The 55,018-nt window shown below is 72.2% G+C and carries 55 protein-coding genes, 1 tRNA gene and 1 pseudogene (2 of these 57 only partly in view); 34 read left to right on the top strand and 23 right to left on the bottom strand.

Annotated features, from left to right (window positions below):
- The 5 genes from ABD714_RS16510 to ABD714_RS16490 all read left to right on the top strand — a co-directional run.
- Nucleotides 1-819 carry the 3' portion of an MFS transporter gene (locus ABD714_RS16510; RefSeq protein ID WP_344813499.1) on the top strand. 552 nt of this gene lie to the left of the window's left edge, so 819 of the gene's 1,371 nt are visible here — the last part of the coding sequence; its start codon lies beyond the left edge, outside the window; its stop codon occupies nt 817-819.
- A gap of 102 nt (nt 820-921) precedes the next feature.
- Nucleotides 922-1,560, top strand: a complete 639-nt coding sequence (locus tag ABD714_RS16505; protein WP_344813498.1) for an SIMPL domain-containing protein — start codon at nt 922-924, stop codon at nt 1,558-1,560.
- Nucleotides 1,561-1,622: 62 nt separating this feature from the next.
- A complete protein-coding gene (locus ABD714_RS16500; protein WP_344813497.1) occupies nt 1,623-5,042 on the top strand; it encodes a pyruvate carboxylase in 3,420 nt (1,139 codons plus the stop codon).
- 136 nt (nt 5,043-5,178) lie between these two features.
- Nucleotides 5,179-6,267, top strand: a complete 1,089-nt coding sequence (gene serC, locus ABD714_RS16495; protein ID WP_344813496.1) for a 3-phosphoserine/phosphohydroxythreonine transaminase — start codon at nt 5,179-5,181, stop codon at nt 6,265-6,267.
- Between the two features lie 27 nt (nt 6,268-6,294).
- Nucleotides 6,295-7,479 carry a phosphoglycerate dehydrogenase gene (locus ABD714_RS16490; RefSeq protein ID WP_344813495.1) on the top strand — a complete coding sequence of 395 codons (1,185 nt, stop codon included), beginning with the start codon at nt 6,295-6,297 and terminating at the stop codon, nt 7,477-7,479.
- 53 nt (nt 7,480-7,532) lie between these two features.
- On the opposite strand, the gene ABD714_RS16485 is transcribed toward ABD714_RS16490, so the two are convergent.
- Nucleotides 7,533-8,186 (bottom strand): DUF7691 family protein, encoded by a 654-nt coding sequence (locus ABD714_RS16485; RefSeq protein WP_344813494.1) that lies wholly within the window; start codon nt 8,184-8,186, stop codon nt 7,533-7,535.
- Nucleotides 8,187-8,526: 340 nt separating this feature from the next.
- Nucleotides 8,527-8,979 carry a DUF2231 domain-containing protein gene (locus ABD714_RS16480; RefSeq protein ID WP_344813493.1) on the bottom strand — a complete coding sequence of 151 codons (453 nt, stop codon included), beginning with the start codon at nt 8,977-8,979 and terminating at the stop codon, nt 8,527-8,529.
- 129 nt (nt 8,980-9,108) lie between these two features.
- Here ABD714_RS16480 and ABD714_RS16475 point away from each other — a divergent pair, with 129 nt between their 5' ends.
- On the top strand, nt 9,109-10,203 hold the full coding sequence (locus ABD714_RS16475; RefSeq protein WP_344813492.1) for a hypothetical protein: 1,095 nt from the start codon (nt 9,109-9,111) through the stop codon (nt 10,201-10,203).
- A 30-nt stretch (nt 10,204-10,233) separates the two neighbouring features.
- On the opposite strand, the gene serC (ABD714_RS16470) is transcribed toward ABD714_RS16475, so the two are convergent.
- Nucleotides 10,234-11,364 (bottom strand): phosphoserine transaminase, encoded by a 1,131-nt coding sequence (gene serC / locus ABD714_RS16470; RefSeq protein WP_344813491.1) that lies wholly within the window; start codon nt 11,362-11,364, stop codon nt 10,234-10,236.
- Between the two features lie 65 nt (nt 11,365-11,429).
- Here serC (ABD714_RS16470) and pdxH point away from each other — a divergent pair, with 65 nt between their 5' ends.
- Nucleotides 11,430-12,158, top strand: a complete 729-nt coding sequence (pdxH, locus tag ABD714_RS16465) for a pyridoxamine 5'-phosphate oxidase (RefSeq protein ID WP_344813490.1) — start codon at nt 11,430-11,432, stop codon at nt 12,156-12,158.
- A 12-nt stretch (nt 12,159-12,170) separates the two neighbouring features.
- Here pdxH and ABD714_RS16460 read toward each other — a convergent pair whose 3' ends face one another.
- Entirely contained in the window at nt 12,171-12,866 is a 696-nt protein-coding gene (locus ABD714_RS16460; RefSeq protein WP_344813489.1) for an acVLRF1 family peptidyl-tRNA hydrolase, read from the bottom strand.
- Between the two features lie 65 nt (nt 12,867-12,931).
- Here ABD714_RS16460 and ABD714_RS16455 point away from each other — a divergent pair, with 65 nt between their 5' ends.
- A complete protein-coding gene (locus tag ABD714_RS16455; protein WP_344813488.1) occupies nt 12,932-13,660 on the top strand; it encodes a hypothetical protein in 729 nt (242 codons plus the stop codon).
- A 703-nt stretch (nt 13,661-14,363) separates the two neighbouring features.
- Here ABD714_RS16455 and ABD714_RS16450 read toward each other — a convergent pair.
- Entirely contained in the window at nt 14,364-15,143 is a 780-nt protein-coding gene (locus ABD714_RS16450; protein WP_344813487.1) for a DeoR/GlpR family DNA-binding transcription regulator, read from the bottom strand.
- 66 nt (nt 15,144-15,209) lie between these two features.
- Here ABD714_RS16450 and ABD714_RS16445 point away from each other — a divergent pair, with 66 nt between their 5' ends.
- The 4 genes from ABD714_RS16445 to ABD714_RS16430 are packed head-to-tail and all read left to right on the top strand — an operon-like array spanning nt 15,210 to nt 19,048.
- Nucleotides 15,210-16,091: an SIS domain-containing protein gene (locus tag ABD714_RS16445; protein WP_344813486.1), complete on the top strand. Its 882-nt coding sequence runs from the start codon at nt 15,210-15,212 to the stop codon at nt 16,089-16,091.
- 2 nt (nt 16,092-16,093) lie between these two features.
- Nucleotides 16,094-17,038 carry an ROK family protein gene (locus tag ABD714_RS16440; RefSeq protein ID WP_344813485.1) on the top strand — a complete coding sequence of 315 codons (945 nt, stop codon included), beginning with the start codon at nt 16,094-16,096 and terminating at the stop codon, nt 17,036-17,038.
- A complete protein-coding gene (gene nagA, locus ABD714_RS16435) occupies nt 17,035-18,231 on the top strand; it encodes an N-acetylglucosamine-6-phosphate deacetylase (protein WP_344813484.1) in 1,197 nt (398 codons plus the stop codon). The genes ABD714_RS16440 and nagA overlap by 4 nt, the downstream gene beginning before the upstream one ends.
- Nucleotides 18,212-19,048 carry a class II fructose-bisphosphate aldolase gene (locus tag ABD714_RS16430; protein WP_344813483.1) on the top strand — a complete coding sequence of 279 codons (837 nt, stop codon included), beginning with the start codon at nt 18,212-18,214 and terminating at the stop codon, nt 19,046-19,048. The genes nagA and ABD714_RS16430 overlap by 20 nt, the downstream gene beginning before the upstream one ends.
- A gap of 168 nt (nt 19,049-19,216) precedes the next feature.
- Here the strand turns inward: ABD714_RS16430 and ABD714_RS16425 are convergent, their stop codons facing one another.
- On the bottom strand, nt 19,217-20,611 hold the full coding sequence (locus tag ABD714_RS16425) for a cryptochrome/photolyase family protein (protein ID WP_344813482.1): 1,395 nt from the start codon (nt 20,609-20,611) through the stop codon (nt 19,217-19,219).
- Between the two features lie 94 nt (nt 20,612-20,705).
- Here ABD714_RS16425 and ABD714_RS16420 point away from each other — a divergent pair, with 94 nt between their 5' ends.
- From ABD714_RS16420 to ABD714_RS16405, 4 genes are all read left to right on the top strand, one after another.
- Entirely contained in the window at nt 20,706-21,404 is a 699-nt protein-coding gene (locus tag ABD714_RS16420; protein WP_344813481.1) for an iron-dependent transcriptional repressor DtxR, read from the top strand.
- Between the two features lie 21 nt (nt 21,405-21,425).
- On the top strand, nt 21,426-22,199 hold the full coding sequence (locus ABD714_RS16415; RefSeq protein ID WP_344813480.1) for a class I SAM-dependent methyltransferase: 774 nt from the start codon (nt 21,426-21,428) through the stop codon (nt 22,197-22,199).
- A 104-nt stretch (nt 22,200-22,303) separates the two neighbouring features.
- Nucleotides 22,304-22,690 (top strand): thioredoxin, encoded by a 387-nt coding sequence (trxA, locus tag ABD714_RS16410; RefSeq protein ID WP_344813479.1) that lies wholly within the window; start codon nt 22,304-22,306, stop codon nt 22,688-22,690.
- A gap of 26 nt (nt 22,691-22,716) precedes the next feature.
- Nucleotides 22,717-23,145: a YybH family protein gene (locus tag ABD714_RS16405; RefSeq protein WP_344813478.1), complete on the top strand. Its 429-nt coding sequence runs from the start codon at nt 22,717-22,719 to the stop codon at nt 23,143-23,145.
- Here ABD714_RS16405 and ABD714_RS16400 read toward each other — a convergent pair.
- The 4 genes from ABD714_RS16400 to ABD714_RS16385 all read right to left on the bottom strand — a co-directional run bounded on the left by ABD714_RS16400 (nt 23,117) and on the right by ABD714_RS16385 (nt 27,213).
- Nucleotides 23,117-23,347 (bottom strand): hypothetical protein, encoded by a 231-nt coding sequence (locus ABD714_RS16400; protein ID WP_344813477.1) that lies wholly within the window; start codon nt 23,345-23,347, stop codon nt 23,117-23,119. The two genes, ABD714_RS16405 and ABD714_RS16400, sit on opposite strands and share 29 nt — an antisense overlap.
- Nucleotides 23,347-24,294 carry a polyprenyl synthetase family protein gene (locus tag ABD714_RS16395; RefSeq protein ID WP_344813476.1) on the bottom strand — a complete coding sequence of 316 codons (948 nt, stop codon included), beginning with the start codon at nt 24,292-24,294 and terminating at the stop codon, nt 23,347-23,349. Before ABD714_RS16395 ends, ABD714_RS16400 begins: the two co-directional genes overlap by 1 nt.
- Nucleotides 24,291-25,160 (bottom strand): hypothetical protein, encoded by an 870-nt coding sequence (locus ABD714_RS16390; protein ID WP_344813475.1) that lies wholly within the window; start codon nt 25,158-25,160, stop codon nt 24,291-24,293. The genes ABD714_RS16395 and ABD714_RS16390 overlap by 4 nt, the downstream gene beginning before the upstream one ends.
- A gap of 475 nt (nt 25,161-25,635) precedes the next feature.
- The gene (locus ABD714_RS16385) at nt 25,636-27,213 is read right to left on the bottom strand and encodes an AfsR/SARP family transcriptional regulator (RefSeq protein ID WP_344813474.1); all 1,578 of its coding nucleotides are present in this window, start codon (nt 27,211-27,213) and stop codon (nt 25,636-25,638) included.
- Between the two features lie 146 nt (nt 27,214-27,359).
- On the opposite strand from ABD714_RS16385, the gene ABD714_RS16380 reads away from it, so the two are divergent.
- From ABD714_RS16380 to ABD714_RS16355, 6 genes are all read left to right on the top strand, one after another.
- Nucleotides 27,360-28,550: a hypothetical protein gene (locus tag ABD714_RS16380; RefSeq protein WP_344813473.1), complete on the top strand. Its 1,191-nt coding sequence runs from the start codon at nt 27,360-27,362 to the stop codon at nt 28,548-28,550.
- A 76-nt stretch (nt 28,551-28,626) separates the two neighbouring features.
- Entirely contained in the window at nt 28,627-29,238 is a 612-nt protein-coding gene (locus ABD714_RS16375; RefSeq protein ID WP_344813472.1) for a hypothetical protein, read from the top strand.
- A gap of 218 nt (nt 29,239-29,456) precedes the next feature.
- Nucleotides 29,457-29,532: transfer RNA gene (locus ABD714_RS16370), tRNA-Arg, on the top strand.
- 361 nt (nt 29,533-29,893) lie between these two features.
- Nucleotides 29,894-31,423 (top strand): FG-GAP-like repeat-containing protein, encoded by a 1,530-nt coding sequence (locus ABD714_RS16365; protein WP_344813471.1) that lies wholly within the window; start codon nt 29,894-29,896, stop codon nt 31,421-31,423.
- A gap of 61 nt (nt 31,424-31,484) precedes the next feature.
- Entirely contained in the window at nt 31,485-31,808 is a 324-nt protein-coding gene (locus ABD714_RS16360; protein ID WP_344813470.1) for a hypothetical protein, read from the top strand.
- Between the two features lie 92 nt (nt 31,809-31,900).
- Nucleotides 31,901-32,368 (top strand): AbfB domain-containing protein, encoded by a 468-nt coding sequence (locus tag ABD714_RS16355; RefSeq protein ID WP_344813469.1) that lies wholly within the window; start codon nt 31,901-31,903, stop codon nt 32,366-32,368.
- A 45-nt stretch (nt 32,369-32,413) separates the two neighbouring features.
- On the opposite strand, the gene ABD714_RS16350 is transcribed toward ABD714_RS16355, so the two are convergent.
- Nucleotides 32,414-33,973, bottom strand: coding sequence for an NAD(P)/FAD-dependent oxidoreductase (locus tag ABD714_RS16350; RefSeq protein WP_344813468.1), 1,560 nt, complete (start codon nt 33,971-33,973; stop codon nt 32,414-32,416).
- Here ABD714_RS16350 and ABD714_RS16345 point away from each other — a divergent pair.
- The gene (locus tag ABD714_RS16345; protein WP_344813467.1) at nt 33,966-35,018 is read left to right on the top strand and encodes an alcohol dehydrogenase catalytic domain-containing protein; all 1,053 of its coding nucleotides are present in this window, start codon (nt 33,966-33,968) and stop codon (nt 35,016-35,018) included. The two genes, ABD714_RS16350 and ABD714_RS16345, sit on opposite strands and share 8 nt — an antisense overlap.
- A 43-nt stretch (nt 35,019-35,061) precedes the next feature.
- Complete coding sequence (locus ABD714_RS16340) at nt 35,062-36,738, top strand: sensor histidine kinase (RefSeq protein ID WP_344813466.1); 1,677 nt, start codon at nt 35,062-35,064, stop codon at nt 36,736-36,738.
- 36 nt (nt 36,739-36,774) lie between these two features.
- On the opposite strand, the gene ABD714_RS16335 is transcribed toward ABD714_RS16340, so the two are convergent.
- A complete protein-coding gene (locus ABD714_RS16335) occupies nt 36,775-37,461 on the bottom strand; it encodes a response regulator (protein WP_344813465.1) in 687 nt (228 codons plus the stop codon).
- Nucleotides 37,454-37,930 (bottom strand): hypothetical protein, encoded by a 477-nt coding sequence (locus ABD714_RS16330; RefSeq protein WP_344813463.1) that lies wholly within the window; start codon nt 37,928-37,930, stop codon nt 37,454-37,456. Before ABD714_RS16330 ends, ABD714_RS16335 begins: the two co-directional genes overlap by 8 nt.
- Before the next feature lie 320 nt (nt 37,931-38,250).
- Here ABD714_RS16330 and ABD714_RS16325 point away from each other — a divergent pair, with 320 nt between their 5' ends.
- Nucleotides 38,251-38,688 (top strand): universal stress protein, encoded by a 438-nt coding sequence (locus ABD714_RS16325; protein ID WP_344813461.1) that lies wholly within the window; start codon nt 38,251-38,253, stop codon nt 38,686-38,688.
- Between the two features lie 114 nt (nt 38,689-38,802).
- Here the strand turns inward: ABD714_RS16325 and ABD714_RS16320 are convergent, their stop codons facing one another.
- Together ABD714_RS16320 and ABD714_RS16315 are read right to left on the bottom strand one after the other, a co-directional pair.
- Entirely contained in the window at nt 38,803-39,303 is a 501-nt protein-coding gene (locus ABD714_RS16320) for a pyridoxamine 5'-phosphate oxidase family protein (RefSeq protein WP_344813459.1), read from the bottom strand.
- A gap of 46 nt (nt 39,304-39,349) precedes the next feature.
- Complete coding sequence (locus ABD714_RS16315; RefSeq protein ID WP_344813457.1) at nt 39,350-39,892, bottom strand: flavodoxin domain-containing protein; 543 nt, start codon at nt 39,890-39,892, stop codon at nt 39,350-39,352.
- Between the two features lie 254 nt (nt 39,893-40,146).
- Here ABD714_RS16315 and ABD714_RS16310 point away from each other — a divergent pair, with 254 nt between their 5' ends.
- A complete protein-coding gene (locus tag ABD714_RS16310; protein WP_344813456.1) occupies nt 40,147-41,094 on the top strand; it encodes a universal stress protein in 948 nt (315 codons plus the stop codon).
- A gap of 234 nt (nt 41,095-41,328) precedes the next feature.
- Here the strand turns inward: ABD714_RS16310 and ABD714_RS16305 are convergent, their stop codons facing one another.
- Both ABD714_RS16305 and ABD714_RS16300 read right to left on the bottom strand, forming a co-directional pair.
- Complete coding sequence (locus ABD714_RS16305) at nt 41,329-41,805, bottom strand: pyridoxamine 5'-phosphate oxidase family protein (protein ID WP_344813455.1); 477 nt, start codon at nt 41,803-41,805, stop codon at nt 41,329-41,331.
- A 55-nt stretch (nt 41,806-41,860) separates the two neighbouring features.
- Complete coding sequence (locus ABD714_RS16300; RefSeq protein WP_344813454.1) at nt 41,861-42,373, bottom strand: universal stress protein; 513 nt, start codon at nt 42,371-42,373, stop codon at nt 41,861-41,863.
- A 354-nt stretch (nt 42,374-42,727) separates the two neighbouring features.
- Here ABD714_RS16300 and ABD714_RS16295 point away from each other — a divergent pair.
- A pseudogene (locus ABD714_RS16295) lies at nt 42,728-43,600 on the top strand (universal stress protein); the annotation flags it as partial.
- A 40-nt stretch (nt 43,601-43,640) separates the two neighbouring features.
- Here ABD714_RS16295 and ABD714_RS16290 read toward each other — a convergent pair.
- Nucleotides 43,641-44,837 (bottom strand): FAD-dependent monooxygenase, encoded by a 1,197-nt coding sequence (locus ABD714_RS16290; protein WP_344813452.1) that lies wholly within the window; start codon nt 44,835-44,837, stop codon nt 43,641-43,643.
- 120 nt (nt 44,838-44,957) lie between these two features.
- On the opposite strand from ABD714_RS16290, the gene ABD714_RS16285 reads away from it, so the two are divergent.
- From ABD714_RS16285 to ABD714_RS16270, 4 genes are all read left to right on the top strand, one after another.
- Entirely contained in the window at nt 44,958-45,245 is a 288-nt protein-coding gene (locus ABD714_RS16285; RefSeq protein ID WP_344813450.1) for a hypothetical protein, read from the top strand.
- Entirely contained in the window at nt 45,242-45,745 is a 504-nt protein-coding gene (locus tag ABD714_RS16280) for an aminoacyl-tRNA deacylase (RefSeq protein WP_344813449.1), read from the top strand. The genes ABD714_RS16285 and ABD714_RS16280 overlap by 4 nt, the downstream gene beginning before the upstream one ends.
- 23 nt (nt 45,746-45,768) lie before the next feature.
- Entirely contained in the window at nt 45,769-46,815 is a 1,047-nt protein-coding gene (locus tag ABD714_RS16275) for an alpha/beta hydrolase (RefSeq protein ID WP_344813448.1), read from the top strand.
- Between the two features lie 64 nt (nt 46,816-46,879).
- The gene (locus tag ABD714_RS16270) at nt 46,880-48,262 is read left to right on the top strand and encodes a UTP--glucose-1-phosphate uridylyltransferase (RefSeq protein ID WP_344813447.1); all 1,383 of its coding nucleotides are present in this window, start codon (nt 46,880-46,882) and stop codon (nt 48,260-48,262) included.
- Between the two features lie 139 nt (nt 48,263-48,401).
- Here the strand turns inward: ABD714_RS16270 and ABD714_RS16265 are convergent, their stop codons facing one another.
- A complete protein-coding gene (locus tag ABD714_RS16265) occupies nt 48,402-49,040 on the bottom strand; it encodes a malonic semialdehyde reductase (protein ID WP_344813445.1) in 639 nt (212 codons plus the stop codon).
- Between the two features lie 88 nt (nt 49,041-49,128).
- On the opposite strand from ABD714_RS16265, the gene ABD714_RS16260 reads away from it, so the two are divergent.
- On the top strand, nt 49,129-49,518 hold the full coding sequence (locus tag ABD714_RS16260) for a hypothetical protein (RefSeq protein ID WP_344813443.1): 390 nt from the start codon (nt 49,129-49,131) through the stop codon (nt 49,516-49,518).
- Nucleotides 49,519-49,534: 16 nt separating this feature from the next.
- On the opposite strand, the gene mscL is transcribed toward ABD714_RS16260, so the two are convergent.
- The 3 genes from mscL to ABD714_RS16245 all read right to left on the bottom strand — a co-directional run bounded on the left by mscL (nt 49,535) and on the right by ABD714_RS16245 (nt 51,170).
- A complete protein-coding gene (mscL, locus tag ABD714_RS16255; protein WP_344813441.1) occupies nt 49,535-49,927 on the bottom strand; it encodes a large conductance mechanosensitive channel protein MscL in 393 nt (130 codons plus the stop codon).
- Between the two features lie 91 nt (nt 49,928-50,018).
- Nucleotides 50,019-50,699 (bottom strand): SAF domain-containing protein, encoded by a 681-nt coding sequence (locus ABD714_RS16250; RefSeq protein WP_344813440.1) that lies wholly within the window; start codon nt 50,697-50,699, stop codon nt 50,019-50,021.
- A gap of 63 nt (nt 50,700-50,762) precedes the next feature.
- Nucleotides 50,763-51,170, bottom strand: coding sequence for an FmdB family zinc ribbon protein (locus tag ABD714_RS16245; protein ID WP_344813439.1), 408 nt, complete (start codon nt 51,168-51,170; stop codon nt 50,763-50,765).
- A 118-nt stretch (nt 51,171-51,288) separates the two neighbouring features.
- Here ABD714_RS16245 and ABD714_RS16240 point away from each other — a divergent pair, with 118 nt between their 5' ends.
- Nucleotides 51,289-53,838, top strand: coding sequence for a penicillin acylase family protein (locus ABD714_RS16240; RefSeq protein ID WP_344813438.1), 2,550 nt, complete (start codon nt 51,289-51,291; stop codon nt 53,836-53,838).
- Between the two features lie 63 nt (nt 53,839-53,901).
- Here the strand turns inward: ABD714_RS16240 and ABD714_RS16235 are convergent, their stop codons facing one another.
- Nucleotides 53,902-54,270: a VOC family protein gene (locus tag ABD714_RS16235; RefSeq protein ID WP_344813437.1), complete on the bottom strand. Its 369-nt coding sequence runs from the start codon at nt 54,268-54,270 to the stop codon at nt 53,902-53,904.
- A 337-nt stretch (nt 54,271-54,607) separates the two neighbouring features.
- Between ABD714_RS16235 and ileS the strand changes: the two genes are divergently transcribed.
- Nucleotides 54,608-55,018, top strand: partial view of an isoleucine--tRNA ligase gene (gene ileS, locus ABD714_RS16230; RefSeq protein ID WP_344813436.1) — the beginning only. 2,829 nt of this gene lie beyond the right edge of the window; only the first 411 of its 3,240 coding nucleotides appear in the window; it begins with the start codon at nt 54,608-54,610; its stop codon lies beyond the right edge, outside the window.

The raw sequence follows: 55,018 nt of genomic DNA, 5'->3' as shown, positions 1-55,018 counted from the left end.
CTCAACTCCGCGACCTTCCACGCCGCCCGCATCGTCGGCCCGGCCGTGGCCGGTCTGGTGATCGCCGCCTTCGGCTCCGGCTGGGCCATCCTGTCCAACTCCGTCACCTACCTGGCCTTCATCGCGGCGCTGGTGATCATCGACGGGGCCAAGCTGGAGCCGAGCGTTCCCGCGAGCCGCGGCAAGCACCAGATCCGCGAGGGGCTGGCGTACGTGGCGAGTCGCAGCGACATCCTGCTGGTGCTGATGGTCGTCTTCTCCGTCGGCACCTTCGGGATGAACTTCCAGCTCACGTCGGCGCTGATGGCCCAGCAGGAGTTCGGCCTCGGTCCCGAGCAGTACGGCATCCTCGGCACCTTCATGGCCGTCGGTTCGCTGGCCGGTGCGCTGCTGGCCGCGCGGCGGGTGCGACGGCCGCGCGGTCGGTTCATCGTGATCATGGCCCTGGCCTTCGGTGCGATCGAGGTCGTCGCGGGGCTGATGCCGACCTACTGGGCGTACGCCGCCGTGCTGCCCGTGATGGGGCTGGCCGCCCTGCTCACGTTGACCGCGTCCAACGCCTCGGTGCAGATGGGCATCGACCCCCAGCTGCGGGGGCGGGTGATGGCCCTCTACGCGATGGTCCTGATGGGCGGCACACCCGTGGGGGCTCCGCTGATCGGCTGGGTCGGCGAGGCCTTCGGGCCGCGCTGGACCCTGATCGGCGGCGGTGCCCTGACGATCCTCGGGGTGCTGCTGGCCGTCGCCGTGATCGCCCGCCGGGAGCACGTCACCCTCGGCGCCTCGCTGCGCGGGCTCCCGGAACCGCGTTCGGTCTGAGTTCCGGCGGGCGCTCAGCGTCTGCCCGGTGGAGTGGATGCAGTTGTCTCCGTCATCGGGGACAACTCCATCCGTTGTCGGCCCCCCGGTTAGGTTGGCGCCATGACGACCCCGGTGGTGACCGTCCGCGGCGAGGCGGAGCTCGGCAGCCCGCCCGACCTGGCCACGCTGTCGGCCACGGTGCACGCCGCCGGCGCCGATGCCGACCGCGTGCGGCGCGACCTGGTGGCGGCCTCGAGCCGGCTCCGCGCCGTGGTCGAGGAGCACCGGGAGGCGTTGGAGCGGCACGCCACCTCCGGGCTCCACGTCGGTCCGGTGTTCACCGGTCGCGGGGGGCGCAAGATCACCGGCTACCGGGGCAGTCTCAGCAGCGAGCTGGTGGTCGCCGATTTCGCCGCCCTGCCCGGGCTGGTCGCGGCGCTGTCCGCCCTGGACGGCGCCCAGCTCGACGGTCCGTGGTGGTCGCTGCGGCCGAGCAACCCGGTCCACCGGGCGGTCCGGATCGCGGCCATCGGCGAGGCCCGGCAGCGCGCCGGCGACTACGCGGCCGCCGTCGACGCCACGCTGGGTGCGCTGCTCGAGGTGTCCGACCTCGACGGCTCGTTCGCCCACCAGCCCCGTGCCCTCAAGGCCGCCTTCGCCGTGGACGCCGGCGGCGGTGGCGGTGAGCCGGAGCTCGACCTCGAGCCGGCCGAGCAGCGGGTGACTGCGCAGGTCACCGTCCGGTTCGAGCTGGCCTGACCGCCGGTCCGCCGCCGCCCGGGGGTGCGAGGACCACCTGGTCCGACGGATAGATTCCTGGCATGTTCTCCAAGGTCCTCGTCGCCAACCGGGGTGAGATCGCCGTCCGCGCCTTCCGCGCCGCCTACGAGCTGGGCGCGGCCACGGTCGCCGTCTACCCCTACGAGGACCGCAACGCGGTCCACCGGATCAAGGCCGACGAGGCCTACCTGATCGGCGAGCGTGGGCACCCGGTCCGGGCCTACCTGGACGTCGCCGAGATCATCCGCGCCGCCCGTGAGTCCGGCGCCGACGCCATCTACCCCGGCTACGGCTTCCTGAGCGAGAACCCGGAGCTGGCCCAGGCCTGTCTGGACGCCGGCATCACCTTCATCGGCCCGCCGCCGGACGTGCTCGAGCTGGCCGGGCACAAGGTGCGGGCGCTGCAGGCGGCCAAGGCGGCCGGCATCCCCACCCTGCGGTCCACCCCGCCGTCGGCGGACCTGGACGAGCTGGTGGCCGGGGCCGAGGCGATCGGCTTCCCGGTCTTCGTCAAGGCGGTGGCCGGCGGCGGTGGTCGCGGCATGCGGCGGGTCGACGACCCGAGCAAGCTGCGCGAGTCGGTCGAGGCCGCCATGCGGGAGGCCGAAGGCGCCTTCGGCGACCCGACGGCGTTCATCGAGCAGGCCGTCGGCCGGCCCCGCCACATCGAGGTGCAGATCCTGGCCGACAGCACCGGTCACGTGATGCACCTGTTCGAACGGGACTGCTCGATCCAGCGCCGGCACCAGAAGGTGATCGAGATCGCGCCGGCGCCCAACATCTCCGCCGAGCTCCGTGAGGCCCTGTGCGCCGACGCGGTGGCCTTCGCCACCTCGATCGACTACTCCTGCGCCGGCACCGTGGAGTTCCTGGTGGAGACCGAGGGGGAGCGGGCGGGGGAGCACGTCTTCATCGAGATGAACCCGCGGATCCAGGTCGAGCACACGGTGACCGAGGAGATCTCCGACGTCGACCTGGTCCAGTCGCAGATGCTCATCGCCTCCGGTTCCTCGCTGGCGGACCTGGGGCTGAGCCAGGAGACCGTCCGGATCAACGGCGCCGCCCTGCAGTGCCGGATCACCACCGAGGACCCGGTGAACGGGTTCCGCCCCGACACCGGCATCATCACCGCCTACCGCTCTGCGGGCGGGGCCGGGGTCCGGCTGGACGGCGGCACCGTCGACACCGGGGTGGAGATCAGCCCGCACTTCGACTCGATGCTGGTCAAGCTGACCTGCCGGGGCCGGGACTTCGCCGCCGCGGTGGCTCGCTCACGCCGGGCGCTGGCCGAGTTCCGGATCCGCGGTGTGAGCACCAACATCCCTTTCCTGCAAGCCGTCCTGGCCGACCCGGACTTCATCGCCGGCGACGTGTCGACCGCCTTCATCGAGCAGCGCCCGGAGCTGCTGACCACCCACGTCCCCGCCGACCGCGGCACCCGGATGCTGCGCTGGCTGGCCGAGGTCACCGTCAACAAGCCGTACGGCAGCGCGCCGACCCTGCTCGATCCGCGGGACAAGCTGCCGGCCGGGGTCGACCTGGGGAAGCCGTCGCCGCACGGTTCGCGACAACGGCTGCTCGAGCTGGGCCCCGCCGGGTTCGCCGCCGACCTGCGCTCGCGGACCAACGTGGAGGTCACCGACACGACCTTCCGGGACGCCCACCAGTCCCTGCTCGCCACCCGGGTGCGGACCAAGGACCTGCTGCGGGTCGCCCCGTACGTGGGTCGCACGCTGCCGGAGCTGCTGTCCGTGGAGTGCTGGGGCGGGGCCACGTACGACGTGGCGCTGCGCTTCCTGCAGGAGGACCCGTGGGAGCGACTGGCGGTGCTGCGCCACAACATGCCGGGGCTCTGCCTGCAGATGCTGCTCCGTGGCCGCAACACCGTCGGCTACACGCCCTACCCGACCAAGGTGACGACCTCGTTCGTGGCCGAGGCGGCCGAGGTCGGCATCGACATCTTCCGCATCTTCGACGCCCTCAACGACGTCAACCAGATGCGCCCGGCGATCGAGGCTGTGCGCGAGACCGGCACCACTGTCGCGGAGGTGGCGCTGTGCTACACCGCCGACCTCAACGACCCGGCCGAGACGCTCTACACCCTCGACTACTACCTGCGGCTGGCCGAGCAGATCGTCGACGCCGGAGCACACGTGCTGGCGATCAAGGACATGGCCGGACTGCTCCGGCCCCCGGCCGCGGCCAAGCTCGTCTCGGCCCTCCGTGACCGGTTCGACCTCCCGGTGCACCTGCACACCCACGACACCGCCGGCGGGCAGCTGGCCACGTTGCTGGCGGCGGTCGACGCGGGCGTGGACGCGGTGGACGTGGCGTCGGCCCCGATGGCGGCCACCACCTCCCAGCCGCCGGCCTCGGCCCTGGTCGCCGCGCTGGCCCACACCGAGCGGGAGACGCACCTGGACCTGCGTGCGGTGATGGACCTGGAGCCCTACTGGGAGGCGGTCCGCCGGATCTACGCGCCCTTCGAGTCCGGGCTGCCGAGCCCCACCGGTCGGGTCTACGACCACGAGATCCCCGGCGGTCAGCTGTCCAACCTGCGCCAGCAGGCGATCGCCCTGGGCCTGGGGGACCGGTTCGAGGCGGTCGAGGCCACGTACGCGGCCGCGTCCCGGATCCTGGGTCGGCCCACCAAGGTGACACCGTCGTCCAAGGTGGTCGGCGATCTTGCGCTGCAGCTGGTGGCGGTCGGCGCCGACCCGGCCGACTTCGAGGCCAACCCGCAGAGCTACGACATCCCCGACTCCGTGATCGGCTTCCTGAACGGCGAGCTGGGCGACCCGCCGGGCGGCTGGCCGGAGCCGTTCCGGACCAAGGCGCTGGCGGGTCGCTTGATCCCGGTACGGGACGTCGACCTGGCCGAGGAGGACTCCCGGCTGCTGGACGAGGCGGGGCCGGTGCGCCGGCAGACCCTCAACCGGCTGCTGTTCCCCGGTCCGACCAAGGACTTCACCCTGGCCCGGGAGACGTACGGAGCGGTGGGTCGGCTGGACACGCTGGACTACCTGTACGGGCTGCGGACCGGCGACGAGCACACGGTCCCGCTCGGCCGCGGCGTCAGCCTGATCCTCGGGCTCGAGGCGATCGGCAACCCCGACGAGCGCGGGATGCGCACGGTGATGTGCACCATGAACGGGCAGCTCCGTCCGATCCGGGTGCGTGACACCTCCATCAAGGTCGACATCAAGGCCGCCGAGAAGGCCGACCCGAGCACGCCCGGACACGTGGCCGCGCCGTTCGCCGGCGTGGTCTCGGTGGCCGTGGCGGAAGGGGATCAGGTCGAGGTCGGTCAGACCGTGGCCACCATCGAGGCGATGAAGATGGAGGCGGCCATCACCACCCCGGTCGCCGGCACCGTCCAGCGGCTCGCGCTGGGCTCGGTGCAGCAGGTCGAGGGTGGTGACCTCGTGGTCGTGGTCACCCCGGGAGGAGACGCCTCATGACCAGGACAGTGTTCGATGGTCGCACTCCGCGCTCCGCGGTCATGAGCTCCGCGATGTCTCGCTCGTTCGTCGCGATTCCGCACGACGAGAAGCGTGTCGCCCGGAATCACTCCTGCACTCTCGAGAGGCTCCGCTCATGACCCGAGTGTTCAACTTCAGCGCCGGGCCCGCCGTGCTGCCCGAGAGCGTGCTCCAGCAGGCCGCCGACGAGATGCTCGACTGGCACGGCTCCGGTCAGTCGGTGACCGAGATGAGCCATCGGGGCAAGGAGTTCACCGAGATCGCCGCGCGGGCCGAGGCCGATCTGCGGACCCTGCTCGCGGTGCCCGAGGGCTATCACGTGCTGTTCCTGCAGGGCGGTGCCTCGTTGCAGTTCGAGATGATCCCGCTGAACCTGCTGCGCGGGCAGCCGTCGGTGGACTACGTGCACACCGGCGAGTGGGCCAAGAAGGCGATCGCCGCCGCGCGCAAGCTCGGCCGCGCCGAGGTGAACGTGGCTGCGTCGGCGGAGGACCGTTCGTTCACCTACGTGCCGGACCGGGCCGACTGGCAGCTCAGCGAGGACGCGGCGTACGTCCACTACACCGCCAACGAGACGATCGGTGGCGTCGAGTTCTCCTCCGTGCCCGACGTCGGTGAGGTGCCGCTGGTCAGCGACATGTCCTCGACCCTGCTGTCCCGGCCGCTGGACGTCTCCCGCTTCGGGCTGATCTACGCGGGGGCCCAGAAGAACATCGGTCCGGCCGGACTGACCATCGTGATCGTGCGGGACGACCTGGTCGGGCTGGCCGACCCACCGCTCACCCCGATGCTCGACTACGCCACACACGTCAAGGCCGGGTCGATGTACAACACCCCGCCCACGTACGCGATCTACCTGGCCGGTCTCGTCTTCGCGCAGCTACTGGCCGACGGGGGGCTGGCCGCGGCCGAGCAGCGCAACATCGCCAAGGCCGAGCTGCTCTACGACGCCATCGACGATGAGCCGTTCTACGCCAACCCGGTCGCTCCCGCGGACCGGTCGCGGATGAACGTCCCCTTCACCCTGGCCGATCCCGGTCTCGACGCGGACTTCCTGGCCACCGCGGCGGAGCGCGGGCTGACCCAGCTCAAGGGCCACCGGTCGGTGGGCGGGATGCGCGCCTCGATCTACAACGCCATGCCGATCGACGGTGTCCGGGCGCTGGTCGACCACCTGCGCGACTTCGCCGCCGAGCGCGGCTGAGACGACCACACAGGAGATCGATCGCCCATGACCGAGAAGTTCCGGGTGCAGGTGCTCAACCACGTCTCGGCGCGCGGGTTGCGGCGGCTCCCCTGGGAGCGGTTCAGCGTCTCTGCCGACGTGGCCGACCCGCACGCCATCCTGCTGCGGTCGGCCGACCTGCACGCGGCGCCGATCCCCGCGTCGGTGCTGGCCGTCGGCCGGGCCGGCTCGGGAACCAACAACATCCCGGTGGCCTCGCTGTCCGCGCGCGGTGTCCCGGTCTTCGCCGCGCCCGGCGCCAACGCGAACGCGGTCAAGGAGCTGGTCCTGACCGGCATGCTGCTGGCGGCGCGCAACATCGACCGGGCCCTGCCGTACGTCGCCGCCCAGAGCCCGACCGATCCGGCGCTCGACACCCGGATCGAGGCCGGCAAGAAGGCCTTCGCCGGCTACGAGCTGGCCGGGCACACCCTCGGGGTGGTCGGGTTGGGCAAGATCGGCTGCCTGGTGGCCGACGCCGCGATCAAGCTGGGGATGGACGTGGTCGGCTACGACCCGGAGATCACCGTGGAGTCGGCCTGGAGCCTGCCGGCCTCGGTCCGCAAGGCCCGCGACCTCGGCGACCTGCTGCGGCACAGCAACTTCTTGACCCTGCACGTGCCGCTGGTCGACGCCACCCGGGCGATGATCGACGCCGGGGCGGTGTCCCAGCTCAAGCGCGGCGCGGTGCTGCTGAACTTCTCCCGCGGTGGGGTGGTCGACGACGCCGCGGTGCTGGAGGCCCTGGCCGACGGCCAGCTGTCCCGCTACGTCTGCGACTTCCCGACCCCGGAGCTGGTCGGGCGGACCGGGGTCATCCTGCTGCCGCATCTCGGCGCGTCGACCGGCGAGGCCGAGCAGAACTGCGCGGTGATGGCGGCCGACCAGGTCCGCGACTACCTGCTGGACGGCACCCTGCGGAACGCGGTGAACTTCCCCGACGTCGAGCTGCCGCGGGGATCCCGGTGGCGGCTCGCGGTGGCCAACGCCAACGTGCCGAACATGGTCGGGAGCATCACCCACGAGCTGGCGGCGGCCGGCCTGAACATCGCCACCATGACCAACAAGTCCCGCCGGGACCTGGCGTACACGCTGCTCGACCTGGACGGTGAGGTGCCGGAGAGCGTGATCACCGCCATCACCGCGATCGAAGGTGTCCTGAAGGTGCGCTCCCTGCCGGTCGAGAGCTGACGGACGCGGAGCTGCCGGCCGGCCGGTGACGGTCCCGGGCTCCGCGGGCGCGGTCAGTTCGCCCAGAAGCCGATCAGGTCCGGCACCGGACGGCCCAGCCCCGTGGCCACCTGCGACCAGGGAATGAACCCGTCCAGCCAGATGACCAGCGACGACACCAGCTCCCGCTGCTCGTCGGTCTTGATCTGGGGCATCGCCGCCCGGTAGGCGTCCGCCATGGCCAGCGCCTTGTCGTGCCGGTGCCAGCCGACGGTCAACCCGCGCACCGGCAGCAGCCGCACGTTGGTGTGGGAGGTCAGCAGGTGACCCAGACCGACAGCTGCGGCCACACCGCCACGGGCCAGCGCGAAGTCCAGGTCGTCCAGCGAGGCCGATGACAGGGGCAGCCGGGTCGAGCCCCAGCAGCGGTACTGCACCAGGGTCTCCAGCACCCGCCAGGTCGCGCCCATCCGCTCCGGCGAGACGTAGGCCCCGGCCAGCAGCACCTCGACGTCCCGCGGCTCCGGGTCGGTGGGGGAGACGACCGGCGCACCGGGCGTACGCCGGAAGAGCGGTCCGAGCTTGCCGATCAGTCCGCGGGCGGCAGGCTGCTCCGGCGGGGCGAACGCCCGGCGAGCCGCTTCCCTGAGCTCGGGGGTGTCCGCGCCCGCGCCGACGATGCCTCGCAGCTCGTCGATGCCGAGGGCGTACAGCCGCAGCTCTCCCATGGCAGACACGGTAGACCGTCGCTCCCGGCCGGGCCTCCTATCCTGGCCGGGTGACTCCCCGCGTCCGACGACTCATCGTCTCCGGTGTGCTGGTCGGGCTGCTGGTGGTGGTGCTGGTTGCCGCGGTCTGGCCCCGCCTGGTCTGACCGGTCGGTGGCGACTGTTCCCCGACGCCTCTGCGTCGAACTCAGCTCGACCTGGCTCGACACGCCGCGACACGCCGGAGGGAGCTCAGGTCGGGATGCCTTTGACGCAGCGCGGAGGTCGCGCCAGGCGCGCGTCGACCTGGCTCACCTGCGGCGCTGCCGACCGGCTCAGGCCAGCCGCGGCGCGTCCTGGCTCAGCCGCCCCAGACCGCGGCGGAGCCCGAGTGGCCGATCCGGATCACCTGCACGATGCTCACCACGGCGGAGATCGCCGTGACGACGCCACCGGCGATGAGCGCGACCCGGCCCCGGGGGTTCTGCTGGTCGATCAGCCGCTGCGCCAGCATCACCGCGGCGGTGCCGACGAACAGGATGATCACCCACACCAGCAGGGTCCCGCCGAGGTTGATGTGCGTCTCCATCGCCTCGGTCTTGCGGGCGAAGGTGGCGGCGAACGACTCGCCCGCCTCCTGGGCGACGAAGGTGCTGGCGGCGGCGGCCGCAGCGAAGGCGACCGTCAGCCAGCCGTACCGCTTCCGGGCGGCGGTCCAGGCGCTGATGACGATGCCGGCCAGGGCCGACAACGGAACCAGCACGACGACGGCGTGGACGACGAGAGGGTGCAGCGGCAGGCCCATGATCTCCATAGTTGAAGCCTAAACGGAAACACCCGGCGGAGACTGTGAGAGGGCTGTGAGCGGGCCGGATCGCGTACGCTCCCACCAGCACCACCCGTCACACGCCTGTCAGCCGCTGCCGCCCGAAGGAGTCCAGCGATGGAGCCGACGACCCGACGACGTCGCCCGGCCCGCAGGAGGGCGACCTCGGCGCTGACGGCGTTGGTCGCGATCACGGTGCTGGGCTGGTCCGCCACGATCCCGGCCGCCGCGGACACCGTCGAGTTCACCATCGCCGACAGCCAGATCACCGAGTCCTCCGGACTGGCCACCGACACCGACGCCGAGCGCTACTGGACGGTCAACGACTCCGGTGACGGCGGGACCGCGTACGCGCTCGACGACCAGGGGGAGACCGAGGGGACGCTGGAGTTCCGGGTCGATCCGGTCGATGTCGAGGCGATCGCCTTCCACCAGGGCCGGCTCTACGTCGCCGACATCGGCGACAACCGGGCTCGCCGCGACAGCGTCACCGTCTACTTCTTCGACGACGCCGCCCCGTCGGCGGACCCGGTCGTCTACAAGGCGTACGACTTCTCCTACCCCGACGGCCCGCACGACGCCGAGACCCTGCTGGTCGACGGCGACGGCCGGTTGTTCGTCGTGACCAAGGGCGCGCAGGGCGGCATCTACGCCGCGCCCGCAGCCCCGTCGCGGCAGGGCGTGAACGAGCTGGAGCGGGTCGCTGACGCCCCCGCCTACGTCACCGACGGCACGGTGCTGTCCGACGGCCGGTTCGCGCTGCGGACCTACGTGTCGGTGGAGATCGTGGATCCCGACTCCTACGAGGTGGTCGCCCGCGCCGCCACCCCGGCGCAGCAGCAGGGGGAGTCGATCACCACCACCTTCGACGGGAAGCACCTGCTGATCGGCAGCGAGGGCAAGCGCTCGGAGGTGCTGCGGGTCGACATCCCGGCCGCCGTGGGTGCGGTGCCCAGCTCCTCCGCCACCCCGCCGGACGCCGAGCCCAGCCCCACCGCGACCGGCGGCCAGGATCCGTCGGACGGCTCGAGCGCCACGGCCGATCCGTCGGCGAACCCGTCAGCGGAGGACACCGGTGCAGCCGAGGACGACGTGCCCGCCGACGACGCCGCTGCGACCACGAGTCGGCAGGGGACCCTCGGCGCCCTCGGGCTCGCCGCCGCCATCGCGATCGTGGCCGGCTCCGTGGTCGTGCTCATCCGGCGTCCCTGACGCACCGGACCGACTGAGCCTCCTGCCGGGTCACAGGCGCGCGGCCACCCAGTCGATGCAGGCGCACAGCGCGCTGACGTCGTCGGGGTCCACGGTGGGGTACATGCCGATCCGCAGCTGGTTGCGCCCCAGCTTGCGGTAGGGCTCGGTGTCCACCACCCCGTTGGCCCGCAGCACCGCCGAGACCACGGCGGCGTCCACGCCGTCGAGGTCCACGGTGCCGACCACCGGGGAGCGCAGGGCGGGGTCGGTGACGAACGGGGTCGCGTACGCGGAGACCTCGGCCCACCCGTAGAGCCGGCTGGAGGAGTCCTCGCTCCGGGCGGCGGCGAACGGGAGCCCGCCCCGGTCGCTCAGCCAACGGAGCTGCTCGCGCATCAGGAACAAGGTGGCGATGGCCGGGGTGTTGACGGTCTGGTCGGCACGGGAGTTCTGCACCGCGAGCTCCAGGCTGAGCGACGCCGGCAGCCACCGGTCGGTCGCGGCGATCTCGGCCACCCGGTCCAGGGCTCGGGGGGACAGCAGGGCGAACCAGAGTCCGCCCTCGGAGCCGAGACTCTTCTGCGGGGCGAAGTAGTAGGCGTCGGTCTCGGCGACGTCGATGGTGGTGCCGCCGGCCGCCGAGGTGCCGTCCACCACCATCAGGGCACCGTCGTCAGCACCGGGCACCCGGCGGACCGGGGCGATCGCGCCGGTGGAGGTCTCGTTGTGGGCCCAGGCGTAGACGTCGGCGTCCTCGACGGCGGCGGGGACGGCCACCGAACCCGGATCCGCGGTGACCACCGAGGGAGGGTCCAGGTGCGGGGCGGCGGCCGCCGCGGCGGCGAACTTGGCCGAGAACTCCCCGAAGACGGCGTGCGCACTGCGGCGTCGGATCAGCGAGCAGACCGCGACGTCCCAGAACAGGGTGGAACCGCCGTTGCCGAGCACCACCTCGTAGCCCTGGGGGAGGGCGAACAGCTGCGCCAGCCCGGCCTTCACCTCACCGACCAGCCGTCGTACGGGGGCCTGCCGGTGCGAGGTGCCCAGCAGGTGACGCCCGGTGGCCGCCAGGGCCTCGACGGCCTCCGGCCGGATCTTGGCCGGACCGGACCCGAACCGCCCGTCGGCGGGCAGCAGGTCGGCGGGGATCACCAGGGTGGACGGGTCGGCGATGGTCACGCCTGTCATTCTCCCCGGCGGGTCGCCACGGCCGGGTGGGACGCCGCGACTGCGAGACTGACGGCATGTCCTCCTCCGACCGGCCCGCCCCGGACCTGCACGCCCCGGACTTGCACGCCTCGGCCCTGCACGCCTCGGACCGGCCGTCGTCCGACCTGCACGGGGAACGCGTCGACTACACCGCCGGGCACCTGCTCGAGTCGGCCGCGCCGCCGGAGCCGTACGCCCTGTTCCGCCGCTGGCTGGAGGACGCGTTCGCCGCCCGGGACGCCGGCACGCTCGCCGAGCCGACGGCGATGGTGGTGGCCACCATCGCCGACGGTCGACCGAGGGCTCGCACCGTGCTGCTCAAGGAGCTGCGCGCCGACGGGTTCACCTTCTTCACCAACTACGACTCGGCCAAGGCGACCGAGCTGGCCAGCGCCCCGGCGGTTGCCCTGCACTTCGGCTGGCACGCCGTCCAGCGGCAGGTCCGGGTCGAGGGCACGGCCGAGAAGGTGCCCCGGGAGGAGTCGCAGGCCTACTTCGCCACGCGCCCCCGGGGCTCCCAGCTCGGCGCCTGGGCCTCCGCCCAGTCCTCCACGGTGGGGTCGGTCGCCGACCTGGAGGCCGCCTACGCCGACGCCGAGCAGCGCTTCGCCGGTCGGGACGTGCCCTGCCCGGACCACTGGGGCGGCTACCTGGTGCGCCCGGTCGAGATCGAGTTCTGGCAGGGCCGGCCGAGCCGGATGCACGACCGGCTGGTCTACCGGCAGCACGGCGACGCCTGGACGATCACCCGGCTGGCGCCCTAGGGCTGAGGCACCTCAGGCCAGCTCGTTGAGGGTCACCACGACGGAGCCGAGGCGCCGGACGACGTCGTCGAGCACGGCGCGCTTCGGATCGCCGACGGCGAAGAAGCGCGAGGCGACCAGGGGTCGGAGGTCGGCGAGGCGCGGGTCCCCGAGGACCGCGGCGACGCCGGCGCGATCGCCGCCGGTGACCAGGGCGCCGAGTGCTGACGCGTACGGGAGCAGGATCGCGGCGGCGCCGTCGGCGGCTCGGTCCCACACCCGGTGGGTCTGGTTGCCGCGGCGTCGGGCGTACCGCTGCTGGGACCACCCGCCGGCCTTGGTGGTGCCCTGCACGTAGCCGCCGCCGGTGTCGGTCGCCACCACCTGTCCGTCCGCGATCACCGCGACCGCCCAGCCGCCGCGGCGCACGAGCAGCACGCCGACCGTGCGAGCCGCCCGGACGTGGTCGAGCAGGGCCTCGACCGGGTCCTCCACCGCCGGCTCCGACCACGGCCCGTACGGGATCGCGATCTCGGCCCGGGCGCCGTCGCCGGCCTCGATCACCACGACCGCACGTCTCCCGTCGCCGGGACCCTGCTCGCCCTGACCTTCGTCGCCCCCGGCGAGCAGGTGGGTGCGTAGGGGTCCGTGGCGGCCGGCGAACCGCTCCACCCAGCCGGACAGGCGGTCGACGTCGACCTCGACGACACGACCGGCGGCGGCGGACACGCTCGCGAGGCTACCCAGACCGACGGTCCCGGGTCCGACCGCCGTCCTCTGTCAGAGTGGCGAGCGTGACGGTACCGGTGCCGCCCGCGGGCTACCAGCGGCTCGACGCGATCCGGGTGCTCGCGACCATCGAGCGGCTGCAGCGCCGGATCGCCGCCCGGTTCCCCGACCGCGGGTTGTGCCGGGTGGCCGGCGAGCTGGTCACGGTGGCCGGTCAGGTGGCCGACTCCGCGTCCTCGTCCCGGGCGCGGCTCCGGCGGATCCGGCTCCTCTCCCGGGTGCTGTGCGCCGTCATCGTGGTGGCCACCCTGGTCGCCCTCCTGCTGGCCCTGCGCGACGCGGTCGACAACGGTCCGGCGCGCTCCTTCGAGTGGCTGCCGCTGATCGAGACCACCATCAACGACATCGTCTTCGCCGCCATCGCCGTCTACTTCATCTACGCGCTGCCGAGCCGGCTGGAGCGGAGCTACCTGCTGCGCCAGCTGCACCGACTCCGGTCGCTCGCGCACATCGTCGACATGCACCAGCTGACCAAGGACCCGGAGCGGCTCCGCCCGGACTTCGACCCCACCGTCGAGTCGGTGAACCCCAACCTGGGTCGAGACGACATGGAGCACTATCTCGACTACTGCTCGGAGATGTTGAGCCTGGTGGGCAAGATCGCCGCCCTGTGCGCGGAGGAGAGCCAGGACGCGGTGATCCTGGACACGGTCAGCACGATCGAGACCCTTACCACCGGGATGAGCCGCAAGATCTGGCAGAAGATCTCGCTGCTGCCCGACCCAGGCCGCTGACGCCGACGGTCGTACCGGATGTGGCTCGGGGGTGGGTTCCGGTGTTCGGGTGGCCGTCCAGGATTGCCGTACGTGACTCGTGGGTGGGTTCCGGTGTTCAGATGGCCGTCCAGGATCGCCGTACGTGACTTGGCGGTGGGTTCCGGTGTCCCGTGGAGTGCGGGCGTGCCGTACGCGGTTCGGATGGCCGTCCAGGATGCCGGATGTGGCTCGGGGGTGGGTTCCGGTGTCCCATGGAGTGCGGGCGTGCCGTACGTGGCTCGGGGGTGGGTTCCGGTGTTCGGGTGGCCGTGCGGGGTGCCGGATGTGACTCGGCGGCTGCACCCGGTGTCCGAGCAGGAGGCTGACCGCAACCGCACAGGGACTCAGCCCGTCAGCCCGTGGACGCGACAAACCCGCGAACGGTCGTGGCGGCGGAGAGATCGGGTGACCTCGATGCCGTCCACGGTCGGGGGACGAGTCCGACGTTCGCGGGTTCGGGTGTTGGCTGTGGATTAGCCGGCCACTGCGGCCGACCTGAATCACAGGTCGCGCAGCGGCCTAGCTGGCCGCCACCTCACAAGTCCGTAGATCATTCATTCGTTGGACCACCTCCCTTCCTGTGTACGCACAAAAGTAGGCGCGAGATCGAGGCAGGTCAACGGATTTCCGCCGGGAGTTTTCCGAGCCGTCGGCGCGCGCGGGAGAGCCTTGTCGAGCCACCTCAGGCGAGGATGACCTCGACGCCCCGGGCCTGCAGGGTCTCCACCATCTCCGGCGTGGCCGAGGTGTCGGTGATGATCGCCGACACCTCGTTGACGTGGCAGATGCGGGAGAAGCCGACGTGGCCGAGCTTGGACGCGTCCGCCACCACCACCGTCCGTTTGGCCTGGGTGACCATCACGCGGTTGATCGCCGCCTCGGCTTCGTCGTAGGTGGTGATGCCGGCCGCCGCGTCGACCCCGATCGCCCCGAGGAAGCAGATGTCCGGGGTCAGCTGGCCCAGCGTCTCGGTGGCCAGCGCGCCGACCAGCTCGTAGCTCTGCGGCCGGGCGACGCCGCCGCAGACCACGATCTTGATGAACGGGCGCACGGTCAGCTCGGTGGCGATGTTGATGGCGTTGGTCACCACCGTCACGCCGTTGTGCAGCGCCTGCGAGCCGGGGATGGCGCGGGCCACCTCCACGGTCGTCGTGCCCCCGTTCAGGGCCAGGGTGCACCCCGGCCACAGCATGCTCACCGCGCACTCGGCGATGCGCAGCTTCGCCTCGCCGCGGCTGCTCGACTTGTACCGCAACGGGAGGTCGTAGCTGGTGGTGTTTGGCACCGCGCCGCCGTGCGTACGGGACAGGAGCTGCTGGTCGGCGAGATAATCCAGGTCCCGCCGGATGGTGGCCGCCGAGACGCTGAAGTGAGCGGCCGAGTGCTCGACGTCGATCCGTCCGTCCGAGACGAGCATCTCGAGCAGGGTCGACAAGCGCTCAGCCCGGGTCACACCCGGCATGATATGTTCATATCTGCGCGTTTGGGAAGCAAAACAAACAACCTGATACATCCCGGGAGCACTCTGATGACCTTCGTCGAAGCCGAGATCGCGTCTCAGCCTGACTGCTGGAGACGGGCTGTCGCCGTGGCCGGGGACCTCGCCGGAGCTCTCGGGGAGCGTGGGGAGCGGATCGCCGTGATCGGCTGTGGGACCTCGTGGTTCGTCGGTCAGGTGGCCGCGGGGTGGCGTGAGGCGGCGGGTCTCGGCGAGACCGACGCGTTCACCGCCTCCGAGGTGCCGACCGGACGGCGCTACGACCGGATCATCGCCCTCACCCGCTCGGGGACCACGACCGAGGTGCTCGGCGTGCTCGAGGCCACCCGGGGCCGGGTGCCGACCACCGTCGTGCTCGGCGATCTGGACACCCCGGCCCCCGGCCTCGCCGACCGGCTGGTCGACCTCTCCTTCGCCGACGAGCAGTCGGTGGTGCAGACCCGGTTCGCCACCAGCGCGCTGCTGCTCTTCCGGGCCGCCTGGCGCGGCGACGAGGCGGGGCTGGCCGACGCCGCGGCCGCCGCGGTGGCCGCCCCGCTCGACCCGGCCTGGGCCGCGGCCGAGCAGAGCACCTTCCTGGGCCGCGGGTGGACCGTGGGCCTGGCGCACGAGGCCGCCCTGAAGTTCCGGGAGACCTCGTCGAGCTGGGCCGAGTCGTATCCGGCCATGGACTACCGGCACGGTCCGATCTCCATCGCGGCGCCGAACCGTACGGTCTGGATGTTCGGCGAGCCGCCGCCCGGGCTGGCCGACGACGTCGCCGCCACCGGGGCGACCTGGGTGAGCGACGACCGCGACCCGCTGGTCCAGCTGATCACCGCGCAGCGGGTGGCCGTGGCCCGGGCGCTGGCTCTGGGTCTCAACCCTGACACCCCGCGCAACCTGACCCGCTCGGTCGTCCTGACCGGCTGACCATGATCAGCACCGAGTCCATGATCAGCAAGGAGGCCGTGGTGGCCGTCGACCTGGGCGGCACGCTGACCAAGATCGCGTACGTGGCCCGCGACGGCAGCGCCGCCGACGTCCGCCGGGTCGAGACCATGATCGATGATCATGGTGCGGTTCCCCCCGCCTGGCTGGCCCAGCAGGTCAGTGCCGCCGCGACGGCCCGTGGGGACCTGCACGTGGTCGGTTACGGGCTGGTCGCCCCCGGCATCATCGACGTGGCCGCCGGTGTGGTCCGGGTCGCCCCCAACGTGGGCTGGCGCGACGTCGCCGTGCGGCAGCTCCTGGACTCCGCCACCGGGCTGCCCGGCGCCATCGGGCACGACGTGCGCGGCGGCGGGTTGGCCGAGTGGCGGCTGGGACGCGGCGCCGGGTGCGACAACCTGCTGTTCCTGGCGCTCGGCACCGGGATCGCCGGGGCCTCGATCGTGGACGGTCGGATGCTGGAGGCGGGTGGGTACGCCGGCGAGATCGGCCACCTGCACGTCTCGGTCGCCGACCACCGCTGCGCCTGCGGGGCGTACGGCTGCCTGGAGACCGTCGCCTCGGCGTCCGGGGTGGCCCGCACGTTCGGCCGCACCACGGGGTTGCGCCGCAGTGCCCTGGAGGTCGCCGAGCTGGCGCGGCAGGGCGACCAGGCGGCACTGCAGGCCTTCGCCGTCGCCGTGGCGGGGCTGTCCGAGGCGCTGGCCGCCTACGCCGCGCTGCTGGCCCCGGAGCTGGTGATCATCGGAGGCGGTCTGTCCGGTGCCGCCGACCTCATCCTGACCGAGCTCGGTCAGTCCCTGGACGACCGGCTCTCGTTCCACCGCCGACCGCAGCTGGCCACGGCCACGCTCGGCTCCGACGCCGGGGTCCGGGGCGCGGGGCTGCTGGGTTGGGACCACGTGATCGACGAAGGGATCGTGCGATGACCACCGCCACGGCGTCCGAGGTCCGGCGGATCCGCTGCCGGCACCTGGTCACCCACGAGCACGGGGTCCTCGACGACGCCGTGCTGGTGGTGGCCCACGCCGAGATCATCGGCATCGAGGCCGCCGGCTCGCCCGCCACCGAGGAGATCGACGGCTGGGTGGTGCCCGGGTTCGTGGACACCCACGTGCACGGCGGTGGCGGCGCCTCGTACGCCACCACCGATCCCGCCGAGGCGCGGACCGCACGGCGGTTCCACCGGGCGCACGGCACCACCACCTCGCTGGCCAGCCTGGTGACCGCCGACCTGGAGACGCTGGCCGCGCAGATCGCGACGCTGCGGCCGCTGGTCGAGGCCGGCGAGCTGGCCGGCATCCACCTGGAAGGGCCGTTCCTCTCGGTCGAGCGGAAGGGCGCCCACGACCCGCAGCTGCTGCGCGCCCCCGATCCGGAGGTGGTCGCCGGTCTGGTCGCCGGAGCCGGGGGAGCGGTCGAGATGATCACCGTCGCGCCCGAGCTGGCCGGCGGTCTCGAGGCGATCGCGGTGATGACCGCGGGCGGCGCGATCGCCGCCGTGGGTCACACCGACGCCGACGACGCGACGATCGCGGCGGCCCTGGACGCCGGAGCCACGGTCGTCACGCACCTGTTCAACGCGATGCCGCCCCTCCACCACCGCGAGCCCGGCCCCATCCCGCGGCTGCTGGCCGACGACCGGTGCATGGTCGAGCTGATCGCCGACGGCTTCCACCTGCACCCGCAGGTGATCTCGCTGGCCGTCGCCGCCGCCGGAGTCGACCGGGTGGCGTTGGTGACCGACGCGATGGCGGCCGCCGGGATGCCCGACGGCGACTTCGTCCTCGGCGGTCTGCAGGTCGCGGTGCGCGACGCGCAGGCCCGGCTGGTCGAGGCGGACGGGACGCCCGGCTCGATCGCCGGGTCGACGCTGACCATGGCGGGCGCCTTCGCCTACCTGGTCGAGCAGGGCCACCCGATCCCCGACGTGGCCGCGATGGCCTCGACCACACCGGCCCGGTGGCACGGGCTCCCCGACGTCGGCGAGCTGGCCCCCGGGTGCCGCGCGGACCTGTGCGTGGTGGATGATCATGGACGGTTGCTGCGCGTGATGCAGGCCGGCACCTGGCTCGGTGCGGCAGCAGGAGAGGAAGCCGCTGATGCTGGCCGGACTGCGTGAGGTCCTCGATCCGGCGGTCGACGCCGGCACCGGGGTCGGGGCCTTCAACATCATCTGCCTGGAGCACGCCGAGGCCGTGATCTGGGGTGCCGAGGCCGCTGACGTCCCGGTGGTGCTGCAGGTCTCGGAGAACGCGGTGCTCTACCACCGCAGTCTCGAGCCGATCCTGATCGCGACCGTGGCGCTGGCGCGCAACGCTGACGTCCCGGCGGTGGTGCACCTGGACCACGTCACCGACCCCGACCTGGTCCGCGCCGGGGTCGAGCTCGGTGCGACGTCGGTGATGTTCGACGGGTCCCGGCGCTCGTACGAGGAGAACGTGGCCGTCACCGCCGACGTCGTCCGCTACTGCCACGCGAGGAACGTGCAGGTGGAGGCCGAGCTCGGCGAGGTCGGTGGCAAGGACGGTGTGCACAGCTCGACCGCCCGGACCCGCCCCGACGACGCGACGGCCTTCGTCGACGACACCGAGGTGGACGCGCTGGCGGTGGCCGTGGGCAGCTCGCACGCGATGACCGAGCGGACGACGAAGCTGGATCTCGAGCTCGTCGGCCGGTTGCGCGACGCCGTGGACGTGCCGCTGGTGCTGCACGGGTCGTCCGGGGTCCCCGACGACGAGCTGGTCAGGGCCATCTCGGCGGGCCTGACCAAGATCAACATCGGCACCCACCTGAACGCCACCCTGACCCGGGGCGTGCGGCACCAGCTCGAGGACCAGCCCCGGCTGGTGGATCCGCGCAAGTACCTCGGACCCGCTCGCGACGACGTGGCCACCGAGGTCGAGCGGCTCCTCCGGCTGCTGAGCAAGGCAACCTGACCCGGCACTCCTGACGCTGACGCCCCCTTTCACTCCCTCACGCACCCTCTGCAGACGGTGCGTCAGCGGGTGAAAGGGGGCGTCGGCGAGTGAAACGGGGCGTCGCCGGGCGCGGACGGATGGGGGGCTCGCGCTCAGGTGTCCCGGTTCGCGCTCAGGTGTCCCGGTTCAGGAGCGGAGGGCGGCCAGCCGGTCCAGGGCCTCCTTGCGCTCGGTCGCGTGGTCCACGATGGGCTCCGGGTAGCCGTTCGGCACCCCACCGGGCGCCTCCCACGGGCGGTGCAGGTGCGCGTCCGGTACGTCGGCCAGCTCGGCCACGTAGCGGCGGATGTAGCGGCCGTCGCCGTCGAACTTCTCGCCCTGGGTGAGGGGGTTGAAGATCCGGAAGTACGGTGCCGCGTCGGTTCCGCAACCGGCCACCCACTGCCAGTTCAGCTGGTTCTGGGAGATGTCGCCGTCGTGCAGGAGCTCCATGAACCAGTCAGCCCCGAGCCACCAGCCCAGGTGCAGGTCCTTGATCAGGAACGAGGCCACCACCATCCGCACCCGGTTGTGCATCCAGCCCTCCGCGCGCAGCTGGCGCATCCCGGCGTCGACCAGCGGGTAGCCGGTGCGTCCCTCCTGCCACGCCGTCAGCCGGGCGGCGGCGACGGCGTCCTCGGCCGGGTCATCCACCACCATCTTCGCGAACTCCGGCCGCACCGGGTGGGTGGTGGCCCGGGGCCGGTGCCACAGCACGTCGGCGAAGAAGTCGCGCCAGGCGATCTGACGGGCGAGCGCCCGCGCCCCGTCCGACCGCTGCTCGGCGAGGTCGGCGAGCACCGTGCGGGGGTGCAGGTGCCCCCAGCGCAGCGCGATGGACAGGTGGGAGGTGCCGTCGGCGCCGGGCACGTCGTGCAGCTTCGGGTAGTCGGCCACGCCGCCGCCGGAGCGTGCCAGCCACTCGCGCCACTGCCGGACGGCGTGCGCCTCCCCGGCCCGGGCCAGGAGCGCCGGATCGGCCTCCGGCAGGTCCAGCCGGCTGTCCACCGTGAGCCAGTCGGCGCCGGTCGTGGTGACCACGGGGGCCGGGTCGTGGACGCCGTGGTCGAGCCAGGTGCGGTGGAAGGGGGAGAAGACCTGGAACGGGCCACCGGTCTTGTTGACCAGGCTGCCGGGGGCGACGGCGTACGGGGAGCCGGTGCGCACCAGCGCCCGCTCGTCGCCGGCCAGGTTCTCGGCGACCCGCTGGTCCCGACGTCGCCCGTACGGTCCGAAGTCGGCCGCGACGTGCACCCGCGCGGCCCCGATCTCGGCCGCGACCCGACGGAGCTCGGTCTCCGGGGCGCCCCGCAACACGGTGAGACCGGGCCCGCCGCCCGCGCGCAGATCGGCGTCCAGGGCGTGCAGCGCCGCGTGCAGCCAGGCCCGGCGACCCTGGCCCGCTCCGCGGAGGAGCGTCGGGTCCAGCACGAAGACCGGCAGCACGGACCCGTCGTCCAGAGCCGCCCGCAGGGCCGGGTTGTCGGCCAGTCGGAAGTCTCGGCGGACCCACCAGATGGCGGTGTCGGTAGTGGAACCCATGTTCTACCCTTGCACGGGAGCCGACAGGCCCAGCGGGTGCCGACCCGCGGCCGCCACGGCCGGACCTGAGCGGTGTGAAGGAGAGTCAAACAGCGTGAGCGACCTGATCGACACGACCGAGATGTACCTCCGGACGATCTTCGAGCTCGAGGAAGAGGGCATCGTCCCTCTTCGTGCCCGGATCGCCGAGCGGTTGCATCAGAGCGGTCCGACGGTGTCGCAGACCGTGGCCCGGATGGAGCGCGACAACCTGGTCCACGTGCAGGGGGATCGTCATCTGGCCCTCACCGACGAAGGTCGTGCCCGCGCCACCCGGGTGATGCGCAAGCACCGGTTGGCCGAGCGGCTGCTGATCGACGTGATCGGGCTGGACTGGGAGCTGGTCCACGACGAGGCCTGTCGCTGGGAGCACGTCATCTCCGAGGACGTCGAGCGCAAGCTGGTCGACCTGCTGAACTCGCCGACCGAGTCGCCGTACGGCAACCCGATCCCGGGCATGGACGAGCTCGGGGTCGACCGCCCGGAGATCGACTTCCGGGCCGGCAACGAGCACCTGGATGCCGTCGTCCGGGACTCCGGCAACGGCAGCATCAGCGTCGTCATCCACCGGATGAGTGAGGAGATCCAGAAGGACGTCGAGATGATGGGCACGCTGCGCCAGGCGGGTATCCAGCCAGGAGTGCAGGTGCTCGCCCAGGCGGGCGGTCTCGGGGTGCGCCTGACCCCAGAGGACGCGCCGGGCTGCGAGATCGACCGCGAGGCGGCCACGCACCTGTTTGTCAGCCGGGTCTGACCCCACCCACGTCCGAACCCCGTGACCGACGACGAGATCGACTGGCCCCGCTACCTGGCGGACTTCCACCGCGATCGGGCGGGCGTGGTCGAGGCCGTGCTGTCCCGCTCGGTCGGTGGTGACCACACGCCCTACCGCTGGCTCGCCCGCGCCGTCGGCGGCGGTGCCCGCACCGTCCTCGACCTGGCCTGCGGGTCGGGACCGGTGTCCCGGGAGCTGACCGGCGACGGTCGTACGGTGATCGGTCTGGACCTCTCGTCCGCCGAGCTGCGGTTGGCCGCCGAGCGCGGACCCGGCCCCTGGATCCGGGGTGACGGCCTGCGGCTGCCCTTCAAGGACGGCTCCCTCGACGCCGTGACCAGCTCCATCGGGCTGGTGGTGATCACCCCGCTGACCGCGCTGATGGCGGAGATCACCCGGGTGCTGCGGCCCGGAGGGGTGCTGGCCGCGATGGCTCCGGCCCTCCGCCCGCTGTCCCCGTCGGACCTGCGGATCCTGGCCCGGATCAACACCCGGCTCCGGGGCAAGCCGCAGTTCCCGGGCCCGGTCGAGCTCGCCGGCTTCACCAAGACCCTGCAGGCGTACGGGATGCGGCGGGTGGAGGACCAGCGCGAGCGCTACCGCTTCACCGTCACCTCCCGGGCCGACGCCGAGCTGGTGCTGTCGGCGCTCTATCTGCCGCAGACCCGGTGGTCGCGCGTGGAGGCGGCGATCGAGCTCCTCCAGGACCGGGTGGCTCGGAAGGGTTCGGTGGACATCACGATCCCCATGCGCCGCGTGGTGGCCATCAAGTAGGGCGCGGGAATAGGTCGGCCGCCCGCAGTGGTTGAGCAGACGTCTCCGGTGATGTTCCCGGGGGCGGCAGTCTCACCCCGAACCACCGAGGAGTACCGAGAACCATGGCGACGATCGACATCAACGCCGACAGCTTCGAGCAGACGATCACCGACAACGAGATCGTCCTGGTCGACTTCTGGGCCGACTGGTGTGGCCCCTGCAAGCGGTTCGCGCCCATCTACGACACGGCCTCCGAGCAGCATGGTGAGATCACCTTCGCCAAGCTCGACACCGACGCCAACCAGGCGCTGTCGGGCCAGCTCGGCATCGAGGGGATCCCGACGCTGATGGCCTTCCGCGAGGGCGTCCTCGTCTTCAACCAGGCCGGCGCGCTGCCGGGCCCGGCGTTGCAGCAGGTCATCGACGCCGTCAAGGGTCTGGACATGGAGCAGGTGCACAAGCAGGTCGCCGACCTGCAGGCCGAGCACGGCGACCACGAGCACCAGTAAGGCCCTCGTCCCGACATACTGAGCGGGTGACCCCACCCGTACGGTCTCTGGATGACTTCTTCCCCACCTACCTGGCGCTCCTCGAGGCCGGGGACGCTGACGGTCTCGGTCTGCTGTACGCCGAACGGGCCGTGCTGACGTCGTCCGGGGGTCCCGAGGGAACGACGTGGTCGGTGGGGCGGGACGAGATCGTGGCCGGTCTGGCGGCTGCCCTCGGGGACTTCGAGGTCGTCGTGGAGGTCCCCTCGACGGAGCCGTTCGAGATCCGCGGCGACCTGGCGGGCCGGCTCGGGACCTTCGAGTCGACCATCAGACCGCGGGCCGGCGGACCCGAGACACGACTGACCGTCCAGGCGTTCGAGATCCTCGCGCTCTCCCCGACCGACGGCTGGCAGTACCTGAGTGATCAGTCCCGGGTGCTTGCGGTCACCACGACCCCAGGCCGCCCGACCTGATGTGCGCGACGAGCTCGTCGTCGCTGCGGGGGGTGGCGGCGATGTCGGCGACGGCTCGGCTCTCCTCGGCGGTGAGGGACCCGAGAACTCCCTCGAGAGCGGCGGTCGGGTCGGCAGTGACCGTCGCGCGGAAGTCCGGGTCGTTGAGGAAGCGCTGCCGCAGCACGTCGTAGCGGGCCTGCCGGTCGGGATCTGCGGGCATCATCGTCTCCTCAGGGCGGCGGCCGTGAAGTCGACCAGCCGATCGAGGTCATCCTGGCGCAGATCGTCGGCGGAGAGAAGGCGGGCGTGCGTCCGGGCCCGGGCCAGGTGCAGGACGGTCAGCGCGGCGACCTCACGGATGGACGGGGACAGCCCGAGCACCAGTCGATCGCGCGCCTGTGGATCGTCGGCTGCCTCGTGCAACAGGGTGAGCATCGACTCCCGCTCGTCCGGGGCCGACTCGGCCAGCGCGAACGCAGTGGCCATGGTGGCCGTCCGGTTGCGGAGATCACTGGTCCGCTCGCTCACCAGCTCGCTGATGTCGTTCACGTGCTGGCGGGCGATGCCCAGCTCGAGTCCGAAGCCGCGGGCCGAGCCGATCTGAGCCGGCGACGCCCCGGCGGCCGTGGCCGCGAGCTCGGCGAAGCCCGCCAGGAGCGCGCCGCTCCGGTCGGTGATCCGGGCGTGGACCTCGACGGGAGTGGTCGACGCGCTGAGGGGCGTACCGCTGCGGAGCTGGCCGTCGGAGACCGTGGCGATCGTCCTGCTGTAGGTGCGCGTCAGCGTGACCGCCAGCGGAGCGTGGACGCCGTCGCCGACCACCTGCGCGGCCGTGACCAGCAGCACCTGGACCCCGATCATCACCTCGGCGGCGTCCCGGTCGGCCCAGATCGTCGGGTGATCACCGTCCACCAGGTCGTCGAGCACCGCGAGCGCCGCGTACGTCGCCGCCGCAGCCGCCAGCAGTCCGGCGGGCGGCAGCCGGCCGGTGAGCGCCCGATGAACAGCGACCGGCACGGCCACCGTCGCGACGGCCTCCGGTGGGCGGTCGGCGAGGAGGGTGTCCAGCCGCTCGACAGCCTCCCGCAGCAGGCCGGCGAGGTGCCCGCTGTCCGCCGGCAGCGAGGCGGCCAGGGCGGCCACGGCCACCGACCGCCAGTCGCTCATCCGGCGACGAGCTTCTCGATCAGGGCCGGGAGGTCCTCCAGGGGGGTGCTGATCACGAGCGGGTGCTCCGCGCTGGTCCACGGATCATCCGCCGCGAGGGCGAAGAAGGGGGCCAGCTCGGCGTCGACGAGGCGACGGAGGTCCCGGCCGACCCGCGGACCGTGGCGCAACCCGAGACCGAACAGGATCCCGGACTCCTCCCGGCGACCCGCCGCGGCCAGCACCGCGGCGTAGCCGACCGCGATCCACGGGTACTCACCCCGGCTGCCGCACCGCTCCGCCGTCGCGAGGGCGGTGTCCAGGGCGCGACGGGCGCTGTCCAGATCTCCCTCGACGGTGTCGAGCCGGGCCAGCCCGGCCAGCGTCTGCGGGGCGCCGGGTCCGAGATCCCGGGCCGACCAGAGTGCGATCGAGCGGTCGTACCACATCCGGGCCCGCTGGTGGTCGCCGGCGGAGAGCGCCAGGTCGCCCAGTCGGGCGTGCGGGGCGGCCGACAGCCAGTCCAGTCCCAACCGCTGCAGCCGCTCGATGCACTCGACGTGGCGTTCCCGGGCCAGACCCGCGTCGCCGGCCGTCATGGCGACGTCGCCGGCGTTGCCCAGCGCGTAGAAGAGCGTCTGCAGGTCGGCCGAGTCGCGGGCGAGCTGCACCGCCTGCTCGGCGCGCGTGCTGGCCACCTCGACCTCGCCCTCGGCCGCGTCGATCATGGCCAGCAGGGCGAGCAACCGCGCTTGGGCGGAGGGGTCGGGGACCCCGTCGCGCAGCGCCTCCTCCAGGCGGCGACGCGCCGTCTCGGCGTCGCCCACGTAGAAGTCGAGGAAGGCTCCCGTCTGGGCGGCGTACGGCCGCATGACCCCCGGTGCCACGACCGGGCGGTCGAGCAGGTCGTCGAGCCAGCGGCGACCCTCGGTGATGCGGACCGACCACCAGTAGAGGATGAGCGATGCCGCGAGCTGCTGGGCGGTGTCGAGGTCCTCGGGCTGGTCGAGCCCTGCTGGAGCAGCCGGCGGATGTCGGCGACATCCGGCTCGATGGAGCCGGGGTGGGCGCCCGCGAACAGTGCCTGGACCCGGCCGAAGACGGCCTGGTCGAGCGCGCCGTCCGTGGCGTCGGCGTCGGCCGGCCGCGGCAGCGTCCGACCGTACGAGCGGACCAGGGGCAGCTGGGTCAGCCGGGTCGCTCCGGCGCTGTCGGTGGTCGTGCCGGCGAACCCCGCCTCGATCAGCTCGCTCACCGTCCGCGGCAGCGGGGTGGGGCGCGGCCAGCTCGCGAGCAGGTCGTCGTACGGGGCGCCGGCGGGCCGCCCGGAGAGGATCACCAGCAGGTCACGGGCGTCGTGGCTCAGCCGGGTCGCGGCCAGGTCGAAGCTCGCGCGCATGGACCGATGCCGGGTGATGGCGTGGCGGGGGTCCACGAGGGTGTCGATCGGGTCCTGCAGCGCCGTGAGCAGCACCGACGGCTCGAGGTGCTGCAGCTGGCACGCGGCGAGCTCCAGGGCCAGCGGTATCCCCCGATCAGGGTCGCGATCTCCGCGAACGCGGCGTCGCCGACGTGCCGGACGCCGCGGCGGCGCGCGGCCTGGGCCAGCAGCAGCCCGGCCACGCTGAGACCCCCCGACCGGGTCTCCCGTCCGGTCCCGGTGGGCAGGGGCTCGAGCCGGACCACGCGCTCGTTCGGGAGGCCGAGCTCGATCTGCGAGGTGACCAGCCAGACCACGGACGGGCACCGCCGCGCCAGCTCCGCGATCACCCCGCTCGCGTCGGCGATCTGCTCCACGTTGTCGAGCACCACGGTGCACGGCGGTCCCGCCACCTGGGCGGCGACCGCGGCGACCGGGTCGTCGCGGTCGGGGACACCGAAGGTCCCCGCCAGGTGCAGCGCCAGAGCGGCCCCGGTGGTCAGCGCGGACAGGTCGACGAAACCACGGCAGGGGACGCTCGCCGTGCGCGCCGCCTCCACAGCGCACCGGGTCTTGCCCATCCCGCCGGGGCCCACGACGGTGACGATCGGGGCGGCCTCGTCGATGGCGGTGACGATCTCGACCACCCGGTCGTCGCGGCCGACCAGGTCCCCGCCCGGGTTCGGCAGCGCCGCCGGCGGCGCGGAGGACCGGCCCGCAGCCCCGCGGGGGACCACCGGCTGGCTGGCCCCGGTGAGGCGGAAGTAGCCCGCCTCGACGTCGTCGTGCTCCAGCATCCGTCGGTGCAGCTCGCTCAGCTCCGGACCGGGGACGACGCCGACCAGCTCGTCGAGCGTCCGGCGGGCTTCGCCGACCGTCTCCAGCGCCGCGACCGGGTTGCCGGCCAGGTAGTGGGCACCCGCCAGGTGCAGCCACAACCGCTCGTTGGTCGGCTCCTGCGTCAGCAGCGCCCGGATGGCGGCGAGCGACTCCGGCGTCACCCCCAACCTGATCTGCGCGGCCACCCGCTCCACGCGGGTGCCGCTCAGCAGGCGCTGGAGCCACTCCCGGCGCGGGCGCAGCCCCTCGAAGTCGCAGCCGGCGAACGGCTCCCCGCGCCACAGCTCCAGGGCCTGGTCCAGACGCTGCACCCGCTGCCCGTCATCAGGGCTGGTGCGCGCGTGCGCGACGAGGGACTCGAACTGCAGGGCGTCGACCCGGTCCGGGGCCAGGTCCAGGACGTAACCGGCCGGGCCGGCGTGGCCCAGCTCGATGCCGTTGACCGCGACCATGCTGCGGACGCGTTTCACGTAGCCCTGCAGGGTCTTGTTCGCCGTCCGAGGCGGATCGTCCGGCCAGAGCAGGTCGATCAGGCTCTCCCCGCTCACGGGGCTGCCGGCGCGCAGCGCCAACAGGCTGAGCACCGCGATCTCCATCGACCTCGTCAGCGGGACGATCCCGCCGGCTCCGCGCACGATCACGGGCCCGAGCACGTCGACCCGTTGCTCCCACCTGCTCACCGTCACCGGCTGTTCCCGTTCGCTCGACGTCAGCCCTCCACGGGAAACGGCCGCCGACGTCCCACCGGCGTCCCACCGCGACGCGGTCCCATTGAACTCGACCGTCTGACGGTCGCCTCAGCCGCCCCGAGCAGAAGGAGACGCGCGTGCCGGCACGGCTCCACAACGTGGCTCCCGACGCTCTCGCCGACCCCGGCACGCCGGGCGGTCCCGGGTTCACGCTCGCGCGCCCGGAGTGGATCGCGATCCAGGCGGCGAGCACGGACGCACGCGCCCTGCCCGCCGCGGCCGGCGCCTTCCGTCGGTCTTTGGGCCCGGGAGTGCCCGCCGACCTGTCGGACCTCGACCGGCTGCTGGAGACGTACGCCACCATGCGCGCGCAGGCGACAGCCTGGTCGGAGAAGACGTACCCGGCCTGCGTCGCGCTGGCCGGTGACGTCCAGCGGTTCGGCCAGGAGCTGGCCCCGGTGTACTTCCCCCGGATCGACGACGAGGCCGACCTCCTCCGTCGAGACCCCCACGACGACCAGGCCAGGACCGCTCTGCGGACGCTGCTGCTGGAGCTCGCGGGCGAGGCGGAGCGCGCGTCGGACCGGGCCGACACCGCGGCCGGGGCGGTGGCGACCGCCGCCGCCGGGGCGGAGCGGGTCGAGACCACCCTGGTCGGCGACGACGACGCCGGCGGGCTGAGCGACTACTACGCCCGCCGGTACGCTGCCGCACGAGCCGAGGTCGGGTCGCTGGTGGGTGACGTCTCCGCGCAGCGACGCCTGGTCCGGCCCGCCAACGACGATCACGACCGCGACGTCGTGATCACCTCGGCCACGGCCAGCTACGTGTGGGTCTGGCCGCTGGGCATGGTGGCGGCCCCGGTCGTCGCCGGCGGCTACGGTCGCGAGGCCGCCCTCGCCGTCGTCCGGGCGCAGTGCGCCCACAGCCGGATCAGGTCCTTGGGCGACGAGGCGGCGGTCGCGGCACGCCTGCTGATCGGACTCGACGGGGCCGTCTGCGGTGCCACCGCCCTGGTGAGGGGACTGACCGAGACCCTGCCGGTGATCCGCCGCATCCGCGGCGTGTGGGGTGGGATCGCCGCCGACCTGCGAGCTGTCGCTGCGGTCCTGAGCGACGACGCGGCAGCGGTCCCGGCGCTGATCGAGGCACTCGACGTCGAGGGCGCGCTCCGGTCCTGGACACAGGTCGCTCGGCGGGCGCAGGCCTACCGGCTCGTCGCCTGCGTGGACCAACCGACCGGACCGTCGTCGATGGGGGCCTGGCAGCTGGCCACCCAGGTGTCGTCCCCTCGCTCGGCTCAGCCCGCGATGGCGGCCCGGAGATGACCGGACGCTCGGTGCGCGGCAGCACGGACCCGTCGGCGGCCTCTCCCGGCCCCGTGGCGGGCGGGGGCGTGGAGGCATGGTGATCGACATCAGGATGGCCCAGCACCGGTGCGGGTCGGACTCGGTCGAGACCACCGACAGGCTCGTCTTCGTCGACGATCCTGGCGTGCTCTCGACGCTCGCTGCCGAGGGTCGGGCGCGATGGGTGCTCCCGGTCACCAGCCCAGGCTTCGTCCGCTTCGGCCGGGTGCGACTGCGATCGGTCCGGGCTTGGCTGGAGGGAGCGAGGGTGCCGAGCGGCGGCGCCGTCTCCGTCCGGCTGGCCACCCGGGGCGACTACCTCGAGCGGCTCGGCGGCAGCTTCCACCGCTTCGTCTCCGCGCCGCTGGTGCGCGACTTCCGGTACCGGGTGGTGCTTGACACCGCAGACTCGCCCGACTGGTTGTTTCCGGACGGGACCTCGGCGCAGATCGAGCTGGACGGGGTCGTCGACGAGTCGGACGGTCTCCGTCACTTCCAGCCCACCCCGATGGCCGAGTGGCACCTGACGGCCACCGGCGACGGGCTGGATCTCACAGACGTCACCCGAGTGGTGATGGAGTTCACCGGCGCGGTCAACCCGCGGACCGAGCCGGTGCAGCGGGCACCCGCAGCACGGGGGAGCGAGGGGCTCGACTGGTCGGCGTGAGGGGACGTCGTCCGGTGGAACGGCGCGCCTGCAGGTCCGGGTCCGGGGGGACCTCGGCCGACAGGCGCGCCGGTCTCCGGTGGCCGCCGCCCCGTGTCGCCGCTCGCCGCCCGGGACCGCGGTCCGCGACGCTGGTCTGCCGCTCAGGTGTCGGGGAGAGCGCGCCGGGCCGGTAACCTTGCCCCGTTCCGAACGGCGTCGCGTACGCCGCCGGACCGGCCCCCATAGCTCAGGGGATAGAGCAAGGGTTTCCTAAACCCTGTGTCGCAGGTTCGAATCCTGCTGGGGGCGCCAGGCACGACAGCTCGTCAGACGTGGTTCGACCACGTGCGGTCGATCGGGCAGGTCCCGATCTTCGCCGCCTGCCCCGTCAGCTCCGACCACGGAGCGGGCCGCCACCATCCGAGCGGACGACCGACGTACGCAGTTCTTCGACGCCGGAGGGCGGTTCGTGCCTTTTCTGTTCGGCGCTGCCACGATGAGGGGACCGGCGGAGGGGGATCCAGTGGGGCGTTCTGTTCTGAGGACTGCCTGGCGGTCCGGTGGGGTCTTGGTGGGGTTGGCTGTTGCGGCTGCTTCGGGCGCGGTCGTCCAGGTGGACCGGTGGGCGGTCTTCACGGAGGTGCGTCCGGCCGAGGCGGTTTCAGCTCCTTCTGTGGGCGTCGTCGCGCCGCTGGTGCGGCCCGCGCCACACCGTGACGGCCAGGCCGACCTGAACGGCGACGGTCACGCCGATCTGGTGGTGGGTGGATCGGTCGACCGGCGGAATCCGGATGCCAGCAGCTGGGGTGTCTCGGTGATCTACGGAGGTCGGAAGGGACTGGCTCGACCGGGTAACCAGCTCTGGCAGGAGAGCGACTTCATCACCGGCCCGCCCACCCGCGGGACGGTGAGCGCGCTGACGACCGGCGACTTCGACGGTGACGGCTACGACGACCTTGCTGTCGGCACCGATGAGGTCCAGCTGGACTATGACGACGAGACTTTCGTCGGGGAGGTGCGGATCATCTACGGGTCCCCCCGCGGGTTGGTCGCGGCACGCAGCCAGGTGTGGCTGCCGTCGGTTGTGGACGGTGACGAGCCCGACACCGCGGACGGCTACTTCGGCTCGGCGCTCGCCGCCGCAGACTTCGGGAGGGGTCTGTTCGACGATCTGGCGATCGGCTCCAGCGACTGGGGTGATGGTCGCGGTTCGGTGACGGTGCTCTACGGGTCGGCGACGGGATTGACCGGCTCCGGCGCGCAGACCTGGACGCAGGACAGCCCCGGCATCGCCGGCAGGGCTGTCGGCGCGACCGGCAGCAGTGGAATCGGCGACCAGTTCGGCTCGGCGCTGGCCGCGGGTCCCCTCACCGGTGGCCGCTACGCCGCCTTGGCCATCGGCGCGTACGGCGATGGCGCAACACGACGCCGCCAAGGGCAGGGATCCGTCACCGCCCTGTACGGGTCTGCCGACGGCCTGACTGCCAGCGGTGCGGACCGATGGACTCATGCCACTCCAGGCATCAAGGGCCGGCCGGTGGAGTCTGGCGGCTTCGGAGGCACCCTGACGATCGGACACTTCACCGGCCGGGCCGCCGCCGACCTGGCTCTGACCAGCGCCGACGCAGGGTCGAACGGCCGCATCAACGTGATCCGCGGTGGCCGGGGCGGCCTGACCGCTCGGGGTGACCAGCTGTGGACCACCCGATCCTTGTGTCGCTCAGAACGGAGGTACTTCAGCGGCCAGTTCGCCTGGTCGGTCACCGCCGGCAACTACGGACACGACTCGCGTGGCAGGGCCTTCGACGATCTGGCGATCGGGGGATCCGGCACCGTCAGTGTCGACGACGAAGCCAGCGACTCGGGAGCGGTCCTCGTGCTGTACGGCTCTCCGAAGGGGCTGAGCATGCGGCACCGTCAGATCTGGGGCTGGGACAGCCCGGGAGTGAAAGGCAACCCGACGGGGCTCGACGGCGACCAGTACGCCGACTCGATGAGCACGGGCGACTTCGGACGCAGCCGTTACGACGACCTCGCTGTCGCCGACGTGGACATGGCGGTCAGTCGAGACGGCTACGGTGCCGTGAGCGTCCTGTACGGGACGTCGAGCGGTCTGACCCCGCGAGGCGATCAGCTCTGGACCGTGCAACGGCTAGGACGCACGTCGCCGCGCTCGTGGGCCGAGCGCCTGGCCGACCGGTAGGCCGCCGACGATCGGTTCCACCCTCAGCCCGCTCCGTCCTCCACCGGGCTACCGTCGATGGATGACTGATCGGACTCGTCAGCAACGACGACGTGAGGCGGCTGCCGGCCTGCGCAGCTTCACCTCCGAGGAGGAAGCCCGTTTGTCGGTGGTCGTCCTGCCTTACGTGCTGGTGTCGCTGGTGGTGCAGTGCCTGTTGCTGGTGGTCGGAGTCCGTACCGTTCGGGAGATGTACGGAGCCCGTCATCTCGGGCTGCGTCCGCTCGTCAGCCTCGCCGCCAACAGGCCCCTGCTCGTTCTCCTGGTGCTCAATCTGGCGCAGATCCCCCTCAACCGCCGGCTGCAGACGTGGGTCAGACGCCTCAACGGCACCCCGCCTGGCTGACGTTCTGTCACCACCAGGGGTTGCGCTCGCACGCCCACGTGAGGGCCTCCGCGCGTCCGGTATCAACGCGACGAGGACCGGCTCCTCCCCTCATGTCCACCGTCAATCTCGAATCCCTCAACTTCCCCGGGCACTTCATCCGTCACGCCGCCTTCCTCGGCGAGCTCACCCGTCGGGGTGGTCCGGTCAACGACTTCGCGTTCACCCTGCGATCCCGCGGCCCGGGCCAGGTGGCCATCCGGTCGCTGAACTTCCCGGACCGGTTCCTCCGGCACCGGGACTTCCGGATCCATCTCGAAGGACCCGCGGGGCCGGGTGACGATCTCTGGACGCAAGACAGCACGTTCTTCTTCGAGCAGGGTCTGGCTGATCGCGCCGGCGTCTCGTTCAGGTCGGTCAACTTCCCTGACCGGTATCTCCGCCACCGCGACTTCCACCTGGTGCTGGAGCCGCCGGCGAGTGCGGACGACGCGCTGTTCCGCCAGGACGCCACGTTCTTCCGGAGGCCGGCGGCCGTGCTGATCGACGACGGCACCGAGCTGAATCCGGTCGACGACTGACCGATCCTTCGGTCAGGGGCCCTCGGGGCGCTCGCGCCGCGGCGATCAGCGCGCGAGTCCCGCGAGGACAGCCAGGCGTGCGACTCCGGGCCCGGCGTGGCGACCGAGCCGACCGAGCGCGTCGTCGAGCGCCGCCGAGCCCGGTTGCTCGGGTGGGATGCGGGCCGGGTTGACCGCGATCCGGTCGGTCCAGTCCTTGATGTCGGGCTCGGCGGAGAAGCTGGCGACGTTGCGGAAGCCGAGCACGTTCATCCGGGCCCAGTCGGTCAGCGAGTTCCCGTACGACGACGGTGGACAGAGTCGGTTCTTCTCCGCGTCGTCGGTGCGAGTGGCCTCGACGTAACCGGCCAGGGCGGCGCCCAGGCAGGGGAAGCCGGCCCGGACCGGCTGCAGCGTGATCACCTCCGGACCCCAGAGCGGGACCAGCGGCGGGTTCTTCAGCCCGTTCGCGGCGCAGTTCACCACCAGTGCGTCCTCGGCCACGGCGACCGAGCCCTGCTGCAGGTCCAGCCGGCCCCGCCGGGCGTGAGTGAGGTGTCCGCGACGGACCACTCGGGTGATGCTGCGCAACAGGTCCAGCTCCCAGGTGCCCAGGGTCGGGGCCTTGGCCATCGTCGGTGTCACCGCGGGGTCGATCCGCAGCATGATGCCGGCCGCCTCCAGATCACCGAACAGCGCCGGCAGCGACGAGGCGCCGGCCGCGAGCCGCATCAGCTCGGCCACCATGCCCAGGTAGACGACCGGGTCCGGTTGGATCAGCGTCCGGTTCAGCATCCACGGGTCGCGGGGTCGCACCCAGCAGATCGCGTCGGGGTCGATCCCGTGGCCCAGCAGCCAGACGCAGGCGTCCGTGGCGGTCTTGCCGGAGCCGACGATCACGTACTCGCTGGGTGTTCCTTCCCAGACCGGCAGGTCGTTGACCGGGATCACCCGTACGCCGTCGGACACCGCGAACCGGGGCTCGGTCTCCGCGGGGATGTCCGGAGCCAGGTAGTGGGCGTCGACCACCCGACAGCGCTCGGGCACCTCGAAGCGTTCGCCGGTCACGGTCGAGACCACGACGCGGCCGCCCAGGTAGTCGTGCGCCGGGAAGAACCGGACGCGTCCCGACCCCAGCATGCGGTCGGTCAGCACCTGCTCGTAGTAGGCGCAGATGGTGGGCTGGTCCGCCCGGACGTGCAGGCCGGCTTCGGGCCCCGTGGTCTGGAGCCGGCCGCCGCCGAGCACGGTCGAGGCGACGCCGTAGAAGGTGGAGGACTGGTGCAGCCGCACGAACGGGTAGGCGCGCCGCCAGTGACCACCGACGCCGTCACGCCGGTCGACCAGCGCCACCGAGACGTCGGGAGCGTGGTCGATCAGCGCGTCGACGAATCCCATCCCCATCGCACCTGCTCCCACGACGAGGTAGTCGACGTCCACCAGCCTGGGCACCCGGTCACTCAAACACAGCCGCGACGTCGCCGCCAGTACGTCGACGACTCGCCCGGCGGGTCCTTCGTCGCAGTCGGGAGCGTCCTTGGGCCGTGTCCGGCCGGCCACCGTCGGAGTGGACTGGAAGAAGCCACCGGTGGTGGCGTGTAACGACAGGAGGATGACGATGACCATGCATGCGCAGGTGTTCGACGGGCCGGGTCGGGCGGAGTGGCGGGAGGTGCCGTTGCCGGTGCCGGTCGATGACCGCGACGCGATCGTCCGGGTCGATGCGACCACGATCTGCGGAACGGACCTGCACATCCTGGCCGGCGACGTGCCCGAGGTCGCCGCCGGCCGGATCCTCGGCCACGAGGCGGTGGGCACGATCGTCGAGGCGGGCCCGGCCACCGGCTGGTCGGTCGGCGACCGCGTCCTGGTGTCGTGCATCAGCGGGTGCGGGCGGTGCCGCTTCTGCCGCGAGGGTCGCTACGGACAGTGCCTCGGCGGGGGTGGCTGGATCCTCGGGCACCTGGTCGACGGCACCCAGGCGGAGTTCGTGCGGGTCCCGTTCGCCGACACCTCGCTGCACGCCATCCCCGAGGAGGTCTCGGACGAGGCGGCGTTGATGCTGTCCGACATCACCCCGACCGCGTTCGAGGTCGGTGTCCTCAACGGCCGGGTCCGCCCCGGGGACACCGTGGTCGTGGTCGGGACGGGGCCGATCGGACTGGCCGCGATCATGACCGCCCAGCTCTACTCGCCCGCCCACGTGGTCGCGGTGGACGTGGCCGCCAGCCGGCTGGACGCGGCGAAGCGCTTCGGCGCCGACGTCCTCGTCGACGCCCGTCGCGGTCCCGAGGCCGTCGCCGACACGGTGGCCGGACTCACCGACGGCCTGGGTGCCGACGTGGTGTTCGAGGCGGTCGGGACACCGGCCACCTTCGAGGCCTGTACGCGGCCCGTCCGCCCGGGCGGCCACGTCGCCAACATCGGCGTCCACGGCGCGGCCGCGACCCTGCACCTGGAGAGCCTGTGGATAAAGGACATCACGATCACCACCGGGTTGGTGGACACGTTCTCCACGCCGCGGCTGATGACGATGGTGGCGGCCGGGCAGCTCGACACCGCTCGCTTCGTCACCCACCACTTCGGTCTGCACGAGATGGCCGGGGCGTACGACGTGTTCTCCCGAGCCGGGGACACCGGCGCCCTCAAGGTCGTGCTGACCCGGGACTGAGGAGCTCCTTCCCCGACCTCGGCGCCGGTCCTAGCCTGTCTCCATGGCGCAGCGGGCGGCGGGGGCAGAGCGGGCGACGCCGATCGACGACGGGGGAGTGCGGGTCGAGGCCGTCGTCGACGACCGGGTCCGGCACCTGGTCGACCTCAACCGCTCGATCGTCGCCGAGCTCAGCCTCGCCGCCGTGCTCCGCCGGGCGGTCGACGCGGCCAGGACCATCGCCTCCGCCCAGTACGCCGCGCTGGGCGTCCTCGGTCCGGACGGCCACCTGGAGCAGTTCATCCACGCCGGAATGGACGAGGCCGCTGTCGCGGCCATCGGCGACCTGCCCCGCGGACGTGGCGTGCTGGGAGCCCTGATCCACGATCCTCGACCCATCCGGTTGGCGTCGATCGCCGCGGACCCCCGGTCGTCGGGCTTGCCGCCGGGGCACCCGCCGATGAGCTCGTTCCTCGGCGTGCCCATCCAGTCCCGTGGCGAGATCTACGGGAACCTCTACCTGACCAACCGGCTCGGGGCGGCCGAGTTCACCGCCGAGGACGAGGAGCTGGTGCTCGCGGTCGCCGCCACGGCCGGGGTGGCCGTGGAGAACGCGCGGCTCTACGAGGAGTCGCGCCGTCAGCAGGAGTGGCTGCGAGCATCGGCGGAGATCAGCCGGGAGCTGGTGCAGGACTCGACGGCCACGGAGATCCTGACCCGGATCGCCGACGTGGTGCTCCGGCTGGCCGCCGCCGACGTGGTCACCGTGGTGTTCCCGGCCACCACCCCCGACGACGTCACCGTGCAGGTCGCCCGTGGGCACCAGGCGAAGGCGCTGCTGGGCTACACCTACCCGGCGGCCGGTTCGCTCGCCGTGGAGGCGATGACGTCCGGTCACGGGATCCGTGTGGACGCGGCCGACGGCCGCTACGTCGTGCACCTGGAGTCGGCGTTCGACGTGGGTCCGGTGATGGCCTGCCCCCTGGCCGGTGAGGTCGGGGTGCGCGCCGCCGTCATGGTCGGACGCACCTCCGGTTCGCCGGCGTTCACGGCGGAGGACCTGCGGATGGCGGAGGCGTTCGCCAGTCACGCGGCCATCGGCCTGGAGCTGGCGGACCGACGCGAGGGCCTGCGGCAGCTGGCCGTTCTGGAGGACCGCCATCGCATCGCCCGGGACCTCCACGACCACGTCATCCAACGGCTGTTCGCCACGGGGCTGAGCGTCCAGGCCGCCGCGGTGCGCAGCACCGACCCGACCGTGGCCGCCCGGTTGCAGGCGGCGGTCGACGACATGGACGACACCATCCGACAGATCCGCACCAGCATCTTCGGGCTGCAGGAGGTCCGCGGTGTCAGGTCCACCCCGCGTGCGGTGCTGGCCGACCTGGTCGCCGAGCTGGAGCCGGTGCTCGGGTTCGCGCCCGATCTCAGCCTCGACGGCCCCGTCGACACCGTCCTCGGGCCCGAGATCCTGGAGGACGCACAGGCTGTCCTCCGGGAGGGACTGACCAACGTGGCCAAGCACTCCGATGCGGACCGGGTCAGCGTGTCGGTGTCGGTGTCGGCCCGCCACATCACCATCGAGATCGTGGACAACGGGACGTCGGTGCCGGCCACGGCGGGCCGGTGCAGTGGGCTGGCCAACCTGGAGCGGCGCGCCACGCTGAGGTCGGGCGCCCTCACCCTCGGTCACGGCCCCGAGGGCACCACCCTGCGCTGGACCGCCGCTGTCGCGCAGTGACCTCGGCGGCGAGCGACGCTGGTGGTCGCGGCGGGATCACTGCCGTGGATGGTCGCCCGTCCGCAGGAGCCTCGACCCGTACACGGCGATCTGGGTTCGTCGCGCCATGCCCAGCTTGGCCAGCAGACCGGAGACGTAGTGCTTCACCGTCTTCTCGGCCAGGAACAGCCGCTCGCCGATCTGACGGTTGGTCAGACCCTCGGTGATCAGCAGCAGGATGTCGTGCTCGCGTTCGGTGAGGGCGTCCGCGGGATCGTGGTCGCGGTGGGTCTCCTCGGACGTCCGCAGCCGCTGCAGGAGCCGTCCGGTCAGGGCGCTGTCGATCAGCGACCGACCGGCCGCGATCTCCTCGATCGCCTCGGTCAGGGAGCTTCCCTTGACCTGCTTCAGCAGGTAGCCGGCGGCGCCGGCCATGACGGCCGCGAAGAGCGCGTCGTCGTCGTCGAACGACGTGAGCATGAGGCAGCGCGTGTCGGGCAGCAGACTCCGGATGTCCCGGCACACGTCGACTCCCGAACCGTCGCCCAGTCGGACGTCGAGGAGAGCCACGTCGGGCCGGACGGCCGGTATCCGGTGCAGCGCATCGGCGGCCGATCCGGCCTCACCGACCACCTGCATCCGCGGGTGCGACTGCAGCAGGTCGATCAGCCCTCGGCGGACGATCTCGTGGTCGTCCAGGATGAACACCCTGATCGGGCCGCCGGGAGCTGTGCGCTCAGTCACCGGTGTGCGTCGGGTGGTCGGCACCGGCTGAGGCGCTCCAGCGGGAGCGGGGGCGGGGTCGGCGGCCCTCGGCTCCGGAGCGGCTGGTCGGGCGGTGGGGGGTGATCCGGAAGTAGCGCGCCGGACGGTCCGACCACCGCTCCAGGGTCTCGGCGGTGGCGAGGTCGACCTCGTGGTCGGCGAGGAACCGGCTGTGTCCGCTGATCACCTCTGCGGGGTGGGCGGACTCGGCCTGCACGGGAGTCAGGCTGACCGTGGTGTCGGTCAGGTAGTTGCCGGCCTCGTTGAAGGCCGGCAGGTGGATCAGGTAGCCGCCGTCGGACCGCAGGCACTCGACGATGATCGAGCGCGCCCCGTGACCGGTGGGGAACACGAGCCGTCCCAGGAAGGGCGCGCGCGGATCTCCGTTGGAGAAGGCGTGGTGCGCCGGGTCGCGGTGCACCGGCCGGCGGTGGAGTGACGATGTCATGGGTGGTACCTCGGATCACGTTGTCTGAGCACCATCCTGCTCCGGACGGGCCCCGGGGACGACTGCCGGAGGTCGTCGGGTGACGGGACCTACGTCCTGTGACGCTCGGCCCGACGGAGAGCCTGCCGCCGACGATCCTGCCGTCGGCCGACCGACCAGACGTCAGTCACGGGCGGGGACCAAGGGGCCGCGCTCGATCGACCTCCGACCCTCACGGCGTCACCTCGTCGCTGACAGTCTCGAGGTGGTAGGTGACGTGGCCCTGCCGATGGGCAGCGAGCGACGTCGGTGCCGAGCCGCGCAAGGGAGACGGAGGAGTCATGAGCCAGCAGAGCTGGAACAAGATCGTCGTCGGGGTCGACGGCTCCGAGGAGAGTCGAGAGGCCCTGACCTGGGCGTGTGAACATGCCCGGCCGGGCGTCCTGGTGACGGCCGTCAGCATCTGGTCGATGCCGCCGGCCCCGGACTCACCGCCCTTCGGCGGGTTCCCGTGGCAGGCGACGACCCAGGTGGGTGACGCCACTCGCGCGATGCTGAGCGGCGTCGTGTCCGAAGCGCAGGCGACGTTCCCGGAGGTCGAGATCGCCGAGTACGTGATCGCCGGCAACGCCGCCACCGAGCTGATCAGGCTCTCGGCGAACGCCGACCTCGTGGTGGTGGGCGCGAAGGGTCACGGCGGTTTCACCGGCATGCTGATCGGCTCGGTGAGTCAGCACGTCCTGGCCCACAGCGTCTGCACCGTGGTCGTCGTCCGCTGACGCTCACACCGCTCGGCGACCGACGGCGGCACCCGGGTGCCCGTCGGGCGCTCGGGTGGACACCAACCGGGTCCCGGTCCTGGCCCGACCATGATGGCCCGACCATGATCAGGATCAGTGACCGTCACCATCGTCAGCGGGACGGAACTCGCGTCCGGTGACCTCCATCGGAGCGATGGCGATGACGAGGTTGCGGTCCCCGCCGCCCCACGGACCGGCGCCACCGAGCACGGCGGTGCGGTGGGCCGCGTCCGGTGAGGCGATCCCGGAGGCACGGCCACGCACGATCACGCTCCAGCCCCGGCGGTGCACGTCGTCGATCTCGTCGACCTCGAAGACGACAGCCGTGCGCCGGACGAGCTCGGACAGCAGCCCGTACGGGGAGGTGCGGAACAGGATCCGCCCGTCCCACCACAGGTAGCTGACCGGGAACAGCTGGGGGCCGTCGGCGGCGCTCCAGGCGACACGCCCCATGTCGTGGGACTCGAGCAGCTGCCGGCAGCGTGCGTCATCCAGGTCGTAGGTGCGCCGGCGCCCCCGAATAGCCCCAGGCTGAAGCCCGCCGTGGACGGTCCGGTCCGGCGCACCGACGGCTCCGCCGTCGGACGCGTCCACGGATCCGTCGGCACGCTCTGCCGCGGTGATCACCGGAGACCGGCGCTCACGGGGCAGCCACCCTCGGGGGTTGCGGTGACGGGCGCCGGTCGCGCTCCTGCAGCTCGAGGCCGATCCCGTACGCCCAGGCCCGGATGGCTTCCCAGTCGCGGAAGTCGCCCGCCGGCGCGAGCGAGGCCATCCACCGCGACAACCGGCCGGTGATCATGGTCGGGTCGAGCCGGCCGGCAAAGGTGACCGGTTCGGCGAGTCCGAGTCGGCGCACCGTCGCCCGCACGGCGCGGGGCACCGACGGGTGATCGGGGCGATCCTGCTGATCGCCGCACGGGCCGCTCTGGAAGAGGAAGGTGGGCCGATCGACCAGGTGCGGGGACTGCCGGCGCAGGTAGCGCGTCGCGTCCCCCAGCCAGCGGCCGGTGTAGAGCGCGCTGCCGATCAGCACGGCGTCGAAGGCCTCAGCGCCCGGAGCCGTGGCGCAGGGCGCGACGGTGACGGTGTGGTCGGTCTGACGGAGCTCGTCGGCGATCACGGTCGCGATCTCCTGCGTCGAGCCCAGGCGTGAGGCGTACGCGATGAGGACCGTGCCCATGGTGAGTCCTTTCCTGGTGTGAGTCGATCATCGGCCGCCTCGTCCGCCCCGGCCAGGGCCGATGGATGCGAGCCGGGTCGGACCTTGGTCCGAGCCGGGACCGGAGACCGGGCAGCGACGCGCGCATCCTCAGGCCTCAGGCCCTTCGGCACGCCGATCGGGGACCGAACGGCCGTGGCTGCGACGCCGGCCACCGTCCAGTCTGGGAGCTGGGGCGGCATGTCCACCGCCCTCAGCACAGATGGGAGATCACCATGACAGGCACCCTCCACCACGACGGCGTCGCTCCGGCCGAGCCGAGGCTGCGACCGGGACCGGTCGTCGTCGGCATCAGCACCCGGCGCGACACCGCGTACGAGCGGTCGCTGCGTGCGGCCGGGGAGTGGGCCGGGCGCCGGAATGTCGACGTGAAGCTCGTGGCGGGGCTCGGCCCGGCTCCCGCCGACGCCGAGGAGGACGCGGTCTCCCGGTTCGCGCTGGCCGAGATCGACCGGGCCGCCGACCACCTCGCTCTCCAGCTCGACCCGAACCAGCGGATCCACACCAGTGCTGTGCACGACTCCGGCGTCGGCGCCCTGGTGGCCGAGTCGAGGAGCGCGGGACTGGTGGTGCTGCAGCGCCGACGCCTCGGCCCGCTGGCCAGGTTGCGGGAAGGGTCGACCAGCGCCGCGGTCGCGGCCCGCGCCGAGTGCCCGGTCCTCATCGTGCACGCCGACGACCCGCTCTCCGAGGCGAGCAGCGACTTCGGCGGGGTCGTCGTCGGCGTCGACGACCGCGGTCACGCGGCACACGCGATAGCGGCAGCCTTCGACGAGGCGTCCTTCCGAGGCGTGTCCCTGACCGCGGTCACGGTCTGGGCACCAGCGGGACCCACTTTCGTGCCGCCCGACGATCAGGAGCTCGAGGTCGGCCGGAACGCCGCCGGGCTCCAGCTGGCGGAGCAGCTGGCCGGCTACCGCGACCGCTATCCGGACGTCGTGGTGCACGAGCTGGCGCTCGCCGGCGGGGCCGAACCGGTCCTGGCCGATGTGTGCGAGGGTCATCAGCTGCTCGTGGTGGCCCGGCACACCGAGGGTCACGGCGTGCGCCGCAGTCTCGGCGGCGTCACGCGTCGGATCATCGAGGAAGCGCGCTGTCCGGTCCTCGTCACACCGTCGAGCCGACCGGCGCCCGTGGCCAGACACCGCTCCGGCGACCACTGAGTCGGGCGCTGCCGAACCGGAAGGCCTGGCTGGTTCGTCCGTGGTCGGATAACCCGGGTGATGCCGTACGCGGAGCCCCGGCCGAGCCGTCCGTGGTCGGAAACCCGGGTGCTGGGCCACCGACGCTGCTCGACGGCCGACCGCGAAGGGTCACTGCCGAGCATCACGCGGGCCGCGTCGGCCGCACAGGGTCGATGGTCCCGATCCTGATCGGCCTACGGTCGGAGCGGGCGGTCAATCCGCCCAGGGCCCCCGCACCCGCCGTCCGGTCAGCGACTCGAAGGTGACGGCGATGAACAGGTTGCGGGTGCCCTGCGCCCAGGGCGTCGGGCCGCTCTGCCACAGCTGGGTCAGCTGATGGTCGCGGGTCACCACCTCGGCGAAGCCGCGACCCAGCACGCTCCAGCCGCTCTGCCCGGCCTCGTCGATGCCGTCGACCTCGAAGGCCACGGCGGTCCGGCGGCGCAGCTGTGAGAGCACGCCCGTGGGAGAGGTCCGGAAGACGACGCCGTCGCCGTACGGCCGGTAGTTCACCGGGAGGATCACCGGCCCGCCGCGCTCGGCGAACCCCACCCGGCCGGCCACGTGCTCACCGAGGAGCCGGCGGCACACCGGGGTCGGCAGCTCCTCGAGGTGCGCCGCGCCGGTCGGCCCGGGTCCTTCCCGATCCCAGGGACCTCCGGGACCGTCCGGCCCGCCCGTCCTCGACATGATCACGTCCTCTTCGCGCGTCGGCAGTGACCGCACGCCCTCGACCGGCGGCGGGTCACGCGTGGCTCGTGGCGGAGGCGGCGGCTGCTGACCGGCCGGCCCGGGCGGGCCTCTCCACGGGGACCGCGAGGACGGGGCAGTGGGCGTGGCTCAGGCAGTGGTGGCTGACCGACCCGCTGAGCACCCGCCCCCACCCGGTGTGCTCGCGGGTGCCGATGACCAGCATCGAGGCGCCGCGAGACGCCGCGACCAAGGCAGGGCCGGGATCGTCGCCGACGAACTGGAGCTTCCAGGTCGGTTCGGGCCCTACGGAGGCGAACAGCTTCTCGATCATGTCCCGCTGATGATCTTGCACGGCATCCGACGGCATCGTCACCGGGACGAAGCCACCGGCTGCCAGATACGTCCCCCACGGGAAGACGGCGTGCACGGCCATGAGGTCCTGTCCGGTCAGCCGCGCCTGGTTCGCCGCCCAGGCCAGGGCCGCCTGAGCGGGGACCGAGATGTCCAGTCCCACCACGATCCCGGTACTCTCCTGCTGCTCCGACGTCCCTGCTGTGTCTGACATCCCTGCTGCGTCGGACATCCCTGCTGCGTCGGGCGTCCCTGCTGCGTCGGGCGTCCCTGCTGTGTCTGACATCCCTGGCGTCTCTGCTGGTGCTGACATCGCTGTCCCCTCCGCGTCGACCGTCGACGTCAGCTCCATCGTCGGGTTTCCGGGGTCCCGACCCCAGGGCAGGAGGGCTCGATCTGTGGGGACCGAGGTCCCGCCCGCCAGGGCCCGGTCGGCTCGGCCCGACGTCGACGTCGACGCGGTGTCCGGGCCCTGGGGTCGGTGATCATCAGCCTTTCGGCACTACCGGCCCAGGCCGTCGCGGACCGACGCTGGAGGTGATCGAAGCCGTTCTCCGGAAGGTTCGTCATGATCGAGCAGGTGATCGAGCAGGTGATCGACGGGCGGGTCCCGCGGCCCGATCCCGACCTGTCCGGAGCGATCGTGGTGGGTGTCGCCGATCGTCTCGCCGACGGGGAGCGGGGCCTGTGGGAGGCCGCGCTGTGGGCGGCGCGTCGGCAGCTCGACGTCGCCCTCGTGACCGCGGCCGGACCGGCGACCGAGGACGCCCGCCGGCCGGGGACCTCGGTGGGCCGACACCATCGCGCGCTCCGGCTGGTCGACGCCGCCGCCCACCGGGTGGCCCGGTGCGCCGGCGACCGTCTGAGCATCCACACGGCGGTCCTGGCCGGTCCGGCCGACGCCGCGCTGGTCGACCTCTCGGCCTCGGCGGCGCTGCTCGTCCTGCAGCGTCGGGAGCTGGGATCGCTGTCCCGGCTGGCCGCTGGCTCGACGACGGAGCGGGTGGCCGCGCGTGCCGGCTGCCCCGTCCTGATCGTCCACGACCACGACCAGGTCGGCGCCCGACGCGGTCTGCTGGCGGTCCTCGACGGTCCTGCCTCGGCGGTCCCGTGTCTGACCGAGGCGTTCCCGGAGGCGGCCCGCCGGGGTGTCGCGCTCACGGTGGCGGTCCTGGTCGGTGCCGCGTCGCGCACCACTGACACCTCGGCCACCTGGTGGTCGTCGGTCGCCGAGCGGGACCGGCTGCGGTCCTGGCAGGAGCGGTTCCCGCAGGTGCGTACCGAGCAGGTGGTCGTCAACCGGTTCGATGACCCCGGTCTCCTGCGGCTGGTCGACGCGTGCGAGCTCGTGCTGGTCGCCCGGCGCGCGCCGACCCGGGCCGGTCAGCTGCCGCTCGGGGCCGTCACCCGGCGCCTGATCGAGCGGTCGAGGTGTCCGGTGCTGGTGCTGCCCCCGGTCGCCGCGGTGCCCGGCGTGGCGGTCAGACCGCCGCCGGTGAAGGGTCGTAGATCGGCAGCTCGATCCGCTCCGCCTTCGGCGAGAACACCTTGCCGGCCAGCTTCTGCACCAGGGGTCGGGAAGCCACCCGCAGGAGGGTGTTGAAACCGGCGATCCCGGCCCGGGTGCGGGGGTTGGCCAGCCGGGGGGTGCCCGGAGGAAGCTCCTGGGCCTGCTCCACGTACGGCCTCATGATCGACTCGTACGCGGCGAAGGCCTCACGGTGGTCCAAGCGGGTGGCCAGCTCGCCGGCCAGCACGTACGCGCCGGTCAGGGCCAGGCTGGTGCCCATCCCGCTGATCGGTGACGCGCAGTAGGCCGCGTCCCCGAGGACGGCCGTCCGGCCGGCGGACCAGCGGGGCGACTTCACCTGGGCGAGCGCCTCGAAGTAGAGCTCGTGGTGGTCGAGCGCAGCGAGGATCCGGGGGACCTCCCAGCCGACGCCCGCGAAGCGGTGCCGGAGCAGGTCGCGCTGGCCGGCAGCGTCCCACCGCTCGTAGCCGCGGGGCTCGGACATGAACGACAGGGTGGCCCGGGTGGTGCCCACGTTGTCCGGCCGCAGCGTCGAGGTGCGGCCGCCGGGTGCGTTGAACCAGCGGGCCCAGGCGCTGTCGCTGTCGGTGCGGGGGATCGTCAGGTAGGCGGTGTACATGTGCAGCGACGCCACCTCGGCCTCGTCGCCCAGGACCAGCGGCCGGGTGCTCGAGCGGATCCCGTCGGCCGCGACCACCAGGTCGAAGGTGCGAGGCGCACCGTGGGCGAAGCTGACGTGCACCCCGGTGTCGACCTCGTCCAGCCCGGTGATGTGGTCTCCGAACACGTACCCGACCCGGTCGGCCGTCCGGTCCACCAGCAGCCGGGCCAGGTCCCCGCGGAGGATCTCCAGCTCGGCCGTCGGGCCGTCGGAGTCGGAGGTCCCGGCCGCGAACGCCGCGATGGTCCGGTCGTCGGCTTCGACGAAGCGGACCCCGGCCTCGCCGGTCGTGGCCGCCCGGATCGCGTCCTCCAGTCCCATCCGCCGGGCCACCTCGCGACCCGCGCCGCGGACGTCGACGTTCTGCCCGCCGGAGCGCAGCTCGGGTGCGCGCTCGACCACCGTCACCTCGAACCCGTAGCGGTGGAGCCAGTACGCGAGCGCGGGGCCGGCGATGCTGGCGCCGGAGATCAGGACAGTGGTCACCGGCGTGCTTCGCCGAGCGAGCCCGGCGCGGATGCGGGCCCGTGGTCATCGGGACCGGCCGGCTGTCCACCCGTGGCACCCGCCCGCCCGGCCGATCGGCCGGGTGGCACCCTTGCGGACATGTCGGACGCGGAGGAGAAGAGCCTCGATCTCGTGCAGCGCATGGTCATCTCCGCCATCCTCTGCGTCGTCTTCGGCGCACCCACAGCGGCCCTGGCGGCGTACGCCCCGCACCGGGCGCAGACCAGCCCGGCCGACGCGACCGGTCTGTGGGTGATGGGGCTCCTGCTGGGCGTCGTCACCGTCCAGGCCGTGCTCTTCACCAACCGCCGCCGACCCTGGCACCCCGCCGCCCTGGTGGGACTGCTGCCATCGGCGCTGTCGGCCTACTGGATGTGGATCCGATGAGCTCCGAGCCCGAGCAGCCCCCCGACGTCGCTCACCTGCCCGAGGGGGTCCGCCGGATGCTGACCGCCGCGGTCGGACGCGGGCTGGCCGTGGAGGTCCGACCCCGCCCCCCGGCCGACAGCCTGGAGGCGGCGGCCGCCGTCCTCGGCATCACCCCCGCGGACATCGCCAAGACCCTGGTGCTGCGGCGTTCCGGCGACAACTACCTCTACGCGGTCATCGCCGGTGACACCCAGATCGCCTGGCCGCGGTTGCGCAGCGTGGTCGGGGTCAACAAGATGTCCTTGCCGGACCCGGCGGCGGCCCTGGGAGCCACCGGCTACGAGCGCGGCACCATCACCCCGATCGGGGCCGCCGGTGACTGGCCGGTCTACGTCGACACCGGTCTGGTCGGCCGTCGGGTGGCAATGGGTTCGGGGGCGCACGGGTACAGCGCCTTCGTCGCGATCGACGACCTCGTCCGGGCGTACGGCGCGACCGTGGCCGACATCGCCGAGTGACCGGGCCCACCTACACTGCACGCGTGTCCCAGCCCGGTACGACCAGCCGCGTCGCGTTGGCGCTGTGCTGGCTGCCGGTCGGAGCGGCCATGCTCGGCGTCGCCGTCTGGCTGATCTGGACCCGCTGGTCGAGCCTGCTCAACGCGCACCCGGCCATGCTGGCCACCACCATCGCCGCCGGCTTCCTCGGCATCATCGCGCTGTTCTGGGCCATCGGGTCACTGACGGTCGGCGGGCGCTACGACGCGTACGCCGACGACGCCTCCGGCCAGCCACAGGCCCGCACCCCCGCCCAGCTGCGGCGTCGGGCCCGGATCCGGGTCGCCCTCGGCGTCCCGGCCCTGGTCGTCTGCGTGCTGCTGGCGTCCGGTCTGGCCTGGGCCCGCCCGTTCGCCGCCGCACCGGTAGCGACAGCGGCCATGCGCTCCGGCGACGACATCCAGGTGACCGACCGACTGACCTGGTTCGAGATGCGCAAGGTCGCCGTGAGCACCACGGGTCAGCCGATCCTCCCGACCGTGGGCCTCGTCTTCGTGCCCGGGGCCCGGGTCGACCCGCGGGCGTACGCCAACGTGCTGCGCCCGGTGGCCGAGGCCGGCTACCTGGTGGCGGTGGTGAAGCCACCGTTCGACCTGGCTCTGCCCAACAGCACCCAGGCCGCGAGCGTGGTCGAGAACCACCCGGAGATCCGGCACTGGGCCGTCGGCGGGCACTCGCTGGGCGGGGTGGCGGCGTCCGCCTACGCCGACGACCACCCGGTCGCCGGTCTGCTGCTGTACGCCTCCTACCCGGCTTCCGAGCTGACCCGCACCGACCTGATCACCACCTCGGTGTCCGGCTCGGCGGACGGGCTGGCCACCCCGGCCAAGATCGCCGAGGCGAAGCCGAAGCTCCCCGAGGCGACGCGCTACGTGGTCGTCGAGGGCGGTGTGCACGCGTTCTTCGGCGACTACGGCGACCAACCGGGCGACGGCACCCCGACCATCCCACGCGCCGAGGCCCAGGCGCAGATCGTCAAGGCCACCATCGAGCTGCTGGCGTCGCTGACGCCGAAGCCGAAGACCCGGTGACCAGCGGCTGACCAGCAGGACCGGGGGTTACTTCGCCGGACGAGGGTTCCCTAGGATCGTGCCCATGAGTGACCAAGGACTCGCCCTCGCACGCCAGAAGATGTCGGACGCCCAGGTGGCGCAGCAGGCCATCGACGTGTTCAGCCACTACTACCGCCAGCTGGAGGAGGGCGTCACCGGCTTCATCGCCGAGGACTCCATCGAGCCGCTGACCGACCCGGATCTGCTCGCCGATGTCGAGGTGAGCGACGCCGACGCCTCCGCCGCGCTGGCCAAGACGGTCATCATCAAGCTCAACGGCGGTCTGGGCACCTCGATGGGCATGGACAAGGCCAAGTCGCTGCTGCCCGTACGGGACGGCAAGTCGTTCCTGGACATCATCGTCGACCAGGTGCTGAGCGCCCGAGCCACGCACGACGCCAGGCTGCCGCTGATCTTCATGAACAGCTTCCGGACCCAGGACGACACCCTGGCCGCGCTGGCGCCGTACGCCGATCTCGAGGTCGACGGGCTGGGCCTGGACTTCCTGCAGAACTCCGAGCCGAAGCTGCGTGCCGACGACCTGACGCCGGTGGAGTGGCCGGCCGACCCGAGCATGGAGTGGTGCCCGCCCGGGCACGGCGACCTCTACACCGCGCTGATGGCCTCGGGGGTGCTGGACAAGCTGCTGGCCGCCGGTTACCGCTACGCCTCGGTGTCGAACTCCGACAACCTCGGTGCGGCGCCGAACGCCCGGATCGCTGGGTGGTTCGCGGCCAGCGGAGCCCCGTACGCCGCGGAGATCTGCCGCCGGACCGCCGCTGACCGCAAGGGTGGGCACCTGGCCATCCGCAAGGCCGACCGGCAGCTGATCCTGCGGGACACCGCCCAGACCTCGGCCGAGGAGATGCACTACTTCACCGACGAGTTCCGGCACCCCTACTTCCACACCAACAACCTGTGGTTCGACCTCGAGGTGCTGTCCCGCACGCTGACCGCGCGCAACGCGGTGCTCGGCCTGCCGCTGATCAAGAACGAGAAGACCGTGGACCCGGCCGACTCCGCCTCACCCGAGGTGATCCAGATCGAGTCCGCCATGGGCGCGGCGATCGAGGTGTTCGAAGGGGCCACCGCGATCGGTGTCGGCCGTGAGCGCTTCCTGCCGGTGAAGACCACCAACGACCTGTTGCTGCTGCAGTCCGACGTCTACGAGGTGGGCTCCGACGGCCTGCTCAGCCGGGTCGCGGACCCGGCGCCGCTGATCGACCTGGACACGGCGTTCTACAAGACGATCGGCAAGTTCTCCGCCCGATTCCCGGCCGGGGCGCCGTCCCTGAAGGACGCTTCCGGTCTCAGCGTCAAGGGTGACTGGACGTTCGAGTCCGGGGTCCGCGTGGTGGGCGCCGGCTCCCTGGCCGATCCCGGCGAACCGGGCACCGTCACCTCCGGCACCCTCATCGAGGGCTGACCCTCGGGCCCAGACCGGTCCCGAACAGCACTGACGCCCCCTTTCGCGCACTCACGCCCCCTCTGCAGAGGGGGCGTCAGGCGGCGAAAGGGGGCGTCACCGGTTGGTGGGTGGGTCAGTCACCCCAGCAGGTCGAGCCTCAGGCGACGGCCACGACGTCGTCGTAGCCGAGCCGGGGCTGGCGGTCGCGGTAGGAGTCCTCGCTCGGGTAGCCGAGGTTGACCACGAGGAGCGCCTGGTGGCGGCCGTCGGGGAAGAAGCGGCGGCTGACGGCGTCGTGGTCGAAGCCGGCCATCGGACCGGCGGCCAGACCGGCGGCACGGATGCCGACCAGGAAGTAGCCGATCTGCAGCGCGGCGTTGAACGTCGCGGTGCCGGTCCGGGCCTGCTCGTCGGCGGCGTACGCGTCACGGGCGCCGGGGAACACGGGGAAGGTCCGGTGGAACTCGTCGTGGAAGTCCACGTCGGCGGCCAGCACCGCGACCAGCGGGGCGGCGGCGGTCTTGGCCCGGTTGCCCTCGTTCATGGAGGCGACCAGGTCGTGACGAGCGTCCTCGGTCCGGACCAGGACGATGCGCAGCGGCTGCGCGTTCATGGCGGTCGGGCCCCACTTCACCAGCTCGTAGACGGCGGCCATCTGCTCGTCGGTGACGGGTTCGTCGGAGAAGGCGTTGGCGGTGCGACCCTCGCGGAACAGCAGGTTCTGGGCCTCGGGGGAGAGGGCGAGCCCCGTGTCAGCGCGATCCAGGTGGTCAGTGTGCGTCAGGAGATCAGTCACATCTGGTTGAAGCGTCAACTACTTAGCCGTATTCCCCGACTGTCCACCACCCGGCGGTAAGGCCGGTCACAGCCCTAGACTGCCGGCCGTGACGGACGACGGGTCGGGCGGGGGCGCGGTCGACGATGCCGTCGGGCGGTGGCACGCGGCGCTGGCGTACGCGCTGCTGGGTCCGCCCGTCCGGCCGCTGACCGAGCCGGGCACTCCTCGGGTCGCGGCGCTGATCGTCGAGCTGGGGGGTGTGGAGACAGTCCGCGCCCGGGTGAGCGAGGCGCGGGCGGCGGGACCCTGGCCGTTCCCGGTGCCGGACGACCTGCGGCGGGGACTCGGGCCGGCCCAGCTCGCCGCGGCCTGGCGGGCCACCCTGGTCGAGCTGGGGCCGTTGACGACGAACGCCCGGCCAGTGGTGACTGACCGGGCGTTGACGGCCGACGACCGTCGGCTGCTGGCGGATCGCCCACCCCATCACGGCAGCTGACGACGCGCGAGGTGCCTCAGAGGGTGTTCGGACCCTTGCCGGCCTGCTCCCGCAGCAGGTCGCGGATCTCGCCGAGCAGGTCCTCGGCCGAGGCGGCCGCCTGGGGCTCGTCCTTCTTGCGCAGGTCGGAGAACTTGTTGTACGGCGTGATGACCGCGAAGTAGACGACCGCTGCGGTGAGCAGGAAGGTCAGCAGCGCGGTCAGGAAGGCGCCGACGCTGATGCCCGCCACGGAGGTGGAGGAGAAGTCGGGCACGCCGCCGAACTTGCCGATGATGTCCATCAGCATCGCCGTGAAGGCGGTGACGACCGCGCCGAAGGTGGTGCCCATGATGACGGCGACGGCCAGTTCGACCAGGTTGCCGCGGAGCAGGAACTCTTTGAAGCCCGTGAGCGTCTTGTTGGCCATGGTGGTGCCTCGCTAGGTGTACGGCGGCGCTCCGGATGAGTCCGCTGTCAGCGCGAGACGTTAGCAGTCTTTCGTGACGACGGCGCTACGGTCAGCGCCAGACGACGCTCAGGACGCTGGTGGAGGCGGCGGCGGCCAGCGCGGTCGCCGTGGCCGGGGGGACCTCCACCAGCACCAGCCCGCCGGTGCCCGACACGTCGCCGGTGGCCGCGATCGCGCCGGTGACGACGCGGACGGCCGAGGCCACCACCCGGGTCTTCCCGCTCTGGGTGTCGGCGGCCAGCACGTCGACCTGGTCGCCGGCCTGGAGCAGTCCCGATACCCGGTCGTCGGCCAGCGGCAGGGGTGCGACCACGGTGCCGCCTCGGGTCGCGCGGTGGCGCAGCAGCGCGGTGGCGGTCAGCACCTGCCCGGCGGGCACCGGCCCCGCGAGCGTCTGCCCGATCACGTCGTCCGGCGCGGTCCAGGCGCCGTCCGGCACGGCGCCGGGCGGCAGCTGCGTACGGTCCAGGTCCTCGGCTCGCACGGTCGCGCCACCGGACAGGGTCCGGGCGGCGGTGACCACCGCGACCGTGTCAGGTCTCGGTGGTGCCAGGGCGGTCAGTCCGGCCAGCACCGCGGCCAGCGTGGCCAGGACGGCGAGGATGCGCCGATGGCGACGCAGGGCGCGCCGGAAGTCGACGGCCCAGCTGCGGGGGGTGGCGCGACGCGAGGACCCACGCGTCGGGCCGCCGCGTCCCGGCGGGGTCACGCGGGGATGTCGGGATCTCATACCGGGAACCTAAGGACGTCGGTCGGAATCGACCGCGGTTGTCCACAGGGTCCCGCGAGCAGGTCAGGCGGCTGTGGACGAACCGCTGCCGGAGCTGCCCCTGGAGCTGCTCGAGCCACCGCTGGTGCCGCTGCTGCTGCCGGCGGCGGCGGGTTGCTTGGTGCCGCTGTCGGACTTCTTCTCCGAGCCGCCGGCGGACTTCTCGGTGGTCGACGACGCGTCGGCCGTCTTCTTCTCCGACGTGCCCGAGCCGTTGTCGGCCTTGGCGCCCGAGCCGGCACCGGACTTGGCGTCCGCGCGGCTGTCGGTGCGGTAGAAGCCGCTGCCCTTGAACACCACGCCCACGGCGTTGAACACCTTCCGGAGCTGACCGGCGCAGGTGGGGCACTCGGTGAGGGCGGGGTCGGTGAACTTCTGCACCGCCTCGAGCTCGTTGCCGCACTCGGTGCACCGGTACTGGTAGGTAGGCATCCGGATCTCTTTCTGGACCTTACGTGCCGGAGTCAGCACGAAACGCTTTAGCACTCAAGCATACCGACTGCTAAGGCGGTCGCCGAAACGCCGGCCCTCAGCACCTAGGATCTGCCGCGTGCTCCGCAAACCTCGCTGGCTGCTCTTCGCCGCGATCGTGGTCGTCCTCGCCCTGGTCGGTCTGGCCGGCGTGTCGGCGGCGACGGTGCGCCGGTCGTACCCGCAGATCGACGGCGAGATCAGTCTGCCGGGTCTGAACGGCCCGGTCGAGGTCCTGCGGGACGGCCTGGGGGTGGCCCACGTCTACGCCGACAACGCCGACGACCTCTTCGAGGCCCAGGGCTACGTGCACGCCCAGGACCGGTTCTTCGAGATGGACGTCCGCCGGCACATCACGGCCGGCCGCCTGTCCGAGCTGTTCGGGCCCTCCCAGGTCGAGACCGACACCTTCATCCGCACGCTCGGCTGGCGTCGGGTGGCCGAGCAGGAGCTGCAGCTGCTGTCGGCCAGCACCCGCCGCTACCTGGACGCCTACGCCGACGGCGTCAACGCCTACCTGCAGTCCCACTCGCCGGCCGACATCTCGCTGGAGTACAGCCTGCTCGGCTTGCAGGGACTCGACTACAGCCCCGAGCCCTGGACGGCGGTCGACTCGCTGGCCTGGGTCAAGGCGATGGCGTGGGACCTCGGCGCCAACATGGACCGCGAGGTCGAGACCTCGCTGATGCTGGCCCGGGTCGGTCCGGACCAGACCGCGGACCTGTGGCAGGACTACCCGCTGAAGAACTTCGACCCGATCCTGACCTCGGGGGCCGTCCGCGCGGGTGCCTTCGACCCCGACGCCGACGCCGGCTCCCGCCGGGTGCTGCCCCGGGGGCTGTCCGAGAGGGACACCACCACGTACAGCGAGGTGCTGCGGACGGTCGCCCGCCGGCTGGCCTCCGTGCCGACGCTGGTCGCCGACCGCACGGTCGACGGGGCCACGGGGTCGAACTCCTGGGTGGTGTCGGGCGACCGGACCACCACCGGCAAGCCGATCCTGGCCAACGACCCCCATCTGGCGACGTCCATCCCGTCCACGTTCACCCAGATCGGACTGCACTGCCGGACCGTCTCCAAGGCCTGCCCCTTCGAGGTGACCGGCTTCAGCTTCTCCGGCATGCCCGGCGTGGTCATCGGCCGCAACGCCTCGATGGCCTGGGGCCTGACCACCAGCTACGTCGACGCGCAGGACCTCTACCTGGAGGAGGTGCGCGGCGACACCGTCCGGGTCGGCGAGGTCTACCAGCCGCTGCAGGTGCGCACCGAGCAGATCAAGGTCGCTGGTGAGGACACCCCGCGGACCATCACCGTCCGCAGCTCGCGGCACGGGCCGCTGCTCTCCGACGCGAGCGAGGACCTCCGTCAGGTCGGGACGGCGGCGGCGGGGGAGGGGAACGACGCGTACGCGGTGTCGTTGGCCTGGACGGGCCTGCAGCCCAACCGCACCATGGACGCCCTCCTGCGGATCGACACCGCCAGCAGCTTCACCGAGTTCCGGGCGGCCGCCAAGCTGTTGGCCACGCCCTCGCAGAACCTCGTGTACGCCGGCACCGACGGCACGATCGGCTACCAGCTGCCCGGGGCCATCCCGGAGCGTGGCCGCGGGGACGGGGACACGGTGTCGCCCGGGTGGGACACCGACTTCGACTGGAAGGGGCTGATCCCCTTCGACGAGCTGCCCTGGGCGGAGAACCCCGAGGAGGGGTTCGTGGTGACCGCCAACAACCAGATCATCGGCAAGGGCTACGGCCGGCACCTCGGCTCCACCTACTCCTACGGGTGGCGGAGCCAGGAGATCGTCGACGCCCTGAAGGCCAACCCAAGGCTGAGTGTCGAGCAGAGCCTAGCCCTGCAGGGCGACGACACCGTCCGGTTCGCCGATGTCCTGGTCCCGCGGCTGCTCAAGCTGAAGCTGGCCGACCCGTGGGTGGCCGAGGGGCAGCAGACCCTGGTCGGCTGGGACTACTCCTCGGCCGAGGACTCGGCTGCGGCGGCGTACTTCTTCGTGGTCGTCCACGACATCCTGGAGCGCACCTTCCGCGACCAGATGCCCGAGGAGCTGTGGCCGACCGGCGGCGACCGGTGGAACGCGGTGCTCACCACGTTGCTGGACGACCCGAACAACGTCTGGTGGGACGACGCCCGGACCGAGAACGTGGTGGAGAAGCGGGACGACATCCTGCGGGCGGCGATGACGGACGCCCGCAAGGAGCTCACGTCGTTGATGTCGCGGGACACCGACGGGTGGCAGTGGGGCAAGCTGCACCGCGTCACGCTGCGGCACTCCACGTTGGGCTCGAGCGGCATCGGCCCGATCGAGCGCCTCTTCAACCGGGGCGACTGGTCGGTCGGCGGCGGGCCGGCCGTGGTCAACGCAATGGCGTTCGACGACACCCGTGGCTACGGGGTGACCGCGGGTCCGACCATGCGGATGGTCGTGGACCTGGCCGACCTGGACCGCTCACGGTGGATCAACCAGAGCGGTACCTCCGGTCACGCCTACCACCCGAACTACGACGACCAGGCACCGTTGTGGGTGAGCAACCAGACGGTCCCGTTCGTGAGCGGCCGCACCGCCGTCGAGGCGGCGACGGAGCACCGCCTGAACCTGGTCCCCACCGGCTGACCCCCCACCCGACTTTTGCACCGCTATCCACATCTGACGTGGGTTCTGCTCCTGAACTTCGGCTCAGCCGACCTGGTGGGCCACGTGCAGCAGGTTGCCGTCCGGATCGTGGAGGTCGGCGACCCGCTCGCCCCAGGGCATGTCCGTCGGCGGACTGACCAACGTGCCGCCGGCCGCGACCAGCCGTGCGGCCGCGGCATCGGCGTCGATGCAGTAGAGCCACAGGGCGTGCCGCTGCGGACCGTCGGCTGCTGCCGACGTCGGGTCGGCGGCGATGCCGAGACTGGCGCCCGCCAGGGTGAGGGCCACATAACCCGGATCGCCCTCGGGCGGGAACCGGTAGGAAACCTCGGCGTCGAGGGCGGCGGTGTAGAACGCCACCAGCCGGGGTAGGTCCGGGGTGCTCAGGATGGTCGAGAGTCCGGTGAACATGCCCGATTCTGCCCAGAGTTCTGGAGCGAAAACCACACCTGGTGTGGATAGCGGTGCAAAAGGCGGGTGAGGGAGGCGGGGCGGCGGGGCTAGAATCGGGGCCACAGGCAGTGATCCGGCTATCACCGGTGAGCCTCCGGAAGAACCGGGACCGCGCGTCGTGACGAGCGAGGTCCCGCACTAGAACCGGACGGGTGGGCCCGTGACAGCCCGCGACGAGCGGTCGGCCGTTCGCGAGGAGATCTCGTGGGAGGCCGGCAAGCGAGGTGGTACCGCGGTGGAGACATCGTCCTCGTACGAGCAGCTGAACCGTACGAGCAGACGAAGAGAGACCGCGATGACGACCTACCCCAGGGTGACCACCGGAGCAGACGACCGGACGCCGGTGCCGGCCGCCCCCTCCTTCCCCGCCATGGAGGAGCGCGTGCTGGCCTTCTGGAAGGCCGACGACACGTTCCGGGCCTCGGTGGACCGCAACCCGACCGGTGCGGACGGCGCCAACGAGTTCGTCTTCTACGACGGCCCGCCCTTCGCCAACGGCCTGCCGCACTACGGGCACCTGCTGACCGGCTACGTCAAGGACATCGTGCCGCGCTTCCAGACCATGCGCGGCCGGCGGGTCGAGCGCCGCTTCGGCTGGGACTGCCACGGGTTGCCGGCCGAGCTGGAGACCATGTCGCAGCTCGGGCTGAAGACCAAGGACGAGATCGAGGAGATGGGCATCGAGGCGTTCAACGCCGCGTGCCGC

Origin of the sequence: Microlunatus aurantiacus, assembly GCF_039536605.1 — a bacterium.
GTDB lineage: Bacteria > Actinomycetota > Actinomycetes > Propionibacteriales > Propionibacteriaceae > Microlunatus > Microlunatus aurantiacus.
The sequence above is the reverse complement of the archived record's forward strand: the minus strand, read 5'-3'. Positions and strand labels throughout refer to the sequence as shown.

Excerpts from the sequence above, each read along its gene's own strand:
- ABD714_RS16325 (WP_344813461.1), top strand. The coding sequence starts at position 38,251 with ATGAGCCAGCAGAGCTGGAACAAGATCGTCGTCGGGGTCGACGGCTCC.
- ABD714_RS16315 (WP_344813457.1), bottom strand. The coding sequence starts at position 39,892 with ATGGGCACGGTCCTCATCGCGTACGCCTCACGCCTGGGCTCGACGCAG.
- ABD714_RS16345 (WP_344813467.1), top strand. The coding sequence starts at position 33,966 with ATGACCATGCATGCGCAGGTGTTCGACGGGCCGGGTCGGGCGGAGTGG.
- ABD714_RS16485 (WP_344813494.1), bottom strand. The coding sequence starts at position 8,186 with ATGGGAGAGCTGCGGCTGTACGCCCTCGGCATCGACGAGCTGCGAGGC.
- ABD714_RS16310 (WP_344813456.1), top strand. The coding sequence starts at position 40,147 with ATGACAGGCACCCTCCACCACGACGGCGTCGCTCCGGCCGAGCCGAGG.
- ABD714_RS16480 (WP_344813493.1), bottom strand. The coding sequence starts at position 8,979 with ATGGAGATCATGGGCCTGCCGCTGCACCCTCTCGTCGTCCACGCCGTC.
- ABD714_RS16305 (WP_344813455.1), bottom strand. The coding sequence starts at position 41,805 with ATGTCGAGGACGGGCGGGCCGGACGGTCCCGGAGGTCCCTGGGATCGG.
- ABD714_RS16300 (WP_344813454.1), bottom strand. The coding sequence starts at position 42,373 with ATGTCAGACACAGCAGGGACGTCGGAGCAGCAGGAGAGTACCGGGATC.
- ABD714_RS16425 (WP_344813482.1), bottom strand. The coding sequence starts at position 20,611 with ATGGGTTCCACTACCGACACCGCCATCTGGTGGGTCCGCCGAGACTTC.
- ABD714_RS16475 (WP_344813492.1), top strand. The coding sequence starts at position 9,109 with ATGGAGCCGACGACCCGACGACGTCGCCCGGCCCGCAGGAGGGCGACC.
- ABD714_RS16355 (WP_344813469.1), top strand. The coding sequence starts at position 31,901 with ATGTCCACCGTCAATCTCGAATCCCTCAACTTCCCCGGGCACTTCATC.
- ABD714_RS16500 (WP_344813497.1), top strand. The coding sequence starts at position 1,623 with ATGTTCTCCAAGGTCCTCGTCGCCAACCGGGGTGAGATCGCCGTCCGC.
- ABD714_RS16330 (WP_344813463.1), bottom strand. The coding sequence starts at position 37,930 with ATGACATCGTCACTCCACCGCCGGCCGGTGCACCGCGACCCGGCGCAC.
- pdxH (WP_344813490.1), top strand. The coding sequence starts at position 11,430 with ATGTCCTCCTCCGACCGGCCCGCCCCGGACCTGCACGCCCCGGACTTG.
- ABD714_RS16245 (WP_344813439.1), bottom strand. The coding sequence starts at position 51,170 with ATGCCTACCTACCAGTACCGGTGCACCGAGTGCGGCAACGAGCTCGAG.
- ABD714_RS16285 (WP_344813450.1), top strand. The coding sequence starts at position 44,958 with ATGTCGGACGCGGAGGAGAAGAGCCTCGATCTCGTGCAGCGCATGGTC.
- ABD714_RS16450 (WP_344813487.1), bottom strand. The coding sequence starts at position 15,143 with ATGCCGGGTGTGACCCGGGCTGAGCGCTTGTCGACCCTGCTCGAGATG.
- ABD714_RS16340 (WP_344813466.1), top strand. The coding sequence starts at position 35,062 with ATGGCGCAGCGGGCGGCGGGGGCAGAGCGGGCGACGCCGATCGACGAC.
- mscL (WP_344813441.1), bottom strand. The coding sequence starts at position 49,927 with ATGGCCAACAAGACGCTCACGGGCTTCAAAGAGTTCCTGCTCCGCGGC.
- trxA (WP_344813479.1), top strand. The coding sequence starts at position 22,304 with ATGGCGACGATCGACATCAACGCCGACAGCTTCGAGCAGACGATCACC.
- ABD714_RS16375 (WP_344813472.1), top strand. The coding sequence starts at position 28,627 with ATGGTGATCGACATCAGGATGGCCCAGCACCGGTGCGGGTCGGACTCG.
- ABD714_RS16270 (WP_344813447.1), top strand. The coding sequence starts at position 46,880 with ATGAGTGACCAAGGACTCGCCCTCGCACGCCAGAAGATGTCGGACGCC.
- nagA (WP_344813484.1), top strand. The coding sequence starts at position 17,035 with ATGACCACCGCCACGGCGTCCGAGGTCCGGCGGATCCGCTGCCGGCAC.
- serC (WP_344813496.1), top strand. The coding sequence starts at position 5,179 with ATGACCCGAGTGTTCAACTTCAGCGCCGGGCCCGCCGTGCTGCCCGAG.
- ABD714_RS16360 (WP_344813470.1), top strand. The coding sequence starts at position 31,485 with ATGACTGATCGGACTCGTCAGCAACGACGACGTGAGGCGGCTGCCGGC.
- ABD714_RS16430 (WP_344813483.1), top strand. The coding sequence starts at position 18,212 with ATGCTGGCCGGACTGCGTGAGGTCCTCGATCCGGCGGTCGACGCCGGC.
- ABD714_RS16350 (WP_344813468.1), bottom strand. The coding sequence starts at position 33,973 with ATGGTCATCGTCATCCTCCTGTCGTTACACGCCACCACCGGTGGCTTC.
- ABD714_RS16445 (WP_344813486.1), top strand. The coding sequence starts at position 15,210 with ATGACCTTCGTCGAAGCCGAGATCGCGTCTCAGCCTGACTGCTGGAGA.
- ABD714_RS16505 (WP_344813498.1), top strand. The coding sequence starts at position 922 with ATGACGACCCCGGTGGTGACCGTCCGCGGCGAGGCGGAGCTCGGCAGC.
- ABD714_RS16280 (WP_344813449.1), top strand. The coding sequence starts at position 45,242 with ATGAGCTCCGAGCCCGAGCAGCCCCCCGACGTCGCTCACCTGCCCGAG.
- ABD714_RS16250 (WP_344813440.1), bottom strand. The coding sequence starts at position 50,699 with ATGAGATCCCGACATCCCCGCGTGACCCCGCCGGGACGCGGCGGCCCG.
- ABD714_RS16490 (WP_344813495.1), top strand. The coding sequence starts at position 6,295 with ATGACCGAGAAGTTCCGGGTGCAGGTGCTCAACCACGTCTCGGCGCGC.
- ABD714_RS16440 (WP_344813485.1), top strand. The coding sequence starts at position 16,094 with ATGATCAGCACCGAGTCCATGATCAGCAAGGAGGCCGTGGTGGCCGTC.
- ABD714_RS16400 (WP_344813477.1), bottom strand. The coding sequence starts at position 23,347 with ATGCCCGCAGATCCCGACCGGCAGGCCCGCTACGACGTGCTGCGGCAG.
- ABD714_RS16395 (WP_344813476.1), bottom strand. The coding sequence starts at position 24,294 with ATGAGCGACTGGCGGTCGGTGGCCGTGGCCGCCCTGGCCGCCTCGCTG.
- ABD714_RS16235 (WP_344813437.1), bottom strand. The coding sequence starts at position 54,270 with ATGTTCACCGGACTCTCGACCATCCTGAGCACCCCGGACCTACCCCGG.